This is a genomic window from Muriicola sp. SD30 (assembly GCF_041205185.1).
Taxonomy (GTDB): Bacteria; Bacteroidota; Bacteroidia; order Flavobacteriales; family Flavobacteriaceae; genus Muriicola.
Window position 1 is genome coordinate 64209 of sequence record NZ_JBGEWB010000004.1, and the last position, 57671, is coordinate 121879.

Annotated in this window: 53 protein-coding genes (2 of these 53 cut by a window edge); 20 read left to right on the forward strand and 33 right to left on the reverse strand. The window is 42.7% G+C overall.

Features of this window, described 5'->3' with window-relative positions; genetic code table 11:
- Both AB8P51_RS12750 and AB8P51_RS12755 read left to right on the forward strand, forming a co-directional pair.
- Positions 1 to 405: the end of a YifB family Mg chelatase-like AAA ATPase gene (locus AB8P51_RS12750; protein WP_369749231.1), read on the forward strand. 1131 nt of this gene lie to the left of the window's left edge; the window shows 405 of its 1536 coding nt (coding positions 1132-1536); the start codon falls outside the window, past its left edge; the stop codon is at positions 403 to 405.
- 237 nt (positions 406 to 642) lie between these two features.
- Positions 643 to 1953: a serine hydrolase domain-containing protein gene (locus AB8P51_RS12755; RefSeq protein WP_369749232.1), complete on the forward strand. Its 1311-nt coding sequence runs from the start codon at positions 643 to 645 to the stop codon at positions 1951 to 1953.
- 26 nt (positions 1954 to 1979) lie between these two features.
- Here the strand turns inward: AB8P51_RS12755 and AB8P51_RS12760 are convergent, their stop codons facing one another.
- Positions 1980 to 3206 carry an aminotransferase class V-fold PLP-dependent enzyme gene (locus AB8P51_RS12760; protein ID WP_369749233.1) on the reverse strand — a complete coding sequence of 409 codons (1227 nt, stop codon included), beginning with the start codon at positions 3204 to 3206 and terminating at the stop codon, positions 1980 to 1982.
- A gap of 176 nt (positions 3207 to 3382) precedes the next feature.
- Here AB8P51_RS12760 and AB8P51_RS12765 point away from each other — a divergent pair, with 176 nt between their 5' ends.
- Entirely contained in the window at positions 3383 to 3787 is a 405-nt protein-coding gene (locus AB8P51_RS12765; protein WP_369749234.1) for a DUF2721 domain-containing protein, read from the forward strand.
- Positions 3788 to 3820: 33 nt separating this feature from the next.
- Here the strand turns inward: AB8P51_RS12765 and AB8P51_RS12770 are convergent, their stop codons facing one another.
- The 12 genes from AB8P51_RS12770 to AB8P51_RS12825 all read right to left on the reverse strand — a co-directional run bounded on the left by AB8P51_RS12770 (position 3821) and on the right by AB8P51_RS12825 (position 14720).
- The gene (locus AB8P51_RS12770) at positions 3821 to 5083 is read right to left on the reverse strand and encodes a nitrate/nitrite transporter (protein ID WP_369749235.1); all 1263 of its coding nucleotides are present in this window, start codon (positions 5081 to 5083) and stop codon (positions 3821 to 3823) included.
- 70 nt (positions 5084 to 5153) lie between these two features.
- The gene (locus AB8P51_RS12775; RefSeq protein WP_369749236.1) at positions 5154 to 5693 is read right to left on the reverse strand and encodes a hypothetical protein; all 540 of its coding nucleotides are present in this window, start codon (positions 5691 to 5693) and stop codon (positions 5154 to 5156) included.
- Positions 5694 to 5747: 54 nt separating this feature from the next.
- Positions 5748 to 7535: a hypothetical protein gene (locus AB8P51_RS12780; protein ID WP_369749237.1), complete on the reverse strand. Its 1788-nt coding sequence runs from the start codon at positions 7533 to 7535 to the stop codon at positions 5748 to 5750.
- A 135-nt stretch (positions 7536 to 7670) separates the two neighbouring features.
- Positions 7671 to 8804, reverse strand: a complete 1134-nt coding sequence (locus tag AB8P51_RS12785; RefSeq protein WP_369749238.1) for a DUF819 domain-containing protein — start codon at positions 8802 to 8804, stop codon at positions 7671 to 7673.
- Between the two features lie 59 nt (positions 8805 to 8863).
- On the reverse strand, positions 8864 to 9385 hold the full coding sequence (locus AB8P51_RS12790; RefSeq protein WP_369749239.1) for a DinB family protein: 522 nt from the start codon (positions 9383 to 9385) through the stop codon (positions 8864 to 8866).
- Positions 9386 to 9472: 87 nt separating this feature from the next.
- A complete protein-coding gene (locus AB8P51_RS12795; RefSeq protein ID WP_369749240.1) occupies positions 9473 to 10231 on the reverse strand; it encodes a hypothetical protein in 759 nt (252 codons plus the stop codon).
- 30 nt (positions 10232 to 10261) lie between these two features.
- Positions 10262 to 10453, reverse strand: coding sequence for a hypothetical protein (locus AB8P51_RS12800; protein WP_369749241.1), 192 nt, complete (start codon positions 10451 to 10453; stop codon positions 10262 to 10264).
- 10 nt (positions 10454 to 10463) lie between these two features.
- Positions 10464 to 10589 carry a hypothetical protein gene (locus AB8P51_RS12805; RefSeq protein ID WP_369749242.1) on the reverse strand — a complete coding sequence of 42 codons (126 nt, stop codon included), beginning with the start codon at positions 10587 to 10589 and terminating at the stop codon, positions 10464 to 10466.
- Positions 10590 to 10618: 29 nt separating this feature from the next.
- Positions 10619 to 11314 (reverse strand): DUF6090 family protein, encoded by a 696-nt coding sequence (locus tag AB8P51_RS12810; protein ID WP_369749243.1) that lies wholly within the window; start codon positions 11312 to 11314, stop codon positions 10619 to 10621.
- Positions 11315 to 11352: 38 nt separating this feature from the next.
- Positions 11353 to 11697: a putative quinol monooxygenase gene (locus AB8P51_RS12815; RefSeq protein WP_369749244.1), complete on the reverse strand. Its 345-nt coding sequence runs from the start codon at positions 11695 to 11697 to the stop codon at positions 11353 to 11355.
- A 151-nt stretch (positions 11698 to 11848) separates the two neighbouring features.
- On the reverse strand, positions 11849 to 13537 hold the full coding sequence (locus AB8P51_RS12820; protein WP_369749245.1) for a hypothetical protein: 1689 nt from the start codon (positions 13535 to 13537) through the stop codon (positions 11849 to 11851).
- A 481-nt stretch (positions 13538 to 14018) separates the two neighbouring features.
- Positions 14019 to 14720 (reverse strand): hypothetical protein, encoded by a 702-nt coding sequence (locus AB8P51_RS12825; RefSeq protein WP_369749246.1) that lies wholly within the window; start codon positions 14718 to 14720, stop codon positions 14019 to 14021.
- 82 nt (positions 14721 to 14802) lie between these two features.
- Here AB8P51_RS12825 and AB8P51_RS12830 point away from each other — a divergent pair, with 82 nt between their 5' ends.
- Positions 14803 to 15864, forward strand: a complete 1062-nt coding sequence (locus tag AB8P51_RS12830; protein ID WP_369749247.1) for a hypothetical protein — start codon at positions 14803 to 14805, stop codon at positions 15862 to 15864.
- 54 nt (positions 15865 to 15918) lie between these two features.
- On the opposite strand, the gene AB8P51_RS12835 is transcribed toward AB8P51_RS12830, so the two are convergent.
- Positions 15919 to 16629, reverse strand: a complete 711-nt coding sequence (locus tag AB8P51_RS12835; protein WP_369749248.1) for an arylesterase — start codon at positions 16627 to 16629, stop codon at positions 15919 to 15921.
- A gap of 58 nt (positions 16630 to 16687) precedes the next feature.
- Here AB8P51_RS12835 and AB8P51_RS12840 point away from each other — a divergent pair, with 58 nt between their 5' ends.
- Positions 16688 to 17374, forward strand: coding sequence for an ABC transporter ATP-binding protein (locus tag AB8P51_RS12840; RefSeq protein ID WP_369749249.1), 687 nt, complete (start codon positions 16688 to 16690; stop codon positions 17372 to 17374).
- Entirely contained in the window at positions 17374 to 19929 is a 2556-nt protein-coding gene (locus tag AB8P51_RS12845; RefSeq protein WP_369749250.1) for an ABC transporter permease, read from the forward strand. Before AB8P51_RS12840 ends, AB8P51_RS12845 begins: the two co-directional genes overlap by 1 nt.
- Positions 19930 to 19939: 10 nt before the next feature.
- Here AB8P51_RS12845 and AB8P51_RS12850 read toward each other — a convergent pair whose 3' ends face one another.
- The 3 genes from AB8P51_RS12850 to AB8P51_RS12860 form a co-directional block, all read right to left on the reverse strand.
- Positions 19940 to 21052, reverse strand: coding sequence for a histidinol-phosphate transaminase (locus AB8P51_RS12850; protein ID WP_369749251.1), 1113 nt, complete (start codon positions 21050 to 21052; stop codon positions 19940 to 19942).
- Between the two features lie 155 nt (positions 21053 to 21207).
- Positions 21208 to 21498, reverse strand: a complete 291-nt coding sequence (locus AB8P51_RS12855; RefSeq protein ID WP_369749252.1) for a hypothetical protein — start codon at positions 21496 to 21498, stop codon at positions 21208 to 21210.
- Positions 21499 to 21528: 30 nt separating this feature from the next.
- On the reverse strand, positions 21529 to 21972 hold the full coding sequence (locus AB8P51_RS12860) for a hypothetical protein (protein ID WP_369749253.1): 444 nt from the start codon (positions 21970 to 21972) through the stop codon (positions 21529 to 21531).
- 216 nt (positions 21973 to 22188) lie between these two features.
- On the opposite strand from AB8P51_RS12860, the gene AB8P51_RS12865 reads away from it, so the two are divergent.
- Genes AB8P51_RS12865 through AB8P51_RS12880 form a run of 4 tightly spaced genes read left to right on the forward strand, consistent with a single transcriptional unit; the run spans position 22189 to position 25691 of the window.
- Complete coding sequence (locus AB8P51_RS12865; protein ID WP_369749254.1) at positions 22189 to 23379, forward strand: Nramp family divalent metal transporter; 1191 nt, start codon at positions 22189 to 22191, stop codon at positions 23377 to 23379.
- Positions 23376 to 24122: a 5-oxoprolinase subunit PxpA gene (pxpA, locus tag AB8P51_RS12870; RefSeq protein ID WP_369749255.1), complete on the forward strand. Its 747-nt coding sequence runs from the start codon at positions 23376 to 23378 to the stop codon at positions 24120 to 24122. Before AB8P51_RS12865 ends, pxpA begins: the two co-directional genes overlap by 4 nt.
- Positions 24119 to 24856 (forward strand): 5-oxoprolinase subunit PxpB, encoded by a 738-nt coding sequence (gene pxpB / locus AB8P51_RS12875; RefSeq protein ID WP_369749256.1) that lies wholly within the window; start codon positions 24119 to 24121, stop codon positions 24854 to 24856. Before pxpA ends, pxpB begins: the two co-directional genes overlap by 4 nt.
- On the forward strand, positions 24849 to 25691 hold the full coding sequence (locus AB8P51_RS12880) for a biotin-dependent carboxyltransferase family protein (protein WP_369749257.1): 843 nt from the start codon (positions 24849 to 24851) through the stop codon (positions 25689 to 25691). The genes pxpB and AB8P51_RS12880 overlap by 8 nt, the downstream gene beginning before the upstream one ends.
- Here the strand turns inward: AB8P51_RS12880 and AB8P51_RS12885 are convergent.
- Together AB8P51_RS12885 and AB8P51_RS12890 are read right to left on the reverse strand one after the other, a co-directional pair.
- Positions 25688 to 26422 (reverse strand): nitroreductase family protein, encoded by a 735-nt coding sequence (locus tag AB8P51_RS12885; protein ID WP_369749258.1) that lies wholly within the window; start codon positions 26420 to 26422, stop codon positions 25688 to 25690. The genes AB8P51_RS12880 and AB8P51_RS12885 overlap by 4 nt on opposite strands.
- The gene (locus tag AB8P51_RS12890) at positions 26422 to 27801 is read right to left on the reverse strand and encodes an aldehyde dehydrogenase (protein ID WP_369749259.1); all 1380 of its coding nucleotides are present in this window, start codon (positions 27799 to 27801) and stop codon (positions 26422 to 26424) included. The genes AB8P51_RS12885 and AB8P51_RS12890 overlap by 1 nt, the downstream gene beginning before the upstream one ends.
- Positions 27802 to 28031: 230 nt before the next feature.
- On the opposite strand from AB8P51_RS12890, the gene ilvD reads away from it, so the two are divergent.
- From ilvD to AB8P51_RS12915, 5 genes are read left to right on the forward strand one after another with little or no spacing between them, the layout of a single operon-like run.
- Entirely contained in the window at positions 28032 to 29726 is a 1695-nt protein-coding gene (ilvD, locus tag AB8P51_RS12895) for a dihydroxy-acid dehydratase (protein ID WP_369749260.1), read from the forward strand.
- A gap of 38 nt (positions 29727 to 29764) precedes the next feature.
- Positions 29765 to 31498, forward strand: a complete 1734-nt coding sequence (gene ilvB, locus AB8P51_RS12900; RefSeq protein ID WP_369749261.1) for a biosynthetic-type acetolactate synthase large subunit — start codon at positions 29765 to 29767, stop codon at positions 31496 to 31498.
- Positions 31499 to 31503: 5 nt separating this feature from the next.
- Positions 31504 to 32034, forward strand: a complete 531-nt coding sequence (gene ilvN / locus AB8P51_RS12905; RefSeq protein ID WP_369749262.1) for an acetolactate synthase small subunit — start codon at positions 31504 to 31506, stop codon at positions 32032 to 32034.
- Between the two features lie 22 nt (positions 32035 to 32056).
- Positions 32057 to 33532 carry a ketol-acid reductoisomerase gene (ilvC, locus tag AB8P51_RS12910; RefSeq protein ID WP_369749263.1) on the forward strand — a complete coding sequence of 492 codons (1476 nt, stop codon included), beginning with the start codon at positions 32057 to 32059 and terminating at the stop codon, positions 33530 to 33532.
- A 39-nt stretch (positions 33533 to 33571) separates the two neighbouring features.
- A complete protein-coding gene (locus tag AB8P51_RS12915; RefSeq protein ID WP_369749264.1) occupies positions 33572 to 35164 on the forward strand; it encodes an NADP-dependent glyceraldehyde-3-phosphate dehydrogenase in 1593 nt (530 codons plus the stop codon).
- Between the two features lie 10 nt (positions 35165 to 35174).
- On the opposite strand, the gene leuB is transcribed toward AB8P51_RS12915, so the two are convergent.
- The 5 genes from leuB to recG form a co-directional block, all read right to left on the reverse strand.
- Entirely contained in the window at positions 35175 to 36236 is a 1062-nt protein-coding gene (gene leuB, locus AB8P51_RS12920) for a 3-isopropylmalate dehydrogenase (RefSeq protein ID WP_369749265.1), read from the reverse strand.
- Positions 36237 to 36258: 22 nt separating this feature from the next.
- Positions 36259 to 37776 (reverse strand): alpha-isopropylmalate synthase regulatory domain-containing protein, encoded by a 1518-nt coding sequence (locus AB8P51_RS12925; RefSeq protein WP_369749644.1) that lies wholly within the window; start codon positions 37774 to 37776, stop codon positions 36259 to 36261.
- A 77-nt stretch (positions 37777 to 37853) separates the two neighbouring features.
- Entirely contained in the window at positions 37854 to 38450 is a 597-nt protein-coding gene (leuD, locus tag AB8P51_RS12930) for a 3-isopropylmalate dehydratase small subunit (RefSeq protein ID WP_369749266.1), read from the reverse strand.
- Positions 38451 to 38463: 13 nt separating this feature from the next.
- Entirely contained in the window at positions 38464 to 39879 is a 1416-nt protein-coding gene (leuC, locus tag AB8P51_RS12935; protein WP_369749267.1) for a 3-isopropylmalate dehydratase large subunit, read from the reverse strand.
- Between the two features lie 117 nt (positions 39880 to 39996).
- Positions 39997 to 42102 carry an ATP-dependent DNA helicase RecG gene (recG, locus tag AB8P51_RS12940; RefSeq protein ID WP_369749268.1) on the reverse strand — a complete coding sequence of 702 codons (2106 nt, stop codon included), beginning with the start codon at positions 42100 to 42102 and terminating at the stop codon, positions 39997 to 39999.
- 62 nt (positions 42103 to 42164) lie between these two features.
- On the opposite strand from recG, the gene AB8P51_RS12945 reads away from it, so the two are divergent.
- Complete coding sequence (locus AB8P51_RS12945; protein WP_369749269.1) at positions 42165 to 44270, forward strand: M1 family metallopeptidase; 2106 nt, start codon at positions 42165 to 42167, stop codon at positions 44268 to 44270.
- The gene (locus AB8P51_RS12950) at positions 44267 to 45178 is read left to right on the forward strand and encodes a patatin family protein (RefSeq protein WP_369749270.1); all 912 of its coding nucleotides are present in this window, start codon (positions 44267 to 44269) and stop codon (positions 45176 to 45178) included. Before AB8P51_RS12945 ends, AB8P51_RS12950 begins: the two co-directional genes overlap by 4 nt.
- Positions 45179 to 45181: 3 nt before the next feature.
- On the opposite strand, the gene AB8P51_RS12955 is transcribed toward AB8P51_RS12950, so the two are convergent.
- The 4 genes from AB8P51_RS12955 to AB8P51_RS12970 form a co-directional block, all read right to left on the reverse strand.
- Complete coding sequence (locus AB8P51_RS12955; protein ID WP_369749271.1) at positions 45182 to 45700, reverse strand: hypothetical protein; 519 nt, start codon at positions 45698 to 45700, stop codon at positions 45182 to 45184.
- A gap of 106 nt (positions 45701 to 45806) precedes the next feature.
- Positions 45807 to 46616 carry a hypothetical protein gene (locus AB8P51_RS12960; RefSeq protein WP_369749272.1) on the reverse strand — a complete coding sequence of 270 codons (810 nt, stop codon included), beginning with the start codon at positions 46614 to 46616 and terminating at the stop codon, positions 45807 to 45809.
- Between the two features lie 21 nt (positions 46617 to 46637).
- Positions 46638 to 47918 (reverse strand): amidohydrolase, encoded by a 1281-nt coding sequence (locus AB8P51_RS12965; protein WP_369749273.1) that lies wholly within the window; start codon positions 47916 to 47918, stop codon positions 46638 to 46640.
- A gap of 9 nt (positions 47919 to 47927) precedes the next feature.
- Positions 47928 to 48473 (reverse strand): DsrE family protein, encoded by a 546-nt coding sequence (locus AB8P51_RS12970; RefSeq protein WP_369749274.1) that lies wholly within the window; start codon positions 48471 to 48473, stop codon positions 47928 to 47930.
- Positions 48474 to 48601: 128 nt separating this feature from the next.
- Between AB8P51_RS12970 and AB8P51_RS12975 the strand changes: the two genes are divergently transcribed.
- Both AB8P51_RS12975 and AB8P51_RS12980 read left to right on the forward strand, forming a co-directional pair.
- Complete coding sequence (locus tag AB8P51_RS12975; protein WP_369749275.1) at positions 48602 to 50926, forward strand: ATP-dependent helicase; 2325 nt, start codon at positions 48602 to 48604, stop codon at positions 50924 to 50926.
- 5 nt (positions 50927 to 50931) lie between these two features.
- Positions 50932 to 51555 (forward strand): L-threonylcarbamoyladenylate synthase, encoded by a 624-nt coding sequence (locus AB8P51_RS12980; RefSeq protein ID WP_369749276.1) that lies wholly within the window; start codon positions 50932 to 50934, stop codon positions 51553 to 51555.
- Positions 51556 to 51611: 56 nt separating this feature from the next.
- Here the strand turns inward: AB8P51_RS12980 and AB8P51_RS12985 are convergent, their stop codons facing one another.
- From AB8P51_RS12985 to AB8P51_RS12995, 3 genes are all read right to left on the reverse strand, one after another.
- The gene (locus AB8P51_RS12985) at positions 51612 to 52472 is read right to left on the reverse strand and encodes an OmpA family protein (protein WP_369749277.1); all 861 of its coding nucleotides are present in this window, start codon (positions 52470 to 52472) and stop codon (positions 51612 to 51614) included.
- Between the two features lie 103 nt (positions 52473 to 52575).
- Positions 52576 to 53580, reverse strand: a complete 1005-nt coding sequence (locus AB8P51_RS12990) for a glycosyltransferase family 2 protein (protein ID WP_369749278.1) — start codon at positions 53578 to 53580, stop codon at positions 52576 to 52578.
- A 101-nt stretch (positions 53581 to 53681) separates the two neighbouring features.
- Positions 53682 to 54137, reverse strand: coding sequence for a type I restriction enzyme HsdR N-terminal domain-containing protein (locus AB8P51_RS12995; RefSeq protein ID WP_369749279.1), 456 nt, complete (start codon positions 54135 to 54137; stop codon positions 53682 to 53684).
- Between the two features lie 26 nt (positions 54138 to 54163).
- Between AB8P51_RS12995 and holA the strand changes: the two genes are divergently transcribed.
- Positions 54164 to 55168, forward strand: coding sequence for a DNA polymerase III subunit delta (gene holA, locus AB8P51_RS13000; protein WP_369749280.1), 1005 nt, complete (start codon positions 54164 to 54166; stop codon positions 55166 to 55168).
- A gap of 3 nt (positions 55169 to 55171) precedes the next feature.
- Here the strand turns inward: holA and AB8P51_RS13005 are convergent, their stop codons facing one another.
- Both AB8P51_RS13005 and AB8P51_RS13010 read right to left on the reverse strand, forming a co-directional pair.
- Positions 55172 to 55549 (reverse strand): DoxX family protein, encoded by a 378-nt coding sequence (locus AB8P51_RS13005; protein WP_369749281.1) that lies wholly within the window; start codon positions 55547 to 55549, stop codon positions 55172 to 55174.
- Positions 55550 to 55606: 57 nt separating this feature from the next.
- Positions 55607 to 57671 carry the 3' portion of an aminotransferase class III-fold pyridoxal phosphate-dependent enzyme gene (locus AB8P51_RS13010; protein WP_369749282.1) on the reverse strand. 179 nt of this gene lie beyond the right edge of the window, so 2065 of the gene's 2244 nt are visible here — the last part of the coding sequence; its start codon lies off the right edge, out of view — the gene reads right to left on this strand; it ends in the stop codon at positions 55607 to 55609.

A 57671-nucleotide genomic window follows, 5' to 3' on the forward strand; every position in this document is an offset into this window, starting at 1 on the left:
TCCGGCCCCTTACTCGATAGAATTGATATCCATATTGAAGTGACTCCGGTGCCGTTTGAAAAGCTCTCTGAAGAACGAAAAGGAGAAGGGAGTGTAGCTATTCGTAAAAGGGTAGAGGCTGCACGGGAGATACAGACACGCAGATTCGTCAATGACACGGCCGTTCACTACAATGCTCAGATGAATACTAAACAAATCAGGAAATATTGTGAACTGGAGGAACAGGCTATGAAAATACTGAAACAGGCTATGGAACGATTAAAGTTGTCAGCAAGAGCTTACGACCGGATACTGAAAGTATCCAGGACAATTGCAGACCTCGGAAAGGAAGAAAACATCAACTCCACACATATTCTGGAAGCCATTCAGTACAGAAGTCTGGATAGGGAGGGGTGGTTGGGATAAGTGAAGTTAGAGGTTAGAGGTTCGAACTTCGTATTTCGTCCCATTTCCTCTAACTTCAATATTGAGGTCACGAGCGTGACACCCGCACAAGCGACAGGGAAGGGTGGCTGGATTGGATACAAGGAATTAATAAGATTCGGTCTTTATTTTTTTAGATTTACATCTGTTTTTATAATATTCAGGACAAAATGGGGTTATTTAATCATAATTAACCTACTTTTTAAGTCTATAATAGCCTTGCCAATTAGTAAGCCTTCTACATATCGATACAATATCACATTAGGAATCGCTATGATGTTTCTGGTTTTGCTGGGTCTCATTCTGAGTTCAAAAAAACCCGTTTCAAATAAAGAGTCATTCCGACAAGTGGTAATGACCCAGCCTCAAGAGACTGGCCTTAGTCCACTAAAAGCCTCACAGTATGCCTGGCAGAAACAAGAATTAAAGAAAGCGGTTCAGGCATATTTTGAAAATGCCCTGACCTCAGGCAGCATTATAGGAGCTGGGGTAAGTATCGTAAAAGGAGATTCCATTGTATTTTCTGATGGATTTGGCAAAAGAAATGCAAATAGCAGCGATGAAGTAGATGCACATACCATCTTCAGGCTGGGGTCCCTATCCAAAGGATTTACGGGAGTGCTCGCCGTTAAATTATCAGAAGAAGGAGAATTACATTGGAATGATAAAGTAAAAGACTATTTACCCTCTTTTAATTTTGGCGATCAAAAGCATACTGATCAACTTACACTTGGAAATTTATTGTCTCATACATCCGGGGCACCCTACCATAGTTTCACCAATCTGGTAGAAGCAGGTTTGCCCCTTACTAAAATTGCTGAACGTTTTGGAGAAGTACAACCCATAAGTGCTCCCGGAGAACTTTACAGCTACCAGAACGCCTTATTTGCCCTTTCCGGAGAAATTATATACAAGGCTACCGGTGAGGATCTCAGAGAAGCCCTGAAAAACAAATTCTTTTATTCCTTGCAGATGTGCTCCACCAATATGGACTATAAAAGCTTGCAGGAGGTTGAAAATGTGGCACTGCCTCATAATAGATGGAGAAGGAATTGGAGACCTAAAAAACTCAACGATCACTATTACAATGCAGTTGCTGCAGGTGGCATCAATGCCAGTAGTCTTGATATGGCCAAGTGGATGAAGTTTCTCCTGGGCCACCACCCCGAGATCATGACTAAGAAGTCCATAGAGAAGGCCTTTACACCCGTAATTGAAATTAAAGGAAGAAGCAAGTACTATCAACGATGGCCGGGACATATATCCTCCCATTATGGCTTTGGCTGGAGGATTCACAAGTTTTCTGATGAATTTGGAGATCGTAAAAAAACGATATGGCATCACGGGGGCAGCGTCAACGGCTACAGGAATGAAATTGCTGTATTTCCCGAAGAAGAGCTGGGCATATGTGTATTGCTCAATAGCCATTCCAGTTTGGCAAGTACCGTAGTGCCGGATCTGTATCAAATCATAGAACAAGTCTACCGGCAGACTCCGGTGGAGATGGCCTCCAATTACCTTCCCGAGTAAGTTCGATCATTCTTATTAATTGCATCTTATAAAGACCCCTCCAGGCCTTTAATCAATTGCACTATCTCATCGTTATGCGTGTAGTGCAGAAAAGAGATTCGTATTACTCCGGGGGGGCTGTCGATTTCCATATCCATTAGGGGACGAACCGCGTAGAAATCACCTTTCCCTAACATTAACTTGTGCTTGGTAAGCGAAGAATAAACTTCGTCCAGTTTTTTATTTAATGGCAGAATTGAAATCGTAGGGGCACGGTCTTTTAGCTTATCGGGCCCTATAATCCTAACATCCTTTCTAGACCTCAGAAAGTCTAAAAGAGGATTGAGGAGCTGCTCTTCATAGTTTCTGAATAACGAATTGAGCCTGGAATTTCTTTGAGAAGGCAGGGTGTCATCATTAAAGTGATGATTGTAGACCGTATCAAGGTAATCCAGTATACCGCTAACCGAGCCAATCTGTGCGTGGTCAGGGCCGGCCGGGGTGATTGTATTACGCGTGATTCCTTCTTTGAAAAAATGGGACTGATTTTCCATATTTTCAATCAAATCCTGCTTTACATACATCAGTCCTAAATGCGGTCCAAAAGTTTTATAAAGGGAAAACATGTAGATGTCGGCGCCAAGTTCCTTCAGATCCGGAAAGCCATGGGGAGCCGCCGCAACACCATCGACTACGCATACTGCGCCTGCATCCTTTACTTTTTTACTGATCTTCTTTACCGGGTTGAAGTAACCAATGACATTTGAGCAATGGGGAAAGGCCACCATCTTTGTCTTTTCAGATAATAAATTTTCCAATTCGGAAAGGCTGAGCATACCTGTCTCCCGGTCTACATGCCATTCTTTTACGACAATTCCGCTCTCTGTTAGTCTTCTCCAGGCCCCGGCATTTGCCTCGTGATCCTGGCAGGAGACTACAACCTCGTCTCCTTCCTGCCACATGGGACGCATCGCATGGGCCAGGACATAGACATTCTGCGTCGTTGATGGGCCAAAATGGATCTCAGCCGGAGATACATTAAGATAAGCAGCCATTCGTTCATAGGAGCTATCCATCATTTCTCCAGCTTTGATTGAGGCGGGATAAGGATAATAAGGCTGCACCTTATTTTTATAATAAAATTCCGTCAGTTTATCCAAAAACTGCCTGCAGGGGTAAGAGCCCCCGGCGTTTTCAAAAAAAGCCCAGCCATTTAATTCAGGTTCTGAAAATGCTGGAAACTGTTCGCGTATAAAAGAGATATCAAGTTCCATATGATTGTACGTGGTTCTTATCCCAAGGTACAGAATTCTGAATTTATCTTAAACCCGATTTTCCTGTTACGCTTAGCAACAATTCTAACATCACTCATACAGCTAATACCGATTCTCCGGATTCGAATGGTTGAAAACCCTATTTTTGCGAAGCAAAGCAGTAAACTGAAATCTCAATGGAACAGCTAACACTCACCACCCCTGCACTTTTATTTTCAGCTATTTCACTTATTATGCTGGCCTATACCAACAGGTTCCTGGCCTATGCAGCCGTTATCAGGAATTTACACGATATCTACCTGGAGAAAAAAGATGATACCCTAATCGACCAGATTCGAAATATCAAATTGAGGCTGAACCTTACCCGCTGGATGCAGATCTTCGGAATTACAAGCTTACTACTGTGTGTTCTTACTATGTTTCTTATCTATATTGAACAACATATTGCGGCCATTTGGATTTTCGGCATTGCCCTGATCCTTCTCATAATTTCCCTGGGATTACTCATCCGGGAGATTCAGATTTCCACTCACGCTCTGGGTCTCCACCTGAAAGACATCGAGAATCATTTAAAAAAGTAGTTGAGAATCGGCAGTGATCAGTTTTCACTCCTATCAAGTTGACTTTTTTCTGTAGAGGAAGAAATAATACCAGGCAGCCACTGCACCTATTAGAGAGAAAATCACAAGCATCCAGAACACCTGCTGATGTCCGGCTACCCCAGGCGACTCGTCGAGCAGATATCCTATGGCAGGCCCGGCAAAGATATCCGGGGTGTATCCTACTAGAGAAATGAGTCCGACAGCCGTTCCTGTCAATACCAGTGGGATTCTACCCCGTTCCATCACGGCAAAATACAAAGAACGGGCGGCATAAACCCCTGTGGCCACAACCAGAATGGAAAGAAAGAAAAGTCCGGTTTCTGAAGGATCTAAGATTCCGCTCGCAAATAACAGAGCACCAAAGAAGGATAAAATAAAACTTATCAGCAACCAGTAGGTGGTTTGTGACCTGTCTGCCACGAATCCAATCAGGACTCCCACCACGGGCCTGATATACAAGAGAAAAGTGCCAACCTGAGCCGACTCAACCTGGTTGTATAACATAACATCCCGTGCATAAAGTGAAAAGACGTCCGTAATTTTATATCCCACATAGGCACATAAAATGATGATCATCAAGAGCCAGACCGAAGGGAGTTTCAGCACTTCTTTTACCTGGGAATAGGTAATACGTTCCAAAATGATGGACCTTTCAATTTTGGTGTCGAGCTTCATAAAAAACCAAACCAGGAGTCCAATCAGCATAACAATTCCAGAAGAAGCAAGGATTACAAACCTGAAAGAGGCCCTGCTATCTTCCAAAGAAACCTCATTAAGTCCGGAAGTCATTGTAAGAGAAAATATAAGTACCCCGAGCGAACTAAAAAGAGCACCAACTAAGCCTCTACCGCCATCGAGAAATCCGAATGCCTTCCCCTGAGAAGTTTCACCTCCCCAGACACGGGTGGCTTTGATCATGGGAGCCCAGAATAAGAAAATGGTAGTAAAACCCCAGTATCCGTAAAGGACGTTCAATACAGTAAATGAAGGGAATGTGGCATAGATTAGTCCACCAAGTGCGGTCATCCAGAGCGCTAGCGCAATGAGTTTTCGAGGTGGATACTTGTCTGCCAGGGGTCCGCCAAAAAGGTATGACAACAGGGCTACGATTCCGTAAACCGAAAAACACAGGCCTAATTCAACATTGGTGAGTTCAAAGGTGTCGAGCACTGTAGGTCTGAAAACCCTTGCCAGGACAAAAGGAAGAATAAAAACAGCTTCTCCTGCGAGGATAAGTAAAGCCAGGAAATACCATGAAGGCCTGTTCGGTTGCATATGGCAAGGAAGATACTATATATCCAAGATATGATTGACGCCTACACCGGAAAAGGTATGTTCAGTTACGCTACTCTTTCCTGAAAATATCGAGGGTTTTGTGATACTCATCGTAGAGGACCAGCTTTTTAGGAGTGAGTTCCATAATCGGGAAGATAATGGGTTTATTAGCCAGGGATCCTTCAGTATCAAGGTTGATGAAGTCACCAGGGATTTCTCTTTCCTCCGGATTTATTTGGTCATCAAGGAGAGTAATCCGTTGCCTGTTCGGACTTAATTGCCAATTCCCTTTTCGTTTGGTCCCTTTCAAGCCATCCTTCAGAGATACAACATCGTAGGAAAAAGATCCGTCGGTATTGAAGGTGAAGTAATATTTCACAGGATTTTTAGCGGTATCCTTCAAGGCTACCAACAGTTGTTCGCCATCTTTAAAACTACCTGTATTTACCCATGTCCCGTAAAGGTCATTGATTCGGATTTCCTGAGATTCAGCCTGTATAAAGCAGAGGCTAAAAAAAGCCAGAAATAACCAGGTTCTACTTTGATTTACAATGGTATTTAGCATAAAAATCACAATAACGATCAGGGTCAACGGGACTATAAAACCCATTAATCACAATTCTATAACGTCCAAAATGATCAATTTATTCCAAATAGGGAATTTTCACAAAGCATCGAGATCGAATTCAAGGGGAGCAGGATCCGGGAGATTCAATTCCCTTATTAACTCCAGAAAACGAGGGTCTTTTTTTAAATCACTGTTATCTGTCATTACCCTTATCCAGGGATACCAGGCATGTCCTTTGGCATTCTCAATCCATTTAAAATAGTTGTCAAAATCACTTAATTCTGCATATAAAATTGCCAGGCAAAGCGAACCGAAAGGCGTTTTTGGCAGCGATTCTATTTCTGCAATTATCTCTTTGGCCTCCTTAATATTCCCCTTCCTGATCAATACGGGTCCATACCCCATATATTTCCAACCTACATTGATTTCACCGGCCCGTCTAAGTGTCTCGATGGCCTGTTCGGTTTTACCCTGGTCAAATAGTATCCTTCCCTCAATAAATAGCGACAATGCATAATCCCTTTCCGTCTGGGCTGCCTTTTCTGTTTCAGCCAGCCCTTCTTCGTAAAGACCAACCCAGCGATACAATTCGCCCAGCCAGGCCGAGTGTAAGGGGGTAAAAGGATCTAGTTCCTCAGCGAGCTTGTGCTCTACAATGGCTTCATTCATCTTTCCGAAAAGTGCCAGATACCAGGCTCTGTGGTAGTGGTTATAGGCCATGTTGGGATTGAGTTCATTGGCCCGTTTAAAAGCGTAGTCAGCCAATTGCCAGTCCCAACCAAAATAGGTGTGGTAATGTGCAAGGGCTGCCCAACCTTCAGCATTTGTTGAGTCGAGCTGTATAGCTCGTTTTGCAGCCGCCTCCGCTTTTGGCAGTACATCCGGAGGTGGCATCAGGCTGTGGCCCAGCATGATGTATGCTTCGGCCAAACCGGAATAGGCGTATGGATCTGCAGGATTTCGTTCAACAGCTTCCTGGAAATAGACCAAACCCTTGTTCCAATCTTGAAACGTAGATTTGCTCAAATAGTGTTTCCCTTTCAGATATAATTCATAGGTCTCCGGATTTACGGGCCTTATGCCTTCACTTATAGGAAGATCTCTAATTTGAAAATCAACTTCCATTTGGGCAGATAGATCCGCTGCCATCTCTGCCAGAAGATGTCTCACCTTGCTCACATCATCTTTGTATTGTTTTTGCCAGACAGCTTCTTTCTGCAGCTCAGTTCTCATATCTACGGAAATACTCAATGTATTCTCATTGCGTTCAATGGAACCCTGAATGAAATAATCTATGGTCCTGAGTTCCCTTACGATCAGCAAATTTGACGGGTTAAAACCGGCAGAAAGTACACTGGAAGATGCCAACTCAATGACACGAAGGGTTTCTACTTTAGACAATTCATCTATCAGGGCATCTGTTAGCCCATTGTTGAAGTAAGCTTCTTCAGTGGTATCGGACTGCATAGAAAAGGGCAGGACGGCAATTTTTTGGACTTCAGTTACTCCACCTTGATTATTCCAGGAAGAACCAGCCCAAAAACTAATACTGATCAATAATAGTACAGCTGCAATGGTGGCCGTTACAATTACCTTATTTAGCCTTCGGTTATTGAGTTCGGCAGTTTCCAGGTCCAGAGGATTCTCATCTGTTTTTTGTATCCCGGAAGGAGTAAGGTCGTAGATCCATGAAAAGGCGATCCAGAATACCAGTCCTATTCCCAAAAGGTAAATCAGAATCTGCATGAAATAATCCGGGGCATTGAAGGCAGGAAAAACTACTGAGGCAATTTGTGCCACTACCCAGGCAACGGCGAGATAGGCGAGGGTTGCTTTAAAGACATTCCTGCGCTGAAGCTCAGATATGAATTTACCAAAATTCATAGGAGTAGTTGGTTACAGGATTTTATCGGGGAGAAAAGCCGATAAAATCACCTAAAAAGATAGTGAATTATTTTTCATTTTAAAAATAACACCTTCATAATTAGTGAGTTGGGTAGAGATTTCAGTTAGCAGGTTCTAAAGTAAATACACCACCATAAAACCCAGATAGGTGCCCACAGCATTGCCCAGAGTACCCACAAGAATTGCCGGCAGTATGAGTTCATTCCTCCCGAAGGATTCGGCGAGGGCAATGGCAGTGGTACCTCCTCCGATGTTGGCCTGACTTACAATAGCGATCATATCCCAATCCCGGTATATCAATCCTCCAATGAATATCAGGAGTGCTCCGTGGATAAAAACAGCTAGGGCTGCGAAGAATAGCAGGCTTATCCCTACCTCTTTTAATTCCACTACGGAACTTAACTCACAATAAGCACCGATAACTGCCAGGAATAAAAAAACCAGATATAACCCCAGTGTATGACTCCCGTGTAATTTGTTCACAAAAGGAAACTGTGCCAGAATAATACCAATCGTTGAGATTGTGAGAATGGAAGGAATTCCTGGCAAGATCGCAGAAACAGCTTCAGAAATGAAATAGGCGGCAATTCCGAGGAAGATAAGCCACATGAGCGAATGCATGGAAAGTTTGTCTTTTTCTTCAGATTCCAGGGTCGTTTTTGAAATCTCAACTTTTTTGTCTTTCCAAAACCCCCTGCAAGCCACGGGAATGGAAAGAGTGACTACAATCCACAAGGTGGTTATTACATTGTCAACCGCGATTGTACCGGCGTAGAGGATTCCCCTCTCCTGAAAGTTGTATTCAAGGGCAATAGCATTGAAGTTTACACTGCCTCCGGTATAGGTTCCTGTGAGCATCCCTGCGATGGTTACCCCATCCTCACCCAGGACACTCTGCGGATCGAGCAGATACCATGCAGCCAGAACTCCCAGGGTGGTGGTCAGGGAGCCCAGTAAAAAGAGTATAATCATCGGTGCACCCGCTTTCTTGATGGAGGTAAGGTTTACCCCCAGCAAAAGATAAAAAATGGAAACAGGGGCCAGGTAGGTAAAGATCGCATCATAAAGCGGAATGGAGTTAGAGGCACTTGGGATAATACCAAGGTTGGCCAGGACTGCGGTAAAAACAATCACGATCAGAGCCGTTCCTAGTTTTTTCCCGAATCTGGTTTTTGCCACATAAGTAGAGGCGATCACCAGTAAGCACAATATACCCAGGACGTAAACAGGATCATGAAGTATACTCATGCCCTAAAGATATCAAAAAGCTAAGGTCGGACTTAGAATTTAATGAAAAGCGTTTCGATTTAAAAAAGTTTATAAGCTGGTGGGGTTATCCCCTGTAGTCGCAAATAGATAGCACATTGCCCTCTATGATGGCCTACGTGCTCATTTGCCTTTTGGATCCATCCGAGTCGGGTTACATTGTAAGGTCCGCGCACTACAACTTCATCAAATTTTGCCGGATCCATATTTTGAATCCCGTTTATAGCAAAATCAAAACTTTCTTCTACGATCCTCCTAACTTCAGATTTAGTGTGAAAGGCCTCTTGTTCTTCGATGTTGATATCGCTGTATATCCGAGCTTCCCCTGTGCCATTAGCGGCGAGACCTATGGTTCCCTGAGCGCCATGAAGCATTTGTGCTGCAAAAGAACGTACACTCTCTGTAGGTTTAAAGTCGAATTTATCCTCAGGCATTGCGTCGATGTATTCCAGAGACATAGCCTTACTTCGCTCAAAGTCGGCCACGAGGCCTTCAATCGTTGTGTTTTGTGCAGTGATGGAGATTGCTGTCATGCAGGTAAACAGGAGTAGAAATTTTTTCATGATCGTTGATTTTTATATAGCATAATAATATACAAATTAATAGTAAGTCCTTAACAGCTAAATTGTTAAGTTTTATCAGAAAGGAAATTATTGATCTTCCAATTCTCGATCAATGTCCTGAAGGAGAGATATAGCCAGATCCAGCGTATTTTGAGCATATCTGGATTGTACCAGGGATGAAATCAGGATAGACTTGGTCAGGTCGAAGACTTGAGGGTCCGATCTGATAGCAGTATAAATGAATTGCCTCGGAATCTGTTCCTGATTCCAGTCTTCAAAAAATTCGATATGTTCTTCAGAATTAAAGAGGGCGTGCTGTATTTTGCGGTAAGCATAGCGCTGATCCATTGGAAATTTATTGAAGTCTGCAGCAAATTGATCAAGAATAGTATAGTATTCAAACAGTTGCTTCACCAGTCTTTTGTTCCGGATAAGGGATAGTCGGCCAGTTGATTGCAATTCTTTCCAGGTGACCTGGGGTCGAATGAGATTTTCGCCATCCGAGCAGTTCCTGAAATCATTGATGAATGAAATAGAATCTTTAATCTTTGCAATCGGATTTTCAAAGAAATACAGGATATTTTGGGCATAAGTTTTTTGATTGAGAAGCGAATCCTTGACACCTGTATAAAATTTGATGTCGTCTGAAATCTCAAATCGCATGGCTTCCAGATATGATTTTTCGAGTTTTAGATTATCCTGATGCACCGCCCAACTGTTGATCTGCAAGGCAATGAGGATTCCTATAACCACCAATAAAATTTCACCCACGGCATACATCAGGTATTTCCTGGCCTGACTCTGTTCCAAAAAAGATTTGCGTAGTCGCCTGAAGATTGAAATCATCAGAAGTGTTCTTTTGTTAATAAAACAGTTTTACCCTGTTTTTCCATCACCGTCTATATCCCTCTGGAGATGACTCTCCAGGGCAACCAGTGTTTTCTTGAGCAGTGTCCGGGTTTTGTCGAGTTCCATTTCTAGGCTGGCTACCCGGTCTTCCACGCTCTCTGCCTTTTTCTTTTGAGCATCTAGCTCATCTTGTTGCAATAAGTCCCAAAATATTCCCATAATTTGTGTATTATTTTTCTTTGTTATCCGATCCGTTATTTTCTTTTTTCATCCTGATGTAGCGGGAAACAAGACGGACGCCCAGCCTCGCAAAAAGAATGATGGCAATCACCATGACAATATCGAATCCACTCATTTTATTCTATTTACGTGTTGTTATCATCTTTATTCCTGTGCTAGTTCCTTGTCGATTAAAACAAGTACACTTTTTGTCCTTTCTATAGCTTTTCGCTTATGGAATGTAGAACTTTTTCGAAGGTTTCCTCTAAAACTCAACATATTTTTAAATTCATTGTCATCCAAAAGAGCGTTGTAATCATTTATATAGCCCTGTTCCTGATTAGATCTTCTGAAGTGTTTCTGATACATCGGCACCACTACTGCCGGCCATAACTGATCTTCCAGACGCCTGGTTTCCTGCATCAGTGTGGGATAGTCAATTTCAAAAAGATTGATAATCTGACTGCGTAAACTATCCGTTTGTATAAGTTCAAGTCCAGTTGATTTAAGGGTTTCAAAAGCAGATGCACTCAGGACCACATCAGGAGCATAGTCAGCGAATTCAAATAAATAAGGAAGGGAATCATGAAAAGGCTTTCTATTTTCTAAATGCTCCATTAATTGATCTATAATGGCAGCACCTTCAATCTGACGTTCAATATCACTCTCTAAATTCTCTATGTTAATGAGAAGGTTTGTTTTGAGCTCTGTAAGTAATTTTATTTCCCGCTGATGGTTTTTTCGTTCCTCATTCCATGTATTGATCTGTAAGGCAATGAGGATACCTAAGACTACAAGTAGAATTTCACCTATAGCATATTTAAAATACCTGGCTGTTTTTCCTTGAATAATCAAGTTCATACGTAATCTTCGAAAGAATTTAAACACAGGATTAGGTTTTACAGCCCTTGATAGTGAGAATAAACCTCAGGCTTAAAGACTTCTACGGCCCCTACAAGGGCGTCTGAGGCATCGCCATAGATTTCAGGGGTAAACTCCGATAAGGCAAGGACCTGACTAAATAACGGCCCTAAATTGGCTACATGAGCAAGTACTGCATCAGAATTGATATAGGTTTCCCTAACCTTGCATTCACTTCCGTCTCTACTAAAATACCAGTCGTATTGAAGCGTTCCGGTATCCTTTTCCTTTACACTGGCCATACACGCCTGGGCAAGCTCTTTAAATTCTTCTTCCTTGCCGGGATGAATTTTAAATTTTGCAGTAACCTGGATGTTCGACATATCTTTTTGGTTTAATGGGTTGATTAGCACAAAAGATACGTATAATCCACGATGTAATCCGGAATGGAATAGGAAAAGTTTTAGGAATGGAATACATGCTTAAGGGCACAAGCATTGAATTAAATTAAAAGTTTAAGTAAATTACTATAACTTATTCTTTTACATTAATTAACACTGCTTCACATCTGGAGAGATCTGAATTCAGGATAATGTTCTCCGAATCATTACCGTCGATAATTTCTATGGAGACGGTGTTAGGAGGGAATCTACCGAGGTTATGTGCATAGAGAAAGAGATCGTTAGGCTGGGAGGGGTCGAGTTTAAGCTCGAATCCTTTCTTCTGATAGGTAAGATGATATTCTGAAACAATGGGATAGCCATTGAGATAGATAGAGACAATATCCCCATCCTGGCGGCCGTGGTCCCACAAGTTGATCTGTACAATTTTATTGTCGACTTCCAGTTCTTTCACATAGGTGATAGACCGGCCGTCAAAATCGGTCCTTTTCTCCACCTTCTTTTCTTCAACAACTTCTTCAATGACCTGAGGTGCAGGATCAAGGCTTTCTTCAACTTCTTTTTCTTTCTCGATTATAGCTACTTCCTCCTTCACCACAACTTCTGTTTCTTGGGGTTCTACTTCCACAGGGGGAGTTATAACTACTTCGGGCTCTTTGGTTACCTCAGCCTCTTCTATTATTTCGGGCGTGGGCTCCTCTTCAGCTACAACAATTTCTTCAGCCGGGGGTGGGATATTCGGGTCTCTTTTTTCAATAGTGAAAAAGGGCGTCGCAAACTTGGCCGTATGAAACTTGTCTGCAGGGAATAGTTCAATACCCATCACCCGGTAATTGGTTCCTGCAGGTAGCGTCTTATTGAGTTTAATCCCTTCAACTAGAGAATTGTTTTTAAAAATACCCAGATCTTCAATCACCGTGTTATTCCTGAGTAAATAAAATTTTATGGTTTTTTCAGGAGGAAGGTTTTCTGTGGTCCACTCGATGGACACTTCGTCGGGTATGGTCCAGACGGTACCTTTAGCAGGATGGGTAATCTCAAGCCCTGAGCGCCAGTGCTTCCTTTCCCTCAACTGTACTTCATTGAGTTCGGTAATAGTTTGTGTAAACCTGGTATAAGGCTCCACCAGAGCCAATCCGCTTACGACTTCCTCCAGGAGTGTATAAAAAGCTTTTACTTCGTTCAGCGCGTTGGTAAGTGGGATCTGATCGGTATATTTTTTCCGGATACTCTTAAATCGGTCCGCAATCTTTTTGCTGGTTTTCTTATCAATGACAGCATTGTCGGCCTTACCGCTCTCATCGAGTAAATTTTTAGCCGTCTTGATCTTCAAATAGCCAAATCGGCTTTGAAGGAAGCCAATGGCATCTCCATACGCTACTGAACTTTCTGCTTTTAGGGATTCGGCAACTTTAAAAGCCTTGTCGTATTCCAATATCGCCTGCCTTATGCTAACCTCAGCTAACTTCCTGCTGGTTTGCTGAGGAGAGGTCGTGGCCATGTTTAACAAATCGAGCAGCTGCTCTACGGGAATACTGGTCACTCCTTCATCGTAAATACCCTGCAGGTATTCTGCGCCGAGCCAGGGGGATTGCAATAATAAATAGTTTTTATCTAATTGCCCGAGGGCCTCAACAGGGCCCACCTGGTCTAAAATCGTCTGATATTCATCGGCTGTCCAGGGGAGGGGATCGTCAGAGATAATTTTTTTACTTACCTCTATGGGATTATCCGTCAGCAAAACATCCAAAGATGCCCTCACAGACTGGGAAAAACCTGTGAAAACTAACAATAAAATCAGGAAGTAATTCTTTAGACTCATATCAGAATGACCTTATTCCTATGTGGGGAATATCCACTAGTAAAACTATTACAAGTAGAAAAAATTGTAATGTGAGTAATGAATTTGTTTTCAGGAAGTTATAAACGACAGAATATTCTTACAAATAGATTATCTTTTCTGTGAATATCTGACTTTTAAGCTAAATAATGTCGGAAGAATCAGGACAAAACCAGATCAGGGATTGTAATTCAGAACCTTGTTTCTCAGAGTTTTATCATCAGGATGTAGAACGCCCAAATAAAGCAAAAGGTAAAAAAGCCATAGACCAAATAAGAAATAGTAGTGCGTTTGTTCATGTGATCTGGTATTCCTCCCAAGAAAGGATTTTTCCTTTAAACGATAAATTCTATCCTTTAAACGGAGCAATAATCTCGTTGTAAGGCCTTTATATCGACGAACAACATCATCGGGCTCCTTCACACAAAACAATGACTAGAGATAAAAAAGGATCAGGAAAGGATTAACGGTTCATTTTAAATCCGTCTAATTTGATGTCATCAAGACCGTAATCGTCAAAGGGATACTCCAGTTGATCCTGAATATTATACAGGGAAATAAGGATAAATTCGGTTAGAATCACTACAAAGTAGGTGACTGAAGGAGTATTTTCTGTTGCCAGATCCCTGATTATTGTAGGCGCATAAATCAGTGGAAAGATATAAATAAAGACCAGGCAATAGGCTTTCAGGCTAATGGGTGTTCGGTGTGTATTGATGGCATGCAGGTTTTCCAGGGATTCATGGAGGTCATTCATAAAACGGAATATCCTGTCCTTAAGGCGCCCGCCAATAATCTCAGACTTACTAATGACAAAAGACTGTACTTTGTCAGTAATCATATCCAGTGTCTCAGTGGATTCTTTATTATTCTTTAGGTGTTCCATAGACATATCGCTGATCTCCACGAGTATATCGGAGATCTCCTTTTTGTCTTCCTCCGTAAGGTTGTTAGACGAATTGGCAAAGTAGTACATGGTTTTTAGAGCCGCCCGGAACTGACTAAGATGTTCAAGTGCCTTTTCTCGCCGTCTGAAGGAGCCCCGGATGGTAAAAACCAGGGGAAAAACGATGGCGATACTCAACAGGGTAAGGTCGAGGTGAAATCTTATATTAAAAGTAAAACAAAGGAAGACCGTAAGCACTGAAATGATCAGAGCTATCAAAGTTCTTCGATTAATTGATGACAGGTATAGTTTAATTGTTGGAAATTTAGTAATTTATAGTGCTAAAGCTAACCACAAAGTTGTGAAAAACCAAACAATACTTCTATTCCTTGCATTGTGCATGCTGGGACCCGTAAACTTCTATTCTCAGTCCGCTGAACCTGCGGAAGAAAAAAAGAAGACCACAAAGTTATTCCGTTCACAGGAAACGCTTCCTCTTAAACTCCGATTCTCTAATAAACAGATGAAGAAAGAGACGAATGACAGCACCTACCTCTTTTCCAAACTTCTTTTTATGGATAACGACCAATGGGATTCTATTGATGTCAGGATCCGGGCAAGAGGGAATTACCGTAGGGCACACTGCTACTTCCCTCCCTTGAAGGTGAAGATCAAAAAGGCTATAGCCAAAGAGACGGTTTTTAAAGGAAACAAAGAACTAAAGCTGGTAATGCCCTGTGTACAGTCGACGAAATCCCTCGACAATATTGTTAAAGAGTATATGGCCTATAAAATGTATGAGGTTATTTCCCCCTTCCATTTTAAAACCAGGATGGTTTCCATTGAATATACAGAGCTAAAGGGTAAAAAGGATAAAGTTCATATAGTAAAGGGCTTTCTTATTGAGGACATTGATAAGGTTGCCAAACGGGAAGATGCAAAAAAAATGAAACGGATCGTGCATCCTATGGAGCAGGACGATATGGCCTCGGCGCAGAATGATTTCTTCCAGTTTATGATAGGCAATACAGATTATTCTACGGCCTACCAGCACAATCAAAAACTGATCTTCACCTCAGATTACAGAACAATTCCTTTGCCTTACGATTTTGATATGTCAGGATTGGTAGATGCCAGCTATGCGGTTGTGTCTCAGGTGCAGGGGGAAGTGCTGAGCATAGAAAGCGTTACCGACCGCCTTTATCGAGGTTTTAAGCGAGACGATGCCGTATTCCAGGAAGTGAGAAAACAGTACCTCGACAAGAAGTCGGAAATATTTCAGGCCATGGATGAAGTCAAACCTCATTTTGATAACGAAAAGGAATTTATGATTGCCCGTAACTTCGTTGAAGACTTTTATGAAATCCTCGAAAACGACAATCAATTTGAGATGCAGATTATAAGAAAAGCCCGATTAAAATAATTTGATTAATAGTTTAATTAAACTACCATATATTATTATTAATAAGGGTGTTATCTATTTTAAAATAGGCCTTAAAATTTCCCAGACATTTTCAGCAACAATTCGCTGGCCTTCTATGGTAGGATGTATCCCGTCGGCCTGGTTAAGTTGGGGAATACCCGCTACGTCTTCCAGTAAGAATGGAATAAGATAAGCATCGTTTTTATCAGCAAGATCAGGAAATAGTTGCCTGAATTCTGAAGTGTACTCCGGACCCATATTTGGCGGAATCTGCATTCCGGCAAGAACGATTTTTACATTTGGATTGTTCTCTTTTACCGTATCAATTATAGACTGCAGGTTCTCCCGGGTCTCGGACAACGGTATTCCTCTCAGCCCATCATTTGCACCTAATTCAAGTATAAAAACATCGATTTTGTCCCTCATCAACCATCCTATCCGGCTTTCTCCGCTTGCAGTCGTTTCCCCACTGATTCCCGCGTTGATAACATAATACTCCAGATTCAGGGAATCTAACTTTTGTTGGATGAGAGCGGGAAATGCCTGTTCGGGTTCAAGGCCCATCCCCGCCGTTAGGCTGTTGCCAAAGAAAACAATTGATTTCCCGGAGCTGAGAACACCCTCTTCAGCTGAATTTTTTGAGGATTGTTCTGTTTCTGTGACCTCTTTGTCATTTTTCTTTTCGGTTTCCCCACAGCCAAGAAAAAACAGAAAGGGGAGAAGATAACAAAACTTTAACGTCGTTCGAATAACCGATTGAATCATAATAGAAATCATTTTTATAATTTCCCGCCCAGTTCCGAAAATCGAAAAATCCTGGGAAATGCCAAAGATATTAAACGTTAGTCAACTCAAAAAGTCTTATGAAAGTGGTTCGGGAAAACTTACTGTCCTTGACGACATTACATTTTCCTTGGAAAGTGGAGAAACTTTTGCGATTGTAGGGCCATCAGGAAGCGGTAAAACTACTTTACTGGGCTTGTGTGCTGGTTTAGATCAACCCGATTCAGGGAGTATTGAACTCTGCGGAGTTGAGATCAACAAACTGAATGAAGATGAACGTGCGAGGTTAAGGAATCAGAAAGTCGGATTTATTTTTCAGGATTTTCAACTTCTTCCAACGCTCACTGCCCTTGAAAACGTGGCGGTTCCGCTAGAATTGCAAGGGAAAAAGAATGCAGCAGCAAAAGCACGAGTGCTGTTGGAGAAAGTGGGACTTTCAGAACGTATCCATCATTTTCCATCACAGTTGTCGGGGGGAGAACAGCAGCGCGTTGCTCTGGCCCGAGCCTTTTCCAATACACCTGACATTCTCTTTGCTGATGAGCCTACCGGGGAGTTAGATGAAGAAACGGGCAGGAAAATCATTCAATTGTTATTTGAGCTCAACAATGAAGCAGGCACAACTCTGGTGATAATAACCCATGATATGGACCTGGCACGAATGACGCAGCGAATTCTCCGACTCAAAGGAGGAAAAATTAGTACAGACGAAAAGCTAATAGCATAGTGAACCTTCAAAAACAACCATCCGGTAATCCAGGTGTTTCCTGGCTTTTTCTTATGGCCTGGCGCGATCTGCGTTCCAATGCAGGAAAGCTATTTCTTTTTATGTCGTCTATTGTTATAGGGATTGCAGCCCTTGTCGCAATTCAATCTTTCGGGAATAATCTTACGGACAGTATTGATAGTCAGTCAAAAGCCCTCATGGGCGCAGACTATGTTATCGACAGTAATCAGGAACCCAATGAGGTGGTTGTACAAATTATGGATTCGTTGGGAGGTGCAGATAGTCGTGAGATCAATTTTGCCTCCATGGCCGTCTTTCCTTCGAAAAATTCAAATAAACTGGTGCAGATACTTGGTGTGGAAGGCGGTTTTCCATTTTATGGGGAGCTGGAAACAGATCCGCCTTCGGCTGCAAATTCCTTTCAGGAAAGTGGTGGTGCCCTGGTAGACGCTACTGTCATGCTACAATATGGACTGGTCCCAGGTGATAGTATTAAAGTTGGAAGTATCAGTTTACCAATAGAAGGAGCACTGAATGCCGTTCCGGGCCGATCAGCCCTCAGCAGCAGTGTTGCCCCGGCCGTTTATATTCCCTATGAAAAAATCCTGGAAACTGGTTTGCTGCAGAGGGGAAGCAGGGTGGAGTATAAATATTATTTTATCGCTGAAAAGAATCAGGATCTGGAAGTTCTCTATGAGGCCATTGACCCCCGACTAGACGCTGAAGGTGCCGATCTGGATACCCACCTGGATGAAAGCAGACGACTGGGAAGACGGTACAATAATTTTGGTAAATTTCTCAACATTGTTGCTTTTATTGCTCTACTCCTGGGTTGTGTTGGTATTGCAAGCGCCATCCACGTATATATAAGGGGGAAGCTTCGTTCTATTGCAGTACTGAAATGTATGGGCGCCAGCCGAAGACAAACCTTCAAGATTTTTCTTATTCAGGTTGCAGGATTAGGGGCTTTAGGGGGTATCTTGGGCACTGTAAGTGGTGTTGCATTACAGATGTCGGCTCCCTTCCTGTTGAAGGATTACCTACCCGTAGATGTAGAAATCACCCTTTCTTATCCTGCTGTTTTTCTCGGACTCACCCTTGGCGTTCTGATGTCAGTAGCCTTTGCCCTTCTCCCTTTGTTAAAAACATGGTATGTGTCACCTTTATCGGTTCTAAGGGTTCAGGAAGGTGAGGATGTCAGGACAGGCAAGGCACAACTCCTTGTGCTTGGAATCATATTCCTGTTTTTAGTGATTTTTGCTCTAAATATCCTTGATAATTGGCGCTATGCGATATTTTTTATTGTAGGTCTTCTGATTTCGTTCGCCCTGCTTTACGGCATGGCTCGCCTATTGATTTGGGCCATAAAAAGATATTTTCCCGATCATCTTGGATTTTGTTTACGCCAGAGTCTTCTCAATCTTTTCAGGCCGCAAAACCAAACATCTATTCTATTATTATCAATCGGGGTAGGGGCCTTTTTAATAAGCACCTTGTTTTTTTCAAAAGATATCCTCCTCTCCAAGGTTGCCCTGGGAGATAATGAAAACAGTCCGAATATTATCCTCCTTGATGTGCAAAGCGATCAGGTTGAGGAAGTCAATAATACTATCACCAACAAGGGAGTTCCGGTACTAAACAATATTCCCATCATCACCATGCGTGTTGAAGATATTAATGGCAGATCGGTCAATGAGATCAGGAATGACACTACTTCTAATATTGGCAGGTGGGTCCTTAACCATGAGTTCAGGGTAACATACAGGGACTCCCTTATTGCATCAGAAACTATTAGATCGGGCGCCTGGGTAGGAGACGCCGGTGAATCTGAAGTGATTCCTATTTCAGTAGCCGAAAATTTTGCCAATGATGCCAGGGTTGAAGTAGGAGACAGAGTAAGCTTTAATGTGCAAGGGGTACTGCTCGAAACGGAAATTGCAAGTATTCGGGAAGTCGACTGGGGTAGGATTCAGCTAAATTTTTCTGTGCTTTTTCCTGGGGGTGTTTTAGAAGATGCTCCAAAGTTCCATGTGGTTTCCACGCGGACTTCAGACGATTTGCAATCGGCAGAACTACAGCGAAGCCTGGTAAGTCTATATCCTAATATATCAATAATCGACCTGCGGCAGATCCTTTCGCTGCTGGAGGGTATACTTGAAAAGATCGGTCTTGTCATAAATTTTATGGCATTTCTCAGTATTCTAACAGGAATAATTGTTCTGATCGGGGCAGTACGTACCAGCAAGTATCAGCGGATTAAGGAAAGTGTTTTGCTCAGAACGCTGGGTGCTCAGAACCTTCAATTGCTTAAAATCTCCTTTTACGAATATGCTTTTTTGGGGATATTGGGAAGTCTAACAGGGATTTTATTATCCCTCGTTGGAAGCTTTTTTCTTGCCCAACTTGTCTTTGAAGAACCTTTTATCCCTTCAGGGGAACCCTTTTATATACTTTTACCCCTTCTTACCATTCTGGTCATAGCCATAGGATTACTCAACAGTCGTAGTGTTCTTAACACGCCACCATTGGAGGTGCTTCGATCAGAAAGCAGATAAATATATTTTATCAGACCATCACTTTTCGCAGGGCTGTTCCAAACGCCTTTACTTCATCCATAGTTCCGGTGCTGATGCGTGCCCATTCTGTAAGCGGAGGGAATGGCCGGCCAATTTGAATATCGTGCTGGCCCATTTTTCCGATTAACTCCTGAATAGGCATTCCTGTTTTAAAAAATACAAAGTTCGTATGGGAGGGGATATAGCTAAGGCCAAGGTCGTCCAGCGTAGAATAGATATGCGCTTTTGCCTCTGTGTTCATCTTCAAACTGAATTTATAGAATTCATCATCCCGAAGGGCTTCACGTGCCGCTTCAATGGCGAGGACATTGGTATTGGCCATAACGGTCTTTTTTAATCTGTCGGCTATGTCTGGTCGGGCAATCAGATATCCTATACGCAAACCTGCGAGTCCATAAACTTTGGAAAAGGTTTTGGATACGATCACATTCCTATCTTGTTTTACGAGTTCAACCATAGAGGGGTAATCGGGCTCCATAATAAAGTCGTAGTATGCCTCATCACTGAAGATCACCGCCTTGTCATCGTTTGAAAGACAGAAGTCGCGAAGCTTATTTTTCTCGATAAGGGTGCCTGTAGGGTTGTTAGGATTGCAGAGAAATATCAGTCGAGTCTTACTGGTAATCCGCTTCGCCATTGCTTCCAGGTCGTGTTCTAATTTATCATTAAGTGGTACCCGGTGTACATACGCTCCAAAATATTCAGCATATCGCAAAAGGGATTGAAAAGTAGGGTCCGCTGCGATTACTTCTCCATTGTGCAAACCATACAGGAGTCCGGTTGCTTTCAGTCCCTCAGTTGAACCACCCGTAACAACAATACAGTCTTTAGAAACCCCTTCTTTGTCTGCTATTTCCTGAACGAGTTTTCTGAGATATTCAAAAGGGTATCGGCAGGCAATGTCGAAACTGTTCTTTATAACCGTCCTTACATTTTCCGAAGGCCCATAAGGATTTTCATTCGAACTCAGTTTTATTGGTAAGGCCAGTGGTCGTGATGGGAATGTCGATTCAAGGGCAGCAACACTTAGCCCTCCCATCAACGTAAAGCCTGAGGTTAACCCCATAGTTTTTAACCACTGTCGTCTGTCTAGATTTTTCATATCCGGGAATTTGCAGAAGAAGATACAAATTTTCCCAGCAGATTGATTCGCTTACATTAAAAAAATGATGTACAGCAAAGCCCGGGTTAAGAAGACTTAATTGTCTTCACTATAAAAATGAATATGTGGAAATTTGGGGAGTATGCCCGGAGGTATTAATAAAGTGTATTTGATATAAAAATGGCAATTATAAGCAAGACCATTGCTGTGTTAACTACAAAGGCAATAATTTTCTTTTCATCTATAGGCTCATTTCGCCCTTTATAGAGAATAATAACTCCAACAATTCCCAATAAGCCGGATAGTACTACGGGCAATCCAAACAGAAAACGAGAAATAACCGGATTTGTATTTATCATAACTGCCAGCGCAGCCACAGTTAACAAAACCAGGATGAGTTTGCTTAGGTTATACGACTTTAGGGTGTACTTGCTTTCGTGTTGCATAGTCTTTGTTTTCAGTTTGCCCCTGAATAATTAAATGACTTTGACATTGACCTTGAGGCCTTCTATGATTCCTACAATACTCTCAACCGTCTCCTGCAGATAATGCTGGATTACCACATGGGGAATTCTGATAGTTGTAAAACCATTTTTAAAGGAGTGCATGGTTTCTTCAAGATTGTTCATCGCCTGTTCATGTGTAAGCATCTGGTACTCGGTGTCAATCTGAATGTTGAGTTTCACTCTGGAAATTGCGATATCGACGGACTTCTTGCCATCCCACCATTCGAGCATAGGATAGACGCCAACTTCTTTTAAAGCGTAGTAAAGTTTTATGGCGGCAAGGGGGGTGTTGTTCGACTTAATTAGTCTGTCAATTCTGGTTTTATGCTTTCCACATAGTTCAACACCGTAAATTTCCATGGAGCTTTTATGGTCGAGATAGCTCAGTTCTTTGTTACATTCTAAACAGGTCATGCAGGTAGGTCAAAAATGATTTGGGTTTATTATAACCTGAAGAATTGAGGTTTATTTTGAGTTATCGATAAACGGCATCCGGATTTTAGACGAACTGCATTTTTTTAGACGAACTGCACTTTTTTTAACATTTGATTTTCTTTTTTAGGGAGTGTTTCCATCTCAAATTGGGTTAAGTTTTAACTTTAATGTACATTTCACTCTAATATTTTTTTTGTGTTTAAGAAAATTGGTCCCGGATTTCTCATTGCGGCAGCTTTTGTAGGCCCGGGAACTATTACGGCCTGTACCCTTGCCGGGGTAGGGTTTGGTTTTGCCCTCTTATGGGCTATGGTACTTTCCATTGCCACCACCGTAGTGTTTCAGGAGATGGCAGCAAGGGTGGGTATCCTTACAAAAAAAGGTCTGGCAGCAAGTATCAGAGAAGAATTAAAACGACCATGGATACGTGTCTCAGTTCTGGGAATAATTTTATCAGCTATTGTTGTTGGAAATGCGGCTTATGAAGCGGGAAATATAGGAGGCGCAGTTCTTGGTTTGGAAGCACTGCTGGGTAGCGAGCCCTCGCCCTGGTATTCCTGGCTGATCGGTGGCTGTGCATTTGTATTGCTGTATGCCGGTTCATATAAAATGCTGGAAAAGATATTTGTCGGTCTTGTCATGATGATGAGTATTTCATTTATTCTGGCGGCTATTCTGACCCGTCCTGATATATCCGCTATTCTGTCCGGACTCTTTGTTCCCTCTTTACCAGAGGGCAGCCTGCTGACGGTAGTGGCGTTGATTGGGACAACCGTTGTACCTTATAATTTATTTTTACACGCATCTCTGGTTAGTGAGAAGTGGAATTCAATAGATGATATAAAAGCCATCAGGTGGGATACCATCCTTTCCATAGGTCTAGGAGGATTGATTTCAATCGCGATTGTGATAGCTGCCGCGGCTAGTCAGCTCACCGAAGTAAGCAGCGGACTCGATCTGGCCAAAGGGCTGGAGCCCCTCTATGGTACATCCTCAAAATACTTTTTGGGGGTAGGCTTGTTCGCTGCGGGAATCACCTCCGCGATCACTGCGCCTCTGGCTGCGGCTTATGTTACCGCAAGTTGCTTTAATTGGAATAGCAGCTTTAATTCCTGGCGCTTTCGAGCCGTATGGGCATCTGTATTATTGGCTGGGGTCTCTTTCCAGTCCTTCAATCTGAAGCCTATCGAGATCATTAAATTTGCACAGGTGGCCAACGGATTATTGCTGCCTGTAATATGTATCTTCCTCTTATGGATAGTCAATAAGAGATCACTTATGGGCAATTACAAGAACAGAATCTGGCAGAATATTCTTGGGCTGATCTTTCTGTTACTGATAATTTCCCTTGGCGTAAAGAGTATATGGTCAGTAATAAGTTCATGATGGAGAAATGGGAAATCGATATCAACTGTGATGTAGGGGAGGGGCTTGGAAACGAGGCAAAACTTTTTCCATATATATCTTCCTGCAACCTGGCCTGCGGGGCTCATGCAGGGAATGATGAGACGATGATGGATGTTATCAAACTGGCCCTAGCCCATCATGTACACATAGGGGCACATCCTTCGTACCCTGACAGGGAAAATTTTGGTCGTAAAAGCATTGAGATGAGCCCGGAGGCTTTTAAGGATAGTATCCTTTCTCAGATCGCAAAACTGGATACAATGCTCACTGAACACAATGTATCCCTCAGTCATATTAAAGCACATGGAGCTCTTTACAACGACCTGGCAAAAGATCGGCATTTAGCAAAACGGTATCTTGAAATTCTCCATCCCTACAAAAAACGTACTTCCCTCTTCGTACCTTATGGCTCTGTCCTTGCCGAAGAGGCTGAAAGATTAAACTTTCACCGCACCTATGAGGCTTTTGGAGATCGAAACTACAATGACGACCTCAGTCTAGTTTCGCGAACTTCAGAACTTGCCCTCTTGACAGATCCGAGAGTAGTTTTCGAACACCTTATATTAATGATTAGAAAGTCAACCGTTAAAACAATTACCGGACGTCTTATTCCTATTGTAGCAAATACCTATTGTATTCATGGAGATACTAGCAGTGCATATGAAATATTAATGTATCTTTCCGAGGAATTTCCTAAGCACAATATTCATTTAAAGAAATGAATTCCTACCCCATCCATATTAAACCTTTTGGCGATAAGGCGATTCTGGTTGAATGGCCAAAAGAGATCGAAAGAAGCATACTCGATGACATTATTATTTTCAAAGATTTTCTTCGAACTGAGGGTTATGATCCGGGCCAATGGGAACTCGTAGCTGCATACAATTCTCTGGCTCTAATAAATAATAAAACCAAAATCGATTTTAAAGAATTGTCTGCCGATCTGCAAAAGTTATACCCTTTGAGAAAAGAAGGAGTAAAGCAAAAATCCAGGCTATGGAAGTTACCTGTTTTCTATGACAAGGAATTCGGAATAGATCTTGACGAGGTGAGTGAGCAGACAGGGAAAACAATTGAAGAGGTCATCAGCTTGCATACTTCGGCAACCTATACGGTTTATGGAATTGGTTTTTTACCCGGCTTTCTTTATCTGGGGGGCGTACCGGCAGAATTGGAGTTGCCCAGAAGGGCTGCACCCAGACTACATGTAAAAAAGGGTTCGGTAGGCCTTGCCAGGAAACAGACCGGAGTGTACCCGCAGGATTGCCCGGGAGGATGGAACATCATAGGGAATTGCCCTGTTCCAATTTTTGACGCGGAAAAGAAAGATCCTTGCTTAATCAGAGTAGGGGATAGGGTACAATTCTATTCAATACCAAGAGCTCAATTCGATTTGCATACCATACAGGCTGAAGTAGGGCTCGACTTACTAACTAAAGAATCAAATAGTGCTTAAGGTTAAAAAAAGCGGATTTTTTACTACCATTCAGGATAATGGGAGGTATGGATTTCGGCATTTGGGAGTTCCCGTTTCCGGGGCTATGGATCAGGCGGCTGCCAAACTGGCCAATGCCATGCTTGAGAATGAAGAAGACACAGCCGTGCTTGAAATTACCATGTCCGGACCCGTATTAGAGTTTACAAAAGACACATGGGCCTCCATAACAGGGGCTAATATTTCCCCCCAATTGAATGAAGTAGATATTGACAATCACAGTGTCTTTAAGATAGCTGCGGGAGATAATCTCGCATTTGGAAGGCATATAAACGGACTTCGTGCCTATGTAGCTGTCAAAGGTGGATTTAATACAGCGGAAGTACTTAACAGCAGGTCATTTTATATTCCCCTTACTGAAAAAGATCACCTTTTGGCCGGGATGGAAATCCCCTATGAGGAAACCACGAGTTTTGAACCCAAGATCACGAGTGTTATCCCTGAGGAGATTGATAGGGTTCTTACCTTGGAGGCAAGTAGAGCTCCTGAATTTGATCTGTTGTCAGCCGAGCAACGTGAGCTTCTTTTCAGTCGGCCTTTTACCATCGCCAAAGAGAACAACCGAATGGCATATCAACTCCAGGAAGAAATAGGAGAACATCAGTATGGCATGTTAACTTCGGCCACCTTACCCGGCACTGTGCAATTAACTCCCGGGGGTAAATTGATTATCCTCATGCGTGATGGACAGACAACTGGTGGATATCCACGTGTGCTGCAACTCTCAGAAAAATCGTCCAATCACCTCGCTCAAAGGACTTTTGGAGATACCGTGCATTTTAAACTTACCTCTTAAACTGCCTTATAGACCTCTTCAAAGGGCACTCTGAATCTGGGTCCGTAGATTCCTTTTTCATCCCTTATCCCGCAACCTATAGTCATAGTGATTTCGGCTCCCATCGGCAAATTCAGGATCTTTTTAATTCTGGCAGTATCACTGCCTTCCATAGGGCAGGTATCGTATCCTATGGCAGCCATCGAAATCATAAAATTCTGAGCAGCAAGACCGGCACTCTTGTGTGCGACGATTCTTAAATCTGATCTCCTGACTTGCCGGTAAACGGGCCTGAAAAGACCAATTACCCAAAAAAATACATATCGAATCCATCCCAATAATCCCAGAAACTCTGCATAGATCGATGGAATAAGTTTTGTGTAGTAACCCAATGCAAACTTTTCCCTTCTGCTGTACGCATCTCTTGGTTTGTCGCCAATATTTTTCAAAAGAAAATCCTTGTTTGATCGTGCCCGTTTTCTCCATAAATCCCTTCTGGCAACAACTACTACCATTTGCTTGGCCGTTTTAGCTGCGTTCTGTCCAAGACAAGCCTCTACCAATTCCTTGAGGACTTCGGTATCAGTTACGTGATAGAATTCCCATAGTTGCAGATTGCTGCTTGTAGGGGCGAGAACTGCATTTTGGATGCACTTTCGCACTTTTTCGGGATCGATTTCTTTTTCTTCGTCATACACCCTTACTGACCTTCGGTATTGAATAGCCTCGGTCACGGTCTTTTCTGTATTCATTAAAATATATGTTTCATTTTTTTAATCAGATTCATCGGTATGTTGTAAGGAGGATATTTGAACCGGAAATCGAGCCATGTACCCCTTTTTACTACAGCTTTTTGATGTGAAAAAGTATTGAACGACCTTTTCCCGTGATAGGACCCTAATCCACTCTTTCCGACCCCCCCAAAAGGAAGGTTTTTATTTGATATTTGCAATAGGGTGTCATTGATCGTACCCCCGCCAAAACTGAATTCCCTCACAAACTTCTTTTGAAATGATTTACGCCTCGAGAAAAGATAGGCCGCTAATGGTTTCCCACCGGCATGAATCCATGCTTCCAATTCACTTTCATTCTGATAGGAGATAATGGGCAGTATTGGGCCAAAGATCTCCTCCTGCATAATTTTACTCCCCTTGGATGGCTCATCAACCAGGGTAGGGGAAATAAATCGGTCTGCGCAATTATGTGCTCCCCCAAAAAGGATTTTTTCATTGCTCAATAAGCCTTTGAGTCGTTCAAAGTGAGCTGGTGAAATAATCCTGGCCAGGTCTTTTGATTCTTCAGGATTTTCTCCAAAGAATGACTTGATACTTTTAATGAGTTCCTCCAGCAGTTGCTCTTTCATCTGTGTGTGAACCAGGATATAATCCGGTGCGATGCAGGTCTGGCCGGCGTTTAGAAACTTTCCCCAGACAATTCGTCTGGCCGCCTGAGCCGGAACAGCAGTCTCATCAACAACGCAAGGACTTTTCCCTCCCAGCTCAAGGGTAACCGGAGTAAGTTGGCTGGCAGCACTTTCATATACAATTTTTCCTACCCTTGTACTACCTGTAAAGAAGATATAATCCCATTTTTCTTTCAGCAAACTCTTGGCCACTTCAGCATCACCCTGACAAACCAATACGTGTTCCGGTTCAAAAACAGCACTTACGAGCTTTTGAATAACTGAACTCGTTTTAGGAGTGAGTTCGGAAGGCTTCAGGACAGCCGTATTTCCTGCTGCAACCGCGGAAATTAAAGGCAATAAGGTCAACTGAAACGGATAGTTCCAGGGGGAAATAATTAGGACATTCCCATAAGGTTCATTGTATATCCAGTCGGAAGAAGGGAAGTTTAGGATGGAGGAGGGGACTCTCTCCGGTTTTACCCATAATTCCAGGTGTTTTATGATCATCCTGAGTTCAGCCAGGACAAACTGGGTCTCCGCGATTAAGGTCTCAAACTTTGGTTTTTTAAAATCTGCGTAGAGGGCTTCACATATAGCATCTTCCTGTCGTACTATTTCGGCCTGTAACTTTTTCAGCAGCCCTTTACGAAATCGAACATCCCGGGTCTGCCCTGTATTAAAATACCTGTGCTGTGCCTCAACTTGTTGAGAAATTGAATTTTGCATGCCCAAAAATAGGTAATTTTTTAGCCTAAAAAGTATCAAATCTCACTCTTTTCCCCTTCCTGTGTACATAGTGAATATGATAATTAAAACCGTATTATATTATTGATTTTCAATATGTTAACTCTAATCAATGGACATTGAATTTATCGTAGCATACAATGTAAATTAAGACGTGGTTTTTAAACAAGTATCTTTGAAACCTATAGGATTTATTAAGAAAACCGGCACATTTGGGAAAGACAAGCACAGAATTAAATAAATACAGTAAGAATGTTACACAGGATCCTACCCAGCCCGGAGCGCAGGCGATGCTATATGCGATCGGATTGAGCGAGGAGGATTTAAAGAAGCCCCTTATCGGGATAGGAAGCACTGGATACGAAGGAAATCCATGTAATATGCACCTTAATGACCTGGCCCAACATGTAAAGAAAGGTCTTGACGAAAAGGGGTTGGTAGGTCTGGTATTTAATTCAATCGGCGTCAGTGATGGGATATCCATGGGTACCTATGGGATGCGTTATTCCCTGCCGTCCAGGGATATTATAGCTGATTCGATGGAAACAGTTGTGCAGGCGATGAATTACGATGGGTTGGTGACAGTTGTAGGTTGTGACAAAAACATGCCCGGAGCTCTGATGGCAATGATCAGACTTAACAGACCATCAATCCTGGTTTATGGAGGTACCATTGCGTCGGGATGCCTTAACAATAAAAAACTAGACATTGTAAGTGCTTTTGAAGCATGGGGGGAGAAAGTGGCCGGCACCATGAAGGAAGATGAGTTCAAGCAGGTAATCCAGAATGCCTGTCCGGGAGCGGGTGCTTGTGGAGGAATGTATACCGCAAACACCATGGCATCAGCTATCGAGGCCCTGGGGATGGCTATGCCCTATAACTCTTCTAACCCTGCTATAGGATCAGAAAAAGAAGTAGACTGTCTGAATTCGGGCAGAGCATTGAGACATCTTATTGAGAAGGATATAAAGCCAAGTGATATCATCAGCAGAAAATCACTTGAAAATGCTGTCCGACTTATCACAGTTTTGGGGGGCTCTACAAATGCGGTGTTGCATTTCCTTGCAATTGCCAGGGCTGCAGAGATTGATTTTACCCTCGATGATTTTCAAAGGATCAGTGATACAACGCCATTTCTCGCCGATCTAAAACCCAGTGGAAAATTCCTGATGGAAGACGTCCATAGGGTAGGAGGTATACCTGCGGTTATGAAGTTTATGCTCGAACATGACATGTTACACGGGGATTGCCTTACTGTAACGGGGAAGACCATAGCAGAAAATTTAAGTGAGGTTCCTTCGCTGAAGGAGGGGCAGAAGGTTGTACATTCTTTACAGGACCCTATTAAGGAAACGGGACACCTGCGTATTCTTTATGGTAACCTGGCAGAAGAAGGAGCTGTAGCAAAAATCACAGGGAAAGAAGGCTATCATTTTACAGGTCCGGCCAAAGTTTTTGACGATGAATTCAAGGCTAATGAAGGGATTGGAAAAGGCCTGGTAAAAAAAGGCGATGTGGTAGTGATCAGGTATGAAGGCCCAAAAGGAGGGCCAGGAATGCCTGAAATGCTCAAACCTACTGCCGCCATAATGGGAGCAGGATTGGGAAAAGATGTTGCTTTGATCACAGATGGCCGGTTTTCAGGAGGAACCCATGGATTTGTTGTAGGACATGTTTCCCCTGAGGCTCAGGAAGGAGGCGCAATCGGATTATTGAAAGATGGCGACATGATTACAATTAATGCCGTGGAAAACAGTATTAGTGTGGCATTATCTGAAGAGGAATTGGGGCAGCGCAGGAGTCAGTGGAAACAACCACCTTTAAAAGTGCGAAAAGGGAGTCTGTACAAATACGCAAAAATCGTATCGTCAGCCTCTAAGGGGTGTGTAACCGACCAGTTTGAGTAGAAAAAGAAATATAAATATCGGGTTGAAAGGCAGTATTTATGGATACAATAACAAAAAAGAAAGCATCAGAAAAGAATCCTAAGACGATGAGAGTTAGTGGTGCAGAAGCGATTATACACTGTCTGCTGGCAGAAGGTGTCGATTTAATTTATGGTTATCCGGGTGGAGCTATAATGCCCGTATATGATGAACTTTATAAGTTCCAGGATAAACTAACACATATTCTTACTCGTCATGAGCAGGGTGCTACACATGCTGCACAAGGATATGCCAGGGTTAGTGGAAAAGTAGGTGTTGCTATGGCAACTTCAGGACCAGGGGCAACCAATCTGGTCACGGGCCTGGCAGATGCCCAGATCGATTCTACTCCCATGGTTTGTATAACCGGACAGGTGCCCAGGCATCTTCTGGGCTCAGATGCGTTTCAGGAAACCGATATTATTGGTATATCCACCCCGGTAACCAAATGGAATTACCAGGTCACCAGGGCTGAAGAAATTCCCGGAATCATGGCCAAGGCATTTTTTATTGCCAGATCGGGAAGACCCGGACCTGTCCTGATCGATATCACCAAAAATGCACAGTTTGACGAGCTCGATTTTCACTATGAAGCCTGTACAGGAGTTCGAAGTTATAAGCCAACACCAAAAGTAAAAGAGGCCAATCTGGAGCAGGCCGCCGAGCTGATCAATTCGGCTAAGAAACCCTTTATCGTTTTTGGGCAGGGAGTCATTTTAGGGGAAGCGGAAAATGAACTAAAGGAATTTGTTGAGAAGTCGGGCATACCCGCTGCATGGACCATCCTTGGTTTATCAGCCTTAAATACAGACCATCCGCTTAACGTAGGTATGGTAGGGATGCATGGTAACTATGGCCCTAATGTGCTTACCAATGAATGTGATGTCCTTATTGCAATCGGAATGCGTTTTGACGACCGGGTAACCGGTAATCTTGAAACTTACGCCAAGCAGGCCAAAATTATCCATATGGAAATTGACCCTGCGGAGATCAATAAAAATGTAAAAGTAGATGTAGCATTACTGGGTAATGCTAAAGAAACGCTGGGATTATTGATTCCCATGATCAAAAAGAACAGTCATGAATCATGGCGTAACGAATTCAGCTTGCGGTATGAGGAAGAGTTCAAAGCTGTTATTGAGAAAGATCTGCACCCAAAAAAGGAAGGATTAACCATGGGGGAAGTGGTAGAGGAAATAAATAAAGCATCAAAGAATAAAGCGGTTATTGTTACGGATGTAGGGCAACATCAGATGGTGGCCTGCCGATATGCCAAGTTTAACCAGTCGAAGAGCAACATAACTTCCGGAGGTTTGGGAACTATGGGTTTTGCCTTACCGGCAGCAATAGGGGCTAAGATGGGAGCTGAAGACCGCGAAGTAGTTGCAATTATCGGAGATGGAGGATACCAGATGACCATTCAGGAGCTGGCGACCATCTATCAGAATAAAACGGCTGTAAAGATTGTCGTATTGAATAATGATCACCTTGGAATGGTAAGACAATGGCAGGAGCTTTTCTTTGAGCGTCGATACGCTTCAACCGTCATGACAAATCCCGATTTTGTAAAAATTGCGGAAGGATATCACATTAAAGCCCAACGGGTGACAGAACGAAAAAATTTAAAAGCTGCTGTTCAGGAAATGATGGCCTCTAAAGAACCTTATTTCTTAGAAGTGAAAGTGGAAAAGGAAGACAATGTCTTTCCAATGATCCCTTCAGGTGCTTCCGTATCAGATATAAGATTAAAGTAAAAACGATGGAGAAAAAATGGTTTACCATCTCAGTATATTCGGAAAACAATGTCGGATTGCTGAATAGAATATCGGGGATATTTTTAAAGCGACACATTAATATAGAAGGCCTAAATGTCTCTAAATCAGAAATAGAGCATGTGTCAAAATTTACAATTGTTGTAAATACTACCGAAGATTGGACGAGAAAAATTGTGGCGCAGATAGAAAAGCAAATTGAAGTAATCAAGGCTTTTTATCATACTGATGATGAGATTATTTATCAGGAATCTGCCCTTTTTAAAATCGATTCACATTTACTATTTGACGAACGACAAATTCAAAATATTATAAAGGAGAGCAATTCCCAGATTGTAACTGTTTCCAGGGAATTCTTTGTTCTTGCAAAGACCGGCAGAAGGCATGAAATTGACGAAATGCACGATGAACTTGAGCCATATGGTATTATGCAGTTTGTCCGTTCTGGTCGAATTGCGGTCACCAAAGCGTCTATGCCCATTTCTGCATTACTAAATGAATACGAAAACGAAAAATAACGAGATACTAACAACAACACGCATGACAAATTATTTTAATACACTTTCTCTGAGAGACAAACTGAAACAACTTGGGCAGTGCCGTTTTATGGACACCACTGAGTTCACGGATGGTGTATCGGCACTAAAAGGAAAAAAGATTGTGATTATTGGCTGTGGAGCCCAGGGTCTTAATCAAGGCTTGAATATGAGGGATTCAGGGCTGGATATCGCCTATACACTGCGTGAGGCTGCCATTTCAGAAAAAAGGACATCCTTTGTCAATGCAACGGAAAACGGTTTTACTGTGGGCACCTATGAAGAACTGGTACCCTCGGCTGATCTGCTGATTAATCTGACTCCAGATAAGCAACACACCAATGTGGTTAAAAACGTTATGCCATTGATGAAAAAGGGGGCTACTCTTTCATATTCACATGGTTTCAATATTGTGGAAGAAGGTATGCAGATCAGAAAGGACCTTACTGTCATCATGGTAGCACCTAAAAGTCCCGGTTCTGAGGTGAGAGAAGAATACAAAAGAGGCTTCGGGGTTCCAACCCTTATCGCTGTCCATCCCGAAAATGATCCTGAGGGTAAAGGGCTTGCGCAGGCCAAGGCTTATGCAGCCGCTACTGGTGGGCATAAGGCAGGGGTACTGGAATCTTCCTTTGTGGCAGAGGTTAAATCGGATTTAATGGGAGAACAGACCATACTTTGTGGCTTGCTCCAGACAGGCTCCATTCTGTGTTTTGACAAAATGATTGAAAAAGGAATAGATCCCGGATATGCCTCTAAACTTATTCAATATGGATGGGAAACCATCACTGAAGGTCTAAAATACGGTGGTATAACTAATATGATGGATCGACTAACCAATCCCGCTAAAATTAAGGCATTTGATCTTTCGGAGGAGTTGAAAGAAATTATGCGACCGCTTTTTCAAAAGCATATGGATGATATTATGAGTGGTCATTTTTCCAAAACGATGATGGAGGACTGGGCAAATGATGACAAAAACTTACTTAGCTGGAGGGCAGCGACAGGGGAAACTGCTTTTGAGAAAACACCAGCCGGTGACGATAAGATTTCTGAACAGGAATACTACGATAACGGGGTTCTAATGGTTGCCATGGTAAGGGCAGGAGTAGAACTGGCTTACGAAGCCATGACAGATTCGGGGATTATCGGTGAGTCGGCTTATTACGAATCTTTGCACGAAACCCCCCTGATTGCAAATACAATTGCCAGGAAAAAGCTCTTTGAAATGAATCGGGTAATATCGGATACAGCTGAATATGGCTGTTATTTGTTCGATCACGCCTGTAAGCCTCTTTTAAAAGACTTTATGAAAAAGGTCGATGTGGATGTGATTGGAAAATCCTATGGGGCATCAAGAGATAATGGTGTGCCCAATGCCAGGCTTATTGAGATAAATAAAGCTTTGCGTGAGCATCCTGTTGAACAGGTGGGTGCCAGACTGCGAGCATCGATGACAGCGATGAAACCTATCGTTTAAGGTTTTAATTTAGATGAATCTTTAGAGAAAAAATAGCACATGGACACAGAAGTAGCATTAATTCCGGATCCTTACAAGATCGACAAACAGATTCATCAGAAAACCTATTTGGTGAATGGAGAACTCAAAGCCTGGGACGGAGCCGTAACAGAAGTATTTTCTACGATCTCATCAACAGAAAAATACGAACACACCATTCTTGGTAGTATTCCTGATTTGGGCGAAAAAGAAGCCATGGACGCCCTGGAAGGAGCCCTCGGAGCCTATGATCAGGGAAAAGGAGTTTGGCCCACTATGAAGGTAAGTGACCGGATTGAATGCATGGAAAAATTTGTGGAGCAGATGAAAACCAAGCGCGATCAGGTGGTAAAACTACTGATGTGGGAGATTGGGAAATCACTGCCCGACTCTATCAAGGAATTTGATCGAACCGTAGATTACATTTACGATACTATTGAAGATTACAAAGAACTCGATAGAAACTCGGCCAAATTTCACAAACATGAAGGTGTTTATGCCCACATCAGACGAGGCCCTTTGGGAGTCGTTCTTTGCCTGGGTCCTTATAACTACCCCTTAAATGAGACATTTGCTCTCCTTATCCCGGCCTTAATCATGGGGAATACCACCATTTTTAAGCCGGCTAAGCACGGGGTATTGCTGATCACTCCTTTACTGGAAGCTTTTAAAAACAGTTTTCCCAAGGGAGTTGTAAATATTCTATTCGGGAGGGGGAGAACTGTTGCCGCCCCGATAATGAAAACAGGAAAGGTAGATGTACTGGCCTTAATCGGAAACAGTAAATCGGCTAATGCCCTGCAGGATCAACATCCAAAAAGTAACCGATTAAGACTGGTACTGGGTCTGGAGGCAAAAAACCCGGCTATTATTCTTCCCGATGCCAATATGGAGCTTACCATTGAGGAATGCATCACCGGGACCCTTTCTTTTAATGGTCAGCGTTGTACTGCCCTTAAAATTGTTTACGTACACGAAGAAGTCAGGGAAACCTTTTTAAAACAGTTTGCCGCTAGGGTAGATGAACTCAAATTTGGCAATCCCTGGGATGAAGGGGTAAAGCTTACCCCTCTGCCAGAACCCGGTAAGCCCGAGTACATACAGGAACTAATAGATGATGCCCTTGCTAAAGGAGCGAAAATCATCAATAAAAAAGGTGGAAAGCATTTTGATAACTATATCTGGCCGGCCGTTCTTTATCCTGTGACAAAAGATATGAGGGTTTATCAGGAAGAACAGTTCGGACCTGTGATCCCGGTACTTTCTTTCCAGGATATCGAAGAGCCTCTGGATGATATGGCTGCGAGTAATTACGGCCAGCAGGTGAGCTTGTTTGGGAAGGATGTCTATACCCTGGCTCCTCTGATCGATACCCTAGCCAATCTGGTTTGTAGGGTGAATCTGAATAGCTCCTGCCAACGGGGACCCGACGTCTACCCATTTACGGGGCGTAAGGATTCTGCACAGTCAACCCTTAGCGTTCACGATGCCCTGAGATCTTTTTCAATACGAACCTTTCTGGCATTTAAGGATAATGAGATCAATAAAGAGACCGTAAATCAGTTGTTGGAAACCAAACTGTCTAATTTCACCAGTACGGAGTATATTCTCTAAAGCCGGGAAGCTAAAAATTTATATATTTTGCAAGCCAGTCGCCCACTTCACTAGTCTTGCGACCCTGGCCTTTATCTGCGAGGTCTTCGGTGACAATTCCATTTGAAAGGGATTTGTTTACCACTTCTCTTATGGCTTCCGCTTCCTTAGGCAAGCCCAAGTCGTCAAACATCATGGCCGCCGACAACACCGTTGCCAGGGGATTTGCGATGTCTTTTCCGGCAGCCTGAGGGTAGGAACCATGGATGGGCTCATAGAGGCCAATCGATTCTCCCAGAGATGCCGATGGCATTAGTCCCATAGATCCGGAAATAACCGACGCTTCATCTGTGAGGATATCACCAAAGAGATTTTCTGTTATCAGCACATCGTAGGAATTCGGCCATTGTACCAGGCGCATAGCTACGGCATCTACAAACTCGTAAGACACTTCAACTTCGGGATAGTCCTTCTCCATTGCCTGCACGGTTTCCCTCCACAATCGTGAAGATTCGAGCACATTTGCTTTATCCACACAACAGAGTTTTTTGGATCGTTTCATGGCCATTTCAAATCCTTTTTTAGCCAGGCGTTCTACCTCCATTCGCGTATATGTACAAGTGTCAAATGCGGTATTTCCATTATCCTCTCTCCCTCTTTTCCCGAAATAAATACCTCCGGTGAGCTCACGAAGAAAAACCAGATCGGTGCCTTCAATTCTCTCCCTTTTCAGGGGGGAACGGTCAATTAGAGAAGGAAAGGTGAACGTAGGCCTCACATTGGCAAAAAGTCCTAGTTTCTGCCTCATCTTTAACAAGCCCTGCTCAGGTCTTACTTTTGCCGAAGGATCATTGTCGAATCTGGGATGTCCTATAGCACCAAATAAAACAGCATCCGAGTTTACGCAGATGTTGTGTGTGTCGTCGGGGTAGGGGTCTCCCACAGCATCTATGGCCGCCGCACCGGTCAATGCGGGTTTCCAGTGAATCTTGTGATTAAATTTACTTGCTACAGCATCGCAAACCTTTACGGCTTGTTCCACGACTTCAGGACCGATACCATCTCCTGCCAATAGGGCAATAGTTAATTCCATAAAAAAGTTTTGTTTCTGGAGGTTAAATAATGTTGAGCATTTTTTCTGTTGCCTTAATGGCGGATACGGTCTGGTCAGAATCAAGTCCCCTGGTTGTGAATTCTTTATCTGCCATTTGCCATGTGATTATTGTTTCACATAAGGCATCCGAATTACTGCCCGGAGGTATTCTAACCGCGTAATCCACCAGGTTGGGCAAACTTTTTTTCTTTGCCCTGTATACTTTTCTCAAGGCGTTCATAAAGGCATCAAATTGCCCATCGCCCTGTGCGTGTTCTTCAATGGTCTCGCCCTCAAACTCGACGCATATAGTTGTAGAAGGCTGGAGGCCCTTGGCATGGGTAAGAACATATGATTTCACAAAGACCTTCTGCTGGTAACCTTCACTGTCCAGGACATCGGAAATAATATAGGGCAGATCATCTTTGGTAACCCTTTCCTTCTTGTCTCCCAATTCGATAATCCTGGCGGTCACCTTTTTAATTTCTTCATCGTTTAGTGTAAGTCCCAACTCCTGAAGATTCTTCTGGATATTGGCTTTTCCCGATGTTTTACCCAGGGCATATTTGCGTTTTCTACCGAATCTTTCTGGCAGAAGATCATTAAAGTATAAATTCTTTTTATTATCTCCATCTGCATGTATTCCAGCAGTTTGGGTAAATACATTATCTCCAACTATTGGTTTGTTGGCAGGGATGACAAAGCCAGTAAATGCCGAAACCAATTTACTCACTTTAAAGAGAGAAGATTCCTGTACATTAATCCTGTATTCAGGTAAAAAATCATTTAATACAGCCACTACACTGGCAAGTGGAGCATTCCCTGCGCGTTCTCCCATCCCGTTAACGGTAAGGTGGAGTCCCTGGCATCCCGCTTTTACCGCTTCCATTACATTGGCAACACTGAGATCGTAATCGTTGTGTCCGTGAAAATCGAAATGTATCCCGGGGTAACGCTGTACGATCTTCCCTATAAATTCGCCTGTTTCCCCCGGAGTCAGGACTCCTAATGTATCCGGTAAAAGAATGCGCTTCACGGGCTGGGTAGCAAGAAAATCCAGGAAACTAAAGACATACTCAGGAGAATTACGCATCCCGTTACTCCAGTCCTCGAGATATACGTTGGTTGAAATTCCATGCGACTGGGCTTGTCTAATTACTGCTTCAATTTCTTTAAAATGCTCTTCAGGTTTTTTCTTTAACTGATGAGTAAGGTGATTGAGCGATCCTTTAGTCAGCAGATTTTGCACTTTGGCACCTGCCTCTTGCATCCATTCTAATGATAGTCCGCCATCTACAAATGTTAGAACTTCTACACGCTCTTCGTATCCCTGGTCCAATGCCCATTCAAGGATGTTTTTTACCGATTGGAATTCTCCCTCTGAAACCCTTGCTGAGGCAATTTCAATACGATCAACCTTTAATTCTTCCAGCAACAGCTTCGCCATTGTCAGTTTTTCAGAAGCCGAAAAGGATACACCGGATGTTTGCTCCCCGTCTCTCAACGTAGTATCCATAATTTCTATGGTTCGCTGTGTCACAGCACCTTTTTCCGGAGTTTTTTTCCGGGGTTTTTGTGAGGGGGATAATGCGGCTTCAGGCATGACGTAATAATATTTTATAAAGGCAGACCGCCGGCAAAGTCCTCGATCTCGTCTTTCATACTCAGAAGATAATCTATGTCGTCATATCCGTTAAGCATGTTTTCTTTTTTGTAAGGATTGATGTCGAACTCTTCCTGTTCTGAACTCGCGTCAATAGTAATAGTTTGCGAAGGAAGATCAATGGTAAATTCAGCCTTGGGATCCTTTTCAATGGCTTCAAAGATCTTTTGGAGGAAGGTCGGACTCACCTGAACCGGTAAAACACCAATGTTAAGGCAGTTATTCCTGAAAATATCAGCAAAAAAGCTCGAAACCACACAGCGAAAACCGTAATCGTAAATGGCCCAGGCAGCATGCTCCCTGGAAGATCCGGAACCAAAATTTTTACCACCAACCAGGATCTTGCCCTGGTAAATAGGATTATTCAATACAAAATGTTCCTTAGGACTATTATCAGGGTGGTAACGCCAATCCCGGAAAAGGTTATCCCCGAATCCTTTACGCTCCGTAGCTTTTAAAAACCGGGCAGGAATAATCTGATCTGTATCCACATTCTCAATAGGAAGGGGAACAGCGCTGCTTTTTAGTACGTTAAATTTATCGTAAGCCATAATTCAATGCAGTTTAAGCGGTTTCTAATTCCATTAATTCCCTCGGATCGGTAACCCTTCCGGTAACGGCTGCTGCTGCTGCCACTAACGGACTTGCCAGTAAAGTACGAGCTCCGGGCCCCTGCCTTCCCTCAAAATTTCGATTTGAGGTACTCACGGCGTATTTTCCAGCCGGGATTTTATCATCATTCATAGCCAGACAGGCCGAACAACCAGGCTCTCTTAACTGAAAACCGGCTTCTTCCAAAATTGCCAGTATTCCTTCCTTTTCAATAGCTTCTTCAACCCTATGCGAACCTGGAACCAGCCAGGCTGTAACGTGATCTGCCTTTTTCCGACCTTTAACCACCTCTGCAAAGGCCCTGAAATCCTCTATACGGCCATTGGTACAACTTCCGAGAAAAACAAAATCAATCTTTTTACCTAACATGGCATCTCCTTCTTTGAAATCCATGTATTCAAGTGATTTCCTGTAAGTAGCTACGCCTCCATCCATAGATTCAGCAGTGGGGATCCCTGAGGAGATTCCTATACCCATTCCCGGATTGGTTCCGTAGGTAATCATAGGTTCAATTAAAGATCCATCAAAGACGACCTCTTTATCAAATTCTGCATCTGCATCGGAATACAAGGATTTCCAATAAGCCATTGCCTTATCCCATTCTTCCCCTTTTGGTGTGAATTCTCTTCCTTTGATATATGAGAAGGTCTTTTCATCAGGAGCGATCATTCCGCCTCTTGCACCCATTTCAATACTCAGATTGCAGACGGTCATCCTTCCTTCCATAGACATGTTCCTGAAGACTTCCCCGGCGTATTCCACAAAATATCCCGTAGCTCCGGAGGTAGAAAGCTGGGAAATTATATAAAGGGCTACATCCTTGGGAGTTACTGCCTTGTTCAAACTTCCATCAATGGTAATCCTCATTTTTCTGGGTTTGACCTGCATGATACACTGAGTAGACAAAACCATCTCTACTTCTGAGGTACCAATACCAAAGGCAATAGCGCCAAAGGCCCCGTGTGTGGAAGTATGCGAATCGCCACATACTACGGTAACCCCGGGTAGGGTAATGCCATTTTCAGGCCCAATAACATGAACGATCCCATTTTTCTGATGCCCAAGTCCCCAATAGGGTATTCCATGCTCCTTTGCATTTTCTTCCAGTGCCTTCAGCTGATTTGCCGAAAGAGGATCTTTTACCGGAAGGTGTTGATTAATTGTAGGGGTGTTGTGATCGGCAGTAGCAAATGTACGTTCAGGGTAGAGGACCTTGCTATTGCGATTTTTCAACCCCAGAAATGCAACCGGACTGGTAACTTCATGTACCAGGTGCCTGTCTATAAATAAAACGTCGGGGCCTTTCTCAATTTTTCTTACTACATGAGAATCCCATACTTTGTCAAATAGTGTTCTCTGTTCACTCATTGTCAATGTTTTCTAAGCCCACAAAACTAATTCATAGGGAATTGAATCGAAATAATAGCTGCAAAAAATTACGATGTTCAAACTTCGGATATTGCCATCTTATCCATCTGTTAAGTACTAACTGATATAATTCCAGATGTTCTTATTCCTGATCAATTCAAGATATGTGATCCTAAGCGGGTGGTTTTTTTCTAGGATCAGATCAGGGTCTTCCTGCAAGACACGCATGGCGTAAAATCGCGCCGTTTTAAGGATATCATTGTCTTTAACAATATCAGCAATTTTGAGGTTCAGGAGTCCGCTTTGCTGGGTTCCCATAAGATCTCCCGGACCGCGAAGTTTAAGATCCACTTCGGCGATTTCGAACCCATCATTGGTCCGTGTCATTGTTTCCAGGCGGGTTTTGGCCTCTGAGGAAAGTTTCTGTCCTGTCATCAGAATACAATAACTCTGTTCTCCGCCACGCCCAACACGGCCGCGCAACTGATGTAACTGTGAGAGGCCAAATCGTTCTGCACTTTCAATGATCATGACTGTCGCATTTGGGACGTTAACACCAACTTCGATTACCGTAGTTGCCACCATGATCTGTGTTTCTCCTTTCACAAAGCGGTTCATTTCGTAGTCCTTATCATCAGATTTCATTTTCCCATGGACGATGGAAATCTGATATTCCGGAAGGGGAAAATCTCTTACCATGCTCTCATATCCATCCATAAGATCTTTATAATCCAGGGCCTGGGATTCTTTAATAAGTGGATAAACCACGTAAACCTGCCTGCCTTTCTTTATTTCCTCTTTGAGAAATCTGAAGACTTTTAATCTATTTGAATCATAACGGTGGACAGTCTTCACAGGTTTTCTCCCTGGGGGTAATTCATCTATTACCGATATGTCCAGATCACCATACAGGCTCATGGCAAGGGTACGGGGGATGGGGGTAGCCGTCATGACCAGAATATGTGGGGGAATCTCATTTTTATGCCATAATTTCGAGCGCTGCGCCACTCCAAATCGGTGCTGTTCGTCAATGATGGCAAGTCCGAGGTTGTTGAATTGAACCTTGTGCTCAAGCACAGCATGTGTGCCCACCAGAATATGAAGACTACCATCTTCCAGTGCCTCATGTATCTCCTTCCGATTTGATTTCCTGACAGAACCCGTTAGAAGGGCTATGGAAACATCCATTTCTCCAAGGAGTTCTTTGAGACTGTTAAAATGTTGATTGGCGAGAATTTCAGTAGGAGCCATCAGGCAGGACTGGTAACCGTTGTCAAGGGCCAGTAGCATGCTCATTAGTGCAACAATGGTCTTTCCTGAGCCCACATCTCCCTGTAAGAGTCGGTTCATTTGGGCATTGCTCCCTAAATCGGCCCTGATCTCCTTGATTACCTTTTGCTGCGCTCCGGTCAGTTGAAACGGAAGATACTCTTTGTAAAAGGTGTTGAATTTCTTCCCTACGTGCTGAAAAGGAAAGCCCTTTATCTTTTTTTTTCGCAACAGGTTCTTTGAGATAAGCTGTACCTGTATAAAAAAGAGCTCCTCAAATTTTAACCTGAATTGGGCCCTTGCCAATTTATTTTGATCCCTGGGAAAATGTATATTCAGTAATGCCTCCTTTCGGGGTATGAGCTTGAGATCTTCCAGGAGGGTTGGCGTGAGTGTCTCTGCAAAAGCGCCCTTGGTCTCGATAAAGAGTTGTTGTAAAAGTTGACTCAGCACTTTATTAGTGATCCCTTTATTTCCGAGTTTTTCGGTAGAGGGATAGATAGGCTGCATTTTGATGCGCAAACCTTTTTCATGATCAGACAACAATTCCATGTCCGGGTGCGGCATAGAGAAAACACCATTAAACCATTGTGTTCTGCCAAATATGACATAAGGCACATTAAGCTTCAGCTGTTCTTTAATCCATTTGTGGCCTCTGAACCACACTAATTCCATCTCCCCAGTCTCATCCACAAATCGGGCAACGAGTCGTTTTCCTTTTTTTTGTTCTACCGTTTTTATGTGAACAATCCTGCCTGTAAGCTGAAGTTCTGCAGAATTACGCTCCAGCTCATTTATTTTGTAATATCTCGTCTTATCAATATAGCGGTTAGGAAAGTGATGTAGAAGGTCGTTGTAGGTTTCAATTCCCAGTTCTGCTTGCAATACCTGTGCCCGGTTTGGACCTACCCCTTTGAGATACGTAATCGGGGTTTGCAGAAGATTGGGTTTCATTTGTCTAAATTAATGGTTACAAGCTTGAACTGCAACAGATCAAAATACTAATTTTGGGAAGTATGAGTAGATTATTGAAGTGGGGCCTAGTCCTTTTCTTTTTCATGTTCCAACTTTGTTATGTGACAGGGCAGGAAGGAAGTGCATCCGACTTTCTGCAGGGTGATATCATGTTGAAGGTCGATCCGTTTAATGAGACTGTTCAGGGGCAGGTACAGTATCATTTCAGCATTAATAACACCGTTGATTCTGTTTATCTCGATGCAAGAGCGATGAATATCAGCAAAGTAAGGCTCAATGGAAAAAAGGTTCGATACAGCTATGATGGGAGATATCTTGTTCTATTCCGAAAATACCGGGAGAACAAGGAATATTCTATAGACATCCATTATTCCTGTAAGCCCGATCAGGCGATGTATTTCCTTGGCTGGAATGATACCATTCCAGGCAACGAGCAGGTGTGGACCCAGGGACAGGGCAAATACAACAGTCATTGGGTTCCCAGTTTTGACGAGATGTCAGAGAAGGTCAGCTTTAGTATCAGCATTGATTTTCCGAAAGACTATGAAGTGATCTCCAATGGCAAATTGATTAAAACCACTAATCATGATCAAACCAGATCCTGGTATTACGAGATGATTAAACCCATGAGTAGTTATCTCCTTGCCTTTGCCGGAGGACGATACAGTTCTGAAAGAAAAATTTCGACTTCGGGCATACCTCTATATCTATATTATTACCCACATGATTCACTGAAGACCGAACCCACATATCGGTACACTAAAGAAATATTTGATTTGCTTGAAAAAGAAATAGGGGTGCCGTATCCCTGGCAGAACTACAAACAAGTGCCGGTGCGGGATTTTCTCTATGCGGGAATGGAAAACACTGGAGTGACGTTATTTTCAGATAGCTTTATGACAGACTCGACTGCCTTCAAGGATAGAAACTATGTAGATGTCAATGCACACGAACTGGCGCATCAATGGTTTGGCAATCTTGTTACCGAACAGGATGCCTCCAGCCACTGGCTGCACGAGGGGTTTGCAACCTATTATTCATGGCTGGCCCAAAAAGAATTCCTGGGGGAGGATCATTTCTACTGGATGCTGCTTGATAAGGCTGACGATCTGGAAACTGCCGACAGGGAAGGGAAGGGAACATCCCTTCTTGATCCCGCAGCTGACAGCCTTACGTTTTACGAAAAAGGAGCCTTTGCAATTCTTATACTTCGCGAGTATTTAGGAGATCAGAACTTCAGCCAAGGAGTAGAGGAATTTCTAAAGGCCTTTGCATTTAAAAATGCCACGGTGGACGATTTTCTTGCGCAATTAGAAGCAACATCCGCCACTACGCTTGAAAGTTTCCGGCAGCGTTGGCTGGAAAGCAAAACATTCCATGAAAAAGAGGTTATACAGTATTTACGTAAATCATACCCTCCAATAGATCAGTTTTTTAAGGCGAGGTTAGAACTTATCTCCAGTACGGAGGATAATGAGGCAATAATTAAGAGGTTTTGGGAAAGTACAACTTCCTCCGAATTCAGGAAACGCCTGCTTCTTCAACACCACAGGTCACTCTCTACTGAATTCCTGAAAAAGGCCTTTAATAGTACCGACTTCAAGGTGAGGCAGGCCCTTTCCTTTCTCCCAGGCCCTGTACCCGAAGAGCTGATTGAGGATTACGAGTCTTTATTGAATGACAAGAGCTATATTACACTTGAGAATGCATTGTTCAAACTCTGGATACTCAGACCCGGACAACGAAATACATACTTAGACAAGTGCAGCGGAATAACCGGCTTTTCCAATAAAAACATCAGGCAATTATGGTTGCTTTTGGCTATCTTGACCAGGGATTACCTTCCCGTTGAAGAGCTGGAGGAGTATAGAAAGGAGCTGTTTTCTTATACGGCGGAACCGTATCCAATGGAAGTTAGACAGCTGGCTTTTCAACTCATTGGTGAAGTTTTTCCTTATGAGGATAGAAATCTTAAGGATCTGGTCAACGCTGCCGTTCATCCGGCCTGGCAATTTCGCCAATTTGCGAGGACCATCCTTAAAGACCTGTTAAGTGATGAAGTACAGGAGGAAAGATTGAGATCGATTCTGAAGGAACTTAAAGGCGAGGAATATGAATATTTGTCAAACGAATTAAACCGGGAATGAGAGCATTGGTAATATCAGGGGGTGGGAGTAAGGGCGCATTTGCCGGGGGTGTAGCTCAGTTCCTTATGGAGCAGCAGAAGCACCAGTACGATCTGTTTTTGGGGACGTCTACGGGCAGCCTTTTGATTTCCCATCTGGCACTACAGAAAATTCAGAAAATTAAGGAAGTATACACCTCAGTTACCCAAAATAGTATTTTCAGTAACTGCCCATTTACAATTCAAAAGAAACACGGGGTGTCCAATATTGGGATAGCCCACTGGAATGTGCTGAAAAACTTTTATAACGGTAGTAAAACTTTCGGCGAAAGCCACAATTTGCTGAAGCTTATTAAGAATACCATTACTCCGGAAGAATTTGAAATTCTGAAACACGGACCCAAGGATATTGTGGTTACTGTATCGAATTTGTCCCTGAACCAGATCGAGTACAAATCCATTAACGATTTTGAATACGATGATTTCTGTGAATGGATCTGGATTTCTTGTAATTACACCCCATTTATGAGCCTGGTTAGGAAGGAAGGCTGTGAATATGCCGATGGCGGTCTGGGCAGTATGGTTCCTATCGAGGAAGCGGTAAAACGCGGGGCTAAGATTGTAGACGCCATAATCCTGCATACAGAAACCACTCATTTTAACCGTATGCCTTCTAGAAATGCATTTTCCCTGCTTACGAATATGTTTGCTTTTATGCTCGATCGTATCGAAGGGCAAAACATTCGCATCGGAAAGTTTGTAGCTAACAACAATGATGCGATTATCAACTTTTACTATACGCCCATCGTTTTAACTACCAATTCGCTCATCTTTGAGAAAGAAAAGATGACGGCATGGTGGGAGAGTGGATTTCAATATGCCGAAGCGAAAAGCCACCAGCAAAGTCAGTTACAGATAGAACTGGAATAGAGGTTACCAGAGATCACTAATCTCTTTTTTGACAAATGCCAGAGCAGTAGCCGACGGAGATTGTTTGTCCATTGTTTCATTCAGGATATCTTCCCTGAGTTTGTCAGCAGAATCTGATTCACTCATTCCGGCACGGCGTATCGCTTGTATAGTAGCACTTTTAGCCGCCTTAATTACATTCCAGCATTCATCACTCATATAGATCTGTTGTGATAAATTGTGGTCGAATTCATTTTCTATATTCCTGATCAGCAGGTTTTCATAAGCCGCTTTGTCTGCCGAAACAGGAGCAACACGAACCACTAAATTTGGAATGGAAATTCTTTCCAGGAAAAGCGCCAGACGTTCGTAAGCCTGTAAACGTATTGGAAGCGCACTCTTCTGAGAATCTTTGTGCAGAAGATAACGCCTTCTGCCTTCTTCATTTTTGGTATGCAGTCTGAAAAAATAAAAAGCAACAGCCCCTGTGACTACCGCCGGTAATAAATAGCCGAATAGTTGTAAAATTCCGTCTCCGGTCATAATTTTTTGGTGTTTGATTTGATTTCTGAAACTACAACGCAGGGAACAAATAAAAAGTATACCAGGTATCCTGGTTTATCCGGAAGTCCCTTCATCTCATTTTGATCTATTTCATCATATCCTTTACGGTCTTATAAAAGGTGTCATAAGGGGGTTGTACTTTAATCCGGGTACTGGTTTCTATCCCGCTAAAGCCGTATTCACTTTTCCCAGTTGCCTCTAAGCGCAAGGGTGCAATTCCGAAATTTTCAGTTAATACCGAGACTACACCTGCCGCTTGCAATGAACTGAGGGCCCAATTGTTTTTTAATTTCAACTCTTTAAAATCGAGAGCATTGCTGTTGGTTTCGACTGTAATCTTAAGCTCGGGATATTTTTTGAGAACCGCTGCTATTTTTTCCAATACCGGCAAGGCTTCGGCAACTACCTCAAAGTTTCGGTCTACTTCCTTAAATAGAAATACGTTATCAAGAATCAGCGTTACAGCTCCATTACTCAGGCCGGTTTTTACCTCTGTACCCAGATCATTTTTAAAATTGGTAAGCAAAGCAAGGGTGAGAGAATCTGTCTGAGTAAGCGCAGCACTAATATTCTTTAACTGATTTTCCTTTGATCTGAGTGTCTCCAGCGACTTACTGATATTATCGGTTTTCTTGTTTGAGAGTTCAGTAAAATTGGTAAGATTCTGCAATAAGGAGGCATTAGTGGCCCTTAACTCCTCCATTTGAAAATTGACAGCCTCCATCTCAGCTTTGTATTTGGCAGCTTCCTGCTTTACGGAGGAAAGTTCAGCCTGCAACTCCTGAAGTTCAACCTCCTTCTCCGTCAATTGGGCCTGGAGTTCCTTTTTACTCTGACTTAAACCAATACCGCATATTAATATCATCAGCAATATTGTAATCACTCTCTTTTTCATTTTCTCTTTTCTGATTGTTAATTAGGACTTATTTAAATAGTCAAGGCTAAGTTCAGTAAGGGCTTTAACTCCTAAGATCAACCCGCTGTCATCTATTATAAAATCCGGGGTATGGTGTCCAAAGGACTCTGTATTACCCGGTGTCATCCCGCCGAGAAAGAAGAAAAAACCGGGAACTTCTCTTTGAAAATAAGAAAAGTCCTCAGCTCCAGTAATAGCTTTTTGTTCTACCACATTGCTTTCTCCTGCGACCCGTATTAAGGTGGGAAGCATGGCCGACACCAGCTTAGGCTCGTTGTAGGTAATATCCGTAGCGTCTTTTATTTCAATAGTAGCTTCACCTCCATACGCTTTGGCAATAGCGGGCACCATTTCCATCATTCTTTTATTGAGCTTGTCCTTCATGTCGTAATCCAGTGTTCTGATAGTACCGAGCATTTCTGCACTTTCAGGGATTATATTGAACCTGACACCACTTTTGATCTTTCCAACTGTAATTACCGCCGCCTCATTGGTTAATTCGGTTTCCCGACTTATAATCGTTTGCAGTCCGTCTATAATTTTGGCACTGATCAAAATAGGATCAACACCGGCCCAGGGTCTTGAGCCGTGAGCTTGTTTTCCTTTTACATTAATTGTAAAGCTCTGAGCAGCTGCCATGGTGCCTCCCGACTTATACCTGATCATACCCACGGGGGTTTGAGAATTGATGTGTAAACCAAAAATGGCATCTACATCGGGGTTTTTAAGAACCCCTTCCTTCACCATAAGTTTGGCACCCCCCTCTTCTCCGGGTGGAGGGCCTTCTTCAGCAGGCTGAAAAATAAACTTAATCGTACCATTAATCTTATCCTTGTTGTTAGCCATTACCTCTGCAACACCCATCAGAATGGCAGTATGTGTGTCGTGACCACAAGCGTGCATCACTCCAACTTTCTCTCCCAGAAATTCGGAAGTGACAGTAGATTTGAAAGGTAAATCATTTCGCTCGTAAACTGGAAGAGCATCGATATCGGCTCTAAGGGCCACAGTTTTTCCAGGACTATCGCCTTTTAAAATACCCACAACCCCGGTATGTGCCACTCCCGTCTGTACTTCAATCCCTAGCGAGGTTAAATGAGCAGCAATTTTAGCGGCGGTTTTAAATTCTCTGTTAGACAGTTCGGGATTCTGATGTATGTCTCTTCGCCATTCGATCACTTTAGACTCAATATTCTGATATGCCTCCTCCAGATCATGGGATTGGGCAAACGTATTAATGCCAAACAGACAACAAAGGCATGCAATTAAAGTAGTTCTCATATTTAGAAATTAAAATTTAACAAGTTGATACCCCTGATTCTGGAGTTGTATTAATGCGGTCATGGCCGATAATCCGAATTGCACTCCCTCTATAGTTTCTGATCTGGGAAAATCACGGGAGAAGGAAGACTGACCGCAAAAAATAATTTGTACTCCCGCATCGAGCAGGGCTTTAACCATTTCTTCATTCGGATTCTCAATACCGTATTTTTTTTGATATTCCTCACTGTTCATGATGTCCTTAGAAGCCTTGTTATGTACTACAAGGGCTACGCTCAGGTTCTCCAGTGGCACTCCCGCCTGTGCGTGCATATTGAGAAACCTGGCAGCGGTTTCAATACTGGCATTGAGATCGGACTTAGACTCCGGGCTGTTCATGATGTCAAAAACCACCTTCAAAGGCTCTTCCAGGGAAGTCGCATAATCAGGATTGTCAACAGGCCACACTGCACCGTATTTGGCAATGACCGGCCCTTGCTGACGCGTCTGGGCAGCTAGCATATTTGGAAAAATTATCAGACCAAAAAATGCAAGTAACAACGGTTTAGATGTCATAGAGAGGATTAAAAGCTAAAGATATTCAAATTGAATAAAATTGTGGCGCATTGTTTATAATAATTAAAACGGGTGTTTTAGCAACCGCTCAATAATGGCTAACTTCACGTTTTTAAATCGGGACATTTTTGAAACATTTTTTAGACGATCTCAATGAGGCTCAAAAGGCGCCTGTTCTGCACAAAGACGGACCACTGATGGTTATTGCCGGTGCGGGTTCGGGCAAAACCCGTGTTCTTACATATCGTATCGCGCACCTGATGGAACAGGATGTGGATGCCTTTAATATTCTCGCCCTGACCTTTACCAATAAAGCGGCCAGGGAGATGAAGAAGCGAATCGCTGATTTGGTGGGTACTTCTGAGACAAAGAACTTATGGATGGGAACCTTCCATTCGGTTTTTGCAAGGCTACTCAGGTATGATGGAGATAAACTGGGCTACCCCAGTAATTTTACAATTTATGACACCCAGGATTCACAACGATTGATAGCTTCGATTATAAAAGAAATGGGGCTCGACAAGGATATTTACAAATACAAACAGATCCAGAATAGAATCTCATCGTATAAGAACAGCCTGATTACGGTCAAGGCCTATTTTCAGAACCCCGAATTGCTGGAGGCAGATGCCATGGCCAAAAGACCCAGACTGGGGGATATTTATCAGCAGTATGTAGATCGTTGCTTTAAGGCCGGAGCCATGGATTTTGATGATTTGCTCCTGAGAACAAACGAATTACTCACCCGTTTTCCCGAAGTGTTGCTTAAGTACCAGGATAGATTCCGATATATTCTCGTGGATGAGTATCAGGATACCAACCATTCCCAATACCTGATCGTTAAGGCGCTCTCCGATCGCTATCAGAATATATGCGTAGTGGGAGATGATGCCCAGAGTATTTACTCCTTCAGAGGGGCAAATATTACCAACATCCTGAATTTTCAAAGGGATTATGACGACGTAGCCGTGTATCGCCTGGAACAGAATTATCGTTCAACAAAAAACATTGTCAATGCAGCCAATGCCATCATCGCCAAGAATAAGAATCAGTTAGAAAAAGTGGTATGGACCGCCAATGACGAAGGTTCAAAAATAAAACTGCACCGTTCTGTGACAGATGCAGAAGAAGGCCGGTTTGTAGCGAGTTCCATTTTTGAGAATAAAATGCAGCAGCAACTGCCGAATGGCCATTTTGCCGTCCTCTACAGGACGAATTCACAATCCAGGGCCATTGAGGACGCCTTGCGAAAAAGGGATATCCCTTACAGGATTTACGGCGGACTTTCATTTTATCAGCGGAAGGAAATAAAGGATGTGCTTTCCTATCTCAGACTGGTGATCAATCCCAAAGATGAAGAAGCCCTGAAGCGGGTAATTAATTTTCCTGCCAGAGGTATCGGGCAAACTACCTTGGACCGTTTGACCGTTGCTGCCAATCACTACAACAAATCGATTTTCGAAATCATTGAAAATCTGGATAAAATCGATCTGAAAATAAATTCAGGAACCAGGCGAAAGCTGGAGGACTTCGTGAATATGATTAAGAGTTTCCAGATCATGAACAAAGAAGCAGACGCTTTTACTTTGGCAGAGCACGTAGCGAAAAAATCAGGACTCCTGCTTGAATTCAAAAAAGATGGAACACCCGAAGGAATCGCCCGGATGGAGAACATTGAAGAGTTGCTCAACGGAGTTAAGGATTTTGTAGAAGGACAGAAAGAGTTGGCCGATGCCAAGGGAGACCTCACCGAATTCCTCGAGGATGTAGCGCTGGCAACTGATTTGGATAAGGATACCAGTGATGAAGACAGGGTAGCCCTTATGACTGTGCATATGGCCAAAGGCCTTGAATTTCCCTATGTCTATATAGTAGGAATGGAAGAAGATCTTTTTCCATCTGCGATGAGTATGAATACGAGAAGTGAGCTGGAGGAAGAACGACGCCTCTTTTACGTGGCCTTAACAAGGGCCGAAAACCAGGCATATCTCACCTACACCCAGAATCGATACCGATGGGGGAAATTGATTGATGCAGAACCGAGCAGGTTCCTCGAAGAAATTGACGAGAAATTCATTGACAACCTTACACCGGTTGATAATTACCGATTTAAACCATTGATCAATACCGACATTTTCGGGGATGTTGACAAGAGTAAACTCAGGCAGAACAAACCAACAAATGGGACACCGCCCGCAGTAGGCAAACCAACCCAGGATCAGCTGAGGAAATTAAGAAAGATAAGGCCCAACCTGGGGGATCCTGCTCCCGGGAAACCTATGGCTATGCCCGACTTATCTGTTGGGACTTTGGTGAATCATACCCGTTTTGGCAAGGGAAAGGTTATCAGGCTCGAAGGAGTGGGAAATGACAAAAAGGCTGAAATCTTATTTGAAAAGGGAGACGTTAAAAAACTCTTACTCCGATTCGCAAAACTGGAAGTTTTATCTTAGGACATATGCAGGCTGAATTCATAAAATTATACAACGACAATCCCAATCCCAATTCTATCAGGAAGATAGTGCAGGTACTTCAAAAAGGAGGTCTGATAATTTACCCCACGGATACTGTTTACGGATTAGGATGCGATATCACCAAGACAAAAGCCCTGGAAAAGATCGCGAGGATTAAGGGTGTGAAATTAGCGAAGGCTAACTGGTCTTTTGTTTGTGCTGACCTAAGTAATTTGTCGGACTATGTCAGGCAGATAGACACCCCCACCTTTAAAATTTTGAAACGGGCCCTGCCAGGACCCTATACATTTATCTTACCAGGGAACAATAGTCTGCCCAAAGCTTTCAAAAACAAGAAAACTGTTGGAATCCGGGTGCCGGATAATAATATAGCCAAGTCCATTGTTGAAGCCCTGGGAAATCCAATTGTTTCCACTTCCATCAGGGATGAAGACGATGTAATAGAATACACCACGGATCCGGAATTGATCTATGAAAAGTGGCAGAATTTGGTAGACATCGTAATTGATGGGGGATATGGGGATAATATACCTTCAACAGTGATCGACCTTTCCGTTGATGAGCCCACAGTGATCAGGGAAGGCAAAGGAGAGCTCAACATACTGTAATAAAAAACCGCGATACCATAGGTACCGCGGTTCGTATTTTTAATATACTTCTCGACTTATTTAATAGCCGGATCTTTCATTCCTTCTTCGATCATGCTGTAGAACTGATCCAGTTTAGGTAATACCACAATTCTGGTTCTTCTGTTCTTTGCACGGTTTGTAGCAGTATCATTGCTCATCAATGGAACGTAGTAACTTCTGGCAGCAGCCGTCATACGGGCAGGATCAACCCCGAAATCGTTTTGAAGGATACGTACAATTGAGGTCGCTCTTTTTGCACTGAGATCCCAGTTGTCTAGTAAAACTCCGGAGCGGTAAGGTACATTATCTGTGTGTCCTTCCACCATAAACTCGAAATCGGGTTTATTGTTTACTACCTTGGCTACTTTTCCTAAGACCTCCTTAGCGGCGGAAGTAACATTGTAACTACCTGAGCTAAAGAGTAATTTATCAGAAATAGAAACAAAAACTACCCCTTTTTCAACGCTGATTTCAATGTCTTCATCATCAAGATTTCCTAATACTCCTTTTAAGCTCTGTACAAGTGAGAGGTTTACAGAATCTCTTCTTGTAATTGCATCTTGTAATTTGCGGATCGTAAGATCTTTTTCCTGCAGACTCTCCAGGGATTTTTCAAGGTTTTCCGCACCTTTTGTTGTCAGGGTAGTAAGGTTACCCATATTGTTAATCAATTCCTGATTGTTTGCCTTTAAAAACGCATTCTGATCTTCAAGGGTGTTAAGTCGGGCTGTGGCAGTAGCCTTTTCTTCCAGACAAGTATTCAGCTTAACTGTAGCTGAATTCAGCAGGTCCTGAGTTTCTTTTTGTTTCGTCTCCAGTTCTGCATATTTCTTCTGTGAGACACATGATGACAAGAGAACCATAATTCCCAAGCTACCTAAGAGTAATTTTTTCATATTAATAAGTGGTTTAATTTTTATAATTGTTGTTATTGTTAAGTTTCGTTGCAATCTGACACCAAAATTATACAATAGCCCATACGCTTATTTATGAACTTTGTTAATCTTTTACTAAATTGTTAAAACTCCGCACTCTATATACGTAATGAGACCATACTATGGATTTTGTTCGGTAGTACTTTTCAACAAAATTTGCCTTTTCTCTTTTCTTGTACATTTTCCGAAACTGTCTGTAGTAACTCAGGTGAGCTCTTAAAACGGCGAGGCAGTGGTTCATTTTTCCCTGTAGGATAAAACGAAGGGCCGCTATCCCATCCAAAAGGAGTCGTGCCACGATAATAAGTAATGCCTTTCTACGGGGAAGATTCTTGGTAATGGAGAAAAGGGAATTCCTGAAATTCAAATAAGTCTTTTTGGGATTCATATTACTAAGGGTAGATCCTCCGAGGTGCAAGATTTGTGAAGCACCCACATAATATACTTTATACCCTTTGTTCTGAGCCCTCCAGCACAGATCAACCTCCTCCTGATGCGCAAAATAATCCTCGTCGAATCCTTCTAGATCATCAAAAACCTTCTTTCTGATAAACATGCAGGCTCCGGTAGCCCAGAAGATCTCTTTTGTATCGTCATACTGCCCCTTATCTTTTTCCAGGGCCTGAAATATCCTTCCGCGACAAAAAGGATATCCAAGTGAATCAAGGAATCCGCCTGCGGCACCGGCGTATTCAAAATATTCTGGTTGCAGAAGATCGAGAATTTTTGGCTGGATGATAGCAACTTCCGGTTTTAACTGGAACAATTCCATTATCGGCAATAGCCAGTCTGGTGTAACCTCCACATCGGAATTCAACAGACAGTAAACCTCGGCATCAATGTGTTTCAGAGCCTCGTTATAGCCTCCTGCAAATCCCCCATTGGTCTTATTTTGAATAACTTCTACATCCGGATAATTATTTTTTAAGAACGCCACAGATCCGTCTGTAGAAGCATTATCTGCCACATAGATCCTGGCTCCCTGGGAGTTCTCAATGACCGAAGGGAGATAACGCTCAAGCAACGCCTCACCATTCCAATTAAGTATAACAATGGCTAAATCTAACATGCTGAGAGTTCCTGTTTATCTGGCATAGTCCGCGGTGCATTTTGCAAGGCCACAAAGTAAAGAAATAAATTGCATATGTATTTATTTGCCTAAGGGGAGGGCTACCTGCCATGCGCTGTATACGACGGGAGTTCCTCCAGGAAGATATAGGTCGATCGGGTGTAATCCATCTGGCAGAAATAATGGCTGAATCCATTTGTTACCATGAGATACCGTGCCCTAAGATCCATATTGTATCGGGCTATCTGATCGAAAGTGTCTTTTGATATCTTCACTTCCGGGGCTTTACATTCAACGAGTATTTCTATATCGCCTTGTGGCGTATACACAACAACATCAACTCGTTTGGGCAGGGAATTAATCCGTATCTGCTTCTCAACGTTTATCAGACTTGTCGGATATTTTTTATCTGAAATCAGGTAGTGTAAGACATGCTGTCTCACCCATTCTTCAGGCTGATAAACAACGAATTTTTTACGGATGATGTCAAAGATCAGGGATTTATTTTCCCTATTTTTGAAACGAAACTGATACCCCGGAAAATTCAGGTTTTCCATGGTACAAATTTGATGATTTTTTTTCGATGGAAGAAGTAAAGCGACTTATTGATGAGATTCGAAAAGGGGAGATCAAACCGATCTATTTCCTGATGGGGGAGGAGGCTTATTACATTGATAGAATTGCTGAATACATCAGTAAAAATGTACTTTCCGAAGAAGAAAAAGGGTTTAACCAGATGGTGCTTTACGGCAAAGATGTAACTGTTGACGATATAGTTTCAAATGCCAAACGTTTCCCCATGATGTCTGAACGCCAGGTGATTATCGTAAAGGAAGCCCAGCATCTGTCGAGAACCATTGAGCAATTGGCATCCTATGCCGAGAATCCACAACCTTCTACTGTGCTTGTGATTTGTTATAAATACAAAAAACTGGACAAGCGTAAAAAACTGCACAAGCTTCTTAAAGCTCCGAACGGGCTGGTTTTTGAAAGCAAGAAATTATACGAAAACCAGGTATCTGAATGGATTCGGAAAATACTGAAGACGAAAGGTTATCCTATTTCGTACAAGGCCTCTATTCTTTTGGTAGAATTTTTAGGAACAGATCTGAGTCGAATTAATAATGAACTTGATAAATTGTCTGTTGTTCTCCCTCAAAATACGGAGATAACCCCTGAAATCATTGAAAAGCATATCGGGATCAGTAAGGATTATAACAATTTTGAACTTAAAAAGGCTATTGGGGAAAAGGATATTCTCAAAGCCACAAAAATCATAACGTATTTCGCACAAAATCCAAAGGATAATCCCTTTGTGGTAACCATATCCCTGCTTCATACCTTTTTTACCCAACTGCTGCAATACCATGGCCTGAATGACCATTCGGCCAGGAATGTAGCAAGTGCACTGAGGATCAATCCTTATTTTGTGGACGAATTTCAAACCGCATCACGGAATTATTCCATGAAAAAATCGAGTAAAGTGGTTTCTTATCTCAGGGAACTGGATATGAAAGGCAAGGGAGTAGGCGCATACAATATTAGTCAGGCCGACCTGCTGAAAGAGCTCCTTGTAAAAATTATGTAAGCCTTATTTCTTATCGATACTGTATTTGCCAGGTCCGAGAAGCATTATGGCAATAAAAATCGTAAGAAAAAGCAATGCTTTTTCCTTAGTGCCAAACGGGTCCTGAGCATGCGCAACAAATGCTGCAACCGCCATAGTAATAGCCGTTGGTAAGGCAGCCCATCGGGTCTTAAATCCGATCATCACCAGGATAGGGCAAATGAATTCGCCTATTATTGCCAAAAAAAGAGTAGGAGTAGCACCCAGGCCCAGGGGATCTCCAAATTCGAAATCTCCGGAGAGTAATTTTTGAAATTTAGGGAATCCGTGGGTGAGCATCATGGCAGAAGCCGATATTCTCAAAAATGCCAAACCGATATTAACTTGCAGGTTATTTTTCATGATTCTATAGGGGATATGTTAACTAAATGTAAAATAATTTTAGAAAAAAACAATAATCTAGGAAAGAATAGTGCCAATTTGTGAGACGAGTTCGTCAACATCTGACTTATTAAACGTCAGAGGAGGTTTTATTTTTATAACATTATCAAAAGGGCCATCAGTTCCCACTAATATAAAATTCTCTCTTAAACTGTTTTTTAAATAGCCGGCCAGTTCTGTATTGGGCTGTCCCTCTTTATCGATTATTTCTATTCCCAGGAATAATCCATGACCTCTAACATCACCTATGGTTTTATGTTTCATCTGCAGGCTACGTAGTTGCTTTTTGAGGTATTCTCCGGTCTGCAGGGCGTGTTCCTGTTTCTTTTCATTCTCGATAACCTCCAGAACTGCAAGTCCGATTGCACATGAAACGGGATTCCCACCAAAGGAGCTAAAAAATTCCGGTCCCTTTTCAAAGGAAGAAGCGATCTTGCTGGTGGTTATAACAGCTCCCATAGGATGTCCATTCCCCATGGGTTTCCCAATTACGACGATATCAGGGATGACATCGTATAGTTCAAATCCCCAGAAAACTTCTCCAAGCCTCCCAAAGCCAACCTGCACTTCGTCGCTTATACAGATTCCACCCTGCTCCCTGATCGCAGGATAAATCGCATTGAGATAGCCCTTAGCTAAAGGAACCTGTCCGCCACACCCCACTATAGGTTCAGCAATGAATGCGGCTATGCTACCCGAATGTTTGTTTATTAGTTCCAGTGTATTTTGCGCATAGGCGGCACCGGCACTCCCATCGTTTTCCCATGAACTTCCATACACTTTAGGCATTGGGGTTTCAAGTGTGTCCTCGGGCTTTCCATTTCCGAGGTCAGCACTGTATTTATAAGAACTAATCTCCATTCCGGACTGTGTATGTCCGTGGTAGCCATGTTCAAGGACCATGATCTTTTTCTTCAGTGTATGGGCTCTTGCCATTCTGATGGCCAGATCTGTTGCTTCACTTCCGGAATTCACAAAATAGACTTTGTTCAAGGACGCCGGAAATTTTCTGAGCAGGGAATCACTGTAATCCCGAAGCAGATTGTAGATATATCGGGTATTGGTGTTTAATGTTGCCATGGCTTTTTGCCCGGCTTGCACTACATGGGGATGGCAATGGCCAACTAACATAATATTGTTATAGGCATCCAGAAAGGTGTTTCCTTCCGCATCGTACATATACTGGAATGCGGCACCAACCATATGTATGGGATTTTCATAGCTCAGGGAAAGATTTTTACCAAAATGCTTTCGCCTATGTTCGAGCAACGCTGTCCCGGAAACTGATTTGGGATTTGCGAAACCACAAACTTCTCTACATTTCCTTTTGGCATGAAGTGGATTAATCCTCAACCATTGATTAAGTAATTTCCAGGCCCCTTTTTCACTAATTGTTATATAATCCGATTTGGGATTATCCCGACTATTGTATGCCGATTGGCAAACACTGATACATAGCCTTGCGGCAATGAGGTAGTAAAGGCTGTCACATTCTATTTTGGTCAATGGGAGTTCCCGGTGATAGCCCTCGAGTACCTTGAGCCCTGAATCGAGAGGAAGATCCTTTTGCATCATAGCGTAGGTCATCCCAATGGCCACCTCATTTACCAACCAGGTATGACACATGTCACCAAAATCAATAATCCCCGTTACTTTATTATGGTCAGTAAGTACATTCCAGTCGTTTCCGTCATTGTGAATAAGACTTTTACGAAACTGGCTCGCAAATGGCACAACCTGTTCCCGAAACTTTAGCATAAAATAGGATACGAGGTTGCGAGCAGAGGGATCTGGAATAAACTGAAGTAATGGACTCGATAAATGAAGATGTCTGAGATCCCAGGGAATTTCTCTGGCCTCAAACACTTCTTCCTGATGGGTCAGTAATTTAAGGTCCATTTTACCAAGAAAACTACCGAATGATTCCAACAGGGCAGGGGTGTGGGTTACTTCACCTAAAAAGGACCCTTCCACAAAAGTTAACAGCCTGTAAATTTTTCCGATTTCTTCAACAAATTCTTCTCCGGAGGAGGTTGCTATCCCTTTTGGGAAACTGCTATTCCTTAAGGTATTTAATTGTTGC

Coding starts and splice junctions, on each gene's coding strand:
- AB8P51_RS12915 (WP_369749264.1), top strand. CDS start 33,572: ATGGACACAGAAGTAGCATTAATTCCGGATCCTTACAAGATCGACAAA.
- AB8P51_RS12985 (WP_369749277.1), bottom strand. CDS start 52,472: ATGAAAAAATTACTCTTAGGTAGCTTGGGAATTATGGTTCTCTTGTCA.
- AB8P51_RS12970 (WP_369749274.1), bottom strand. CDS start 48,473: ATGACATCTAAACCGTTGTTACTTGCATTTTTTGGTCTGATAATTTTT.
- leuC (WP_369749267.1), bottom strand. CDS start 39,879: ATGAGTGAACAGAGAACACTATTTGACAAAGTATGGGATTCTCATGTA.
- AB8P51_RS12960 (WP_369749272.1), bottom strand. CDS start 46,616: ATGAAAAAGAGAGTGATTACAATATTGCTGATGATATTAATATGCGGT.
- AB8P51_RS12890 (WP_369749259.1), bottom strand. CDS start 27,801: ATGCAAAATTCAATTTCTCAACAAGTTGAGGCACAGCACAGGTATTTT.
- AB8P51_RS12820 (WP_369749245.1), bottom strand. CDS start 13,537: ATGAGTCTAAAGAATTACTTCCTGATTTTATTGTTAGTTTTCACAGGT.
- AB8P51_RS12955 (WP_369749271.1), bottom strand. CDS start 45,700: ATGACCGGAGACGGAATTTTACAACTATTCGGCTATTTATTACCGGCG.
- AB8P51_RS12810 (WP_369749243.1), bottom strand. CDS start 11,314: ATGAACTTGATTATTCAAGGAAAAACAGCCAGGTATTTTAAATATGCT.
- AB8P51_RS12950 (WP_369749270.1), top strand. CDS start 44,267: ATGAGAGCATTGGTAATATCAGGGGGTGGGAGTAAGGGCGCATTTGCC.
- AB8P51_RS12790 (WP_369749239.1), bottom strand. CDS start 9,385: ATGAAAAAATTTCTACTCCTGTTTACCTGCATGACAGCAATCTCCATC.
- pxpB (WP_369749256.1), top strand. CDS start 24,119: ATGAATTCCTACCCCATCCATATTAAACCTTTTGGCGATAAGGCGATT.
- recG (WP_369749268.1), bottom strand. CDS start 42,102: ATGAAACCCAATCTTCTGCAAACCCCGATTACGTATCTCAAAGGGGTA.
- AB8P51_RS12770 (WP_369749235.1), bottom strand. CDS start 5,083: ATGCAACCGAACAGGCCTTCATGGTATTTCCTGGCTTTACTTATCCTC.
- AB8P51_RS12945 (WP_369749269.1), top strand. CDS start 42,165: ATGAGTAGATTATTGAAGTGGGGCCTAGTCCTTTTCTTTTTCATGTTC.
- AB8P51_RS12840 (WP_369749249.1), top strand. CDS start 16,688: ATGCCAAAGATATTAAACGTTAGTCAACTCAAAAAGTCTTATGAAAGT.
- AB8P51_RS12855 (WP_369749252.1), bottom strand. CDS start 21,498: ATGCAACACGAAAGCAAGTACACCCTAAAGTCGTATAACCTAAGCAAA.
- AB8P51_RS12805 (WP_369749242.1), bottom strand. CDS start 10,589: ATGAGTGGATTCGATATTGTCATGGTGATTGCCATCATTCTTTTTGCG.
- AB8P51_RS12785 (WP_369749238.1), bottom strand. CDS start 8,804: ATGAGTATACTTCATGATCCTGTTTACGTCCTGGGTATATTGTGCTTA.
- AB8P51_RS12815 (WP_369749244.1), bottom strand. CDS start 11,697: ATGTCGAACATCCAGGTTACTGCAAAATTTAAAATTCATCCCGGCAAG.
- AB8P51_RS12995 (WP_369749279.1), bottom strand. CDS start 54,137: ATGGAAAACCTGAATTTTCCGGGGTATCAGTTTCGTTTCAAAAATAGG.
- AB8P51_RS12800 (WP_369749241.1), bottom strand. CDS start 10,453: ATGGGAATATTTTGGGACTTATTGCAACAAGATGAGCTAGATGCTCAA.
- ilvB (WP_369749261.1), top strand. CDS start 29,765: ATGGATACAATAACAAAAAAGAAAGCATCAGAAAAGAATCCTAAGACG.
- leuD (WP_369749266.1), bottom strand. CDS start 38,450: ATGGCTTACGATAAATTTAACGTACTAAAAAGCAGCGCTGTTCCCCTT.
- AB8P51_RS12850 (WP_369749251.1), bottom strand. CDS start 21,052: ATGAAAAATCTAGACAGACGACAGTGGTTAAAAACTATGGGGTTAACC.
- AB8P51_RS12765 (WP_369749234.1), top strand. CDS start 3,383: ATGGAACAGCTAACACTCACCACCCCTGCACTTTTATTTTCAGCTATT.
- pxpA (WP_369749255.1), top strand. CDS start 23,376: ATGATGGAGAAATGGGAAATCGATATCAACTGTGATGTAGGGGAGGGG.
- ilvN (WP_369749262.1), top strand. CDS start 31,504: ATGGAGAAAAAATGGTTTACCATCTCAGTATATTCGGAAAACAATGTC.
- AB8P51_RS12860 (WP_369749253.1), bottom strand. CDS start 21,972: ATGACCTGTTTAGAATGTAACAAAGAACTGAGCTATCTCGACCATAAA.
- ilvC (WP_369749263.1), top strand. CDS start 32,057: ATGACAAATTATTTTAATACACTTTCTCTGAGAGACAAACTGAAACAA.
- AB8P51_RS12780 (WP_369749237.1), bottom strand. CDS start 7,535: ATGAATTTTGGTAAATTCATATCTGAGCTTCAGCGCAGGAATGTCTTT.
- AB8P51_RS12885 (WP_369749258.1), bottom strand. CDS start 26,422: ATGAATACAGAAAAGACCGTGACCGAGGCTATTCAATACCGAAGGTCA.
- AB8P51_RS13005 (WP_369749281.1), bottom strand. CDS start 55,549: ATGAAAAATAACCTGCAAGTTAATATCGGTTTGGCATTTTTGAGAATA.
- AB8P51_RS12775 (WP_369749236.1), bottom strand. CDS start 5,693: ATGGGTTTTATAGTCCCGTTGACCCTGATCGTTATTGTGATTTTTATG.
- holA (WP_369749280.1), top strand. CDS start 54,164: ATGGAAGAAGTAAAGCGACTTATTGATGAGATTCGAAAAGGGGAGATC.
- AB8P51_RS12965 (WP_369749273.1), bottom strand. CDS start 47,918: ATGAGAACTACTTTAATTGCATGCCTTTGTTGTCTGTTTGGCATTAAT.
- AB8P51_RS12980 (WP_369749276.1), top strand. CDS start 50,932: ATGCAGGCTGAATTCATAAAATTATACAACGACAATCCCAATCCCAAT.
- AB8P51_RS12795 (WP_369749240.1), bottom strand. CDS start 10,231: ATGATTTCAATCTTCAGGCGACTACGCAAATCTTTTTTGGAACAGAGT.
- leuB (WP_369749265.1), bottom strand. CDS start 36,236: ATGGAATTAACTATTGCCCTATTGGCAGGAGATGGTATCGGTCCTGAA.
- AB8P51_RS12760 (WP_369749233.1), bottom strand. CDS start 3,206: ATGGAACTTGATATCTCTTTTATACGCGAACAGTTTCCAGCATTTTCA.
- AB8P51_RS12835 (WP_369749248.1), bottom strand. CDS start 16,629: ATGATTCAATCGGTTATTCGAACGACGTTAAAGTTTTGTTATCTTCTC.
- AB8P51_RS12990 (WP_369749278.1), bottom strand. CDS start 53,580: ATGTTAGATTTAGCCATTGTTATACTTAATTGGAATGGTGAGGCGTTG.